The 41,847-nt window shown below is 61.3% G+C and carries 28 protein-coding genes and 1 pseudogene; 18 read left to right on the top strand and 11 right to left on the bottom strand.

Annotated elements, in window-relative coordinates:
- A partial coding sequence (locus ACF8GB_RS10225) for an ATP-binding protein (RefSeq protein WP_392526964.1) occupies positions 1–1,434 on the top strand: 1,434 nt, incomplete at its 5' end.
- 28 nt (positions 1,435–1,462) lie between these two features.
- Here the strand turns inward: ACF8GB_RS10225 and ACF8GB_RS10220 are convergent.
- Positions 1,463–2,482 carry a LacI family DNA-binding transcriptional regulator gene (locus ACF8GB_RS10220; RefSeq protein ID WP_392526962.1) on the bottom strand — a complete coding sequence of 340 codons (1,020 nt, stop codon included), beginning with the start codon at positions 2,480–2,482 and terminating at the stop codon, positions 1,463–1,465.
- 204 nt (positions 2,483–2,686) lie between these two features.
- Between ACF8GB_RS10220 and ACF8GB_RS10215 the strand changes: the two genes are divergently transcribed.
- The 7 genes from ACF8GB_RS10215 to ACF8GB_RS10185 all read left to right on the top strand — a co-directional run bounded on the left by ACF8GB_RS10215 (position 2,687) and on the right by ACF8GB_RS10185 (position 12,309).
- Positions 2,687–3,226 (top strand): gluconokinase, encoded by a 540-nt coding sequence (locus ACF8GB_RS10215; protein ID WP_058637754.1) that lies wholly within the window; start codon positions 2,687–2,689, stop codon positions 3,224–3,226.
- Between the two features lie 99 nt (positions 3,227–3,325).
- Positions 3,326–4,678, top strand: a complete 1,353-nt coding sequence (locus ACF8GB_RS10210; protein ID WP_027914937.1) for a GntP family permease — start codon at positions 3,326–3,328, stop codon at positions 4,676–4,678.
- Positions 4,679–4,764: 86 nt separating this feature from the next.
- Positions 4,765–5,052 carry a hypothetical protein gene (locus ACF8GB_RS10205; protein WP_058605015.1) on the top strand — a complete coding sequence of 96 codons (288 nt, stop codon included), beginning with the start codon at positions 4,765–4,767 and terminating at the stop codon, positions 5,050–5,052.
- 170 nt (positions 5,053–5,222) lie between these two features.
- Complete coding sequence (mexE, locus tag ACF8GB_RS10200; protein WP_392526961.1) at positions 5,223–6,464, top strand: multidrug efflux RND transporter periplasmic adaptor subunit MexE; 1,242 nt, start codon at positions 5,223–5,225, stop codon at positions 6,462–6,464.
- Positions 6,465–6,476: 12 nt separating this feature from the next.
- Positions 6,477–9,656, top strand: a complete 3,180-nt coding sequence (locus ACF8GB_RS10195) for an efflux RND transporter permease subunit (protein ID WP_392475277.1) — start codon at positions 6,477–6,479, stop codon at positions 9,654–9,656.
- Complete coding sequence (locus ACF8GB_RS10190) at positions 9,653–11,068, top strand: efflux transporter outer membrane subunit (protein ID WP_392526960.1); 1,416 nt, start codon at positions 9,653–9,655, stop codon at positions 11,066–11,068. The genes ACF8GB_RS10195 and ACF8GB_RS10190 overlap by 4 nt, the downstream gene beginning before the upstream one ends.
- 185 nt (positions 11,069–11,253) lie before the next feature.
- Positions 11,254–12,309 carry a hypothetical protein gene (locus ACF8GB_RS10185; protein WP_392526959.1) on the top strand — a complete coding sequence of 352 codons (1,056 nt, stop codon included), beginning with the start codon at positions 11,254–11,256 and terminating at the stop codon, positions 12,307–12,309.
- An 18-nt stretch (positions 12,310–12,327) separates the two neighbouring features.
- Here ACF8GB_RS10185 and ACF8GB_RS10180 read toward each other — a convergent pair whose 3' ends face one another.
- Entirely contained in the window at positions 12,328–14,298 is a 1,971-nt protein-coding gene (locus ACF8GB_RS10180; protein WP_392526957.1) for a response regulator, read from the bottom strand.
- Between the two features lie 393 nt (positions 14,299–14,691).
- Here ACF8GB_RS10180 and ACF8GB_RS10175 point away from each other — a divergent pair, with 393 nt between their 5' ends.
- Positions 14,692–15,504, top strand: a complete 813-nt coding sequence (locus ACF8GB_RS10175; protein WP_058637760.1) for a CSS-motif domain-containing protein — start codon at positions 14,692–14,694, stop codon at positions 15,502–15,504.
- A 15-nt stretch (positions 15,505–15,519) separates the two neighbouring features.
- Here the strand turns inward: ACF8GB_RS10175 and hppD are convergent, their stop codons facing one another.
- A complete protein-coding gene (gene hppD / locus ACF8GB_RS10170; protein ID WP_392526956.1) occupies positions 15,520–16,596 on the bottom strand; it encodes a 4-hydroxyphenylpyruvate dioxygenase in 1,077 nt (358 codons plus the stop codon).
- Between the two features lie 295 nt (positions 16,597–16,891).
- On the opposite strand from hppD, the gene ACF8GB_RS10165 reads away from it, so the two are divergent.
- Together ACF8GB_RS10165 and rarD are read left to right on the top strand one after the other, a co-directional pair.
- Positions 16,892–18,478: an EAL domain-containing protein gene (locus ACF8GB_RS10165; RefSeq protein WP_392526955.1), complete on the top strand. Its 1,587-nt coding sequence runs from the start codon at positions 16,892–16,894 to the stop codon at positions 18,476–18,478.
- 33 nt (positions 18,479–18,511) lie between these two features.
- A complete protein-coding gene (gene rarD, locus ACF8GB_RS10160; protein WP_058605022.1) occupies positions 18,512–19,399 on the top strand; it encodes an EamA family transporter RarD in 888 nt (295 codons plus the stop codon).
- On the opposite strand, the gene ACF8GB_RS10155 is transcribed toward rarD, so the two are convergent.
- Positions 19,362–20,933, bottom strand: coding sequence for a TerC family protein (locus ACF8GB_RS10155; RefSeq protein WP_392526953.1), 1,572 nt, complete (start codon positions 20,931–20,933; stop codon positions 19,362–19,364). The genes rarD and ACF8GB_RS10155 overlap by 38 nt on opposite strands.
- 285 nt (positions 20,934–21,218) lie before the next feature.
- Here ACF8GB_RS10155 and ACF8GB_RS10150 point away from each other — a divergent pair, with 285 nt between their 5' ends.
- Positions 21,219–21,800 (top strand): LysE family translocator, encoded by a 582-nt coding sequence (locus tag ACF8GB_RS10150; RefSeq protein WP_392526966.1) that lies wholly within the window; start codon positions 21,219–21,221, stop codon positions 21,798–21,800.
- Positions 21,801–21,810: 10 nt separating this feature from the next.
- Here ACF8GB_RS10150 and ACF8GB_RS10145 read toward each other — a convergent pair.
- From ACF8GB_RS10145 to ACF8GB_RS10135, 3 genes and pseudogenes are all read right to left on the bottom strand, one after another.
- Positions 21,811–22,580, bottom strand: a pseudogene (locus ACF8GB_RS10145) (helix-turn-helix domain-containing protein).
- A 36-nt stretch (positions 22,581–22,616) separates the two neighbouring features.
- Entirely contained in the window at positions 22,617–23,747 is a 1,131-nt protein-coding gene (locus tag ACF8GB_RS10140) for a glycosyltransferase 61 family protein (RefSeq protein WP_392526951.1), read from the bottom strand.
- A 66-nt stretch (positions 23,748–23,813) separates the two neighbouring features.
- Positions 23,814–24,962, bottom strand: a complete 1,149-nt coding sequence (locus ACF8GB_RS10135) for a hypothetical protein (protein WP_392526950.1) — start codon at positions 24,960–24,962, stop codon at positions 23,814–23,816.
- A 314-nt stretch (positions 24,963–25,276) separates the two neighbouring features.
- Between ACF8GB_RS10135 and ACF8GB_RS10130 the strand changes: the two genes are divergently transcribed.
- From ACF8GB_RS10130 to ACF8GB_RS10120, 3 genes are all read left to right on the top strand, one after another.
- Positions 25,277–29,086 carry a dermonecrotic toxin domain-containing protein gene (locus ACF8GB_RS10130; protein WP_392526948.1) on the top strand — a complete coding sequence of 1,270 codons (3,810 nt, stop codon included), beginning with the start codon at positions 25,277–25,279 and terminating at the stop codon, positions 29,084–29,086.
- Positions 29,087–29,227: 141 nt separating this feature from the next.
- Positions 29,228–30,847, top strand: coding sequence for an NADP-dependent glyceraldehyde-3-phosphate dehydrogenase (locus ACF8GB_RS10125; RefSeq protein ID WP_058637767.1), 1,620 nt, complete (start codon positions 29,228–29,230; stop codon positions 30,845–30,847).
- 58 nt (positions 30,848–30,905) lie between these two features.
- The gene (locus tag ACF8GB_RS10120) at positions 30,906–32,087 is read left to right on the top strand and encodes a hypothetical protein (RefSeq protein ID WP_392526947.1); all 1,182 of its coding nucleotides are present in this window, start codon (positions 30,906–30,908) and stop codon (positions 32,085–32,087) included.
- A gap of 9 nt (positions 32,088–32,096) precedes the next feature.
- Here ACF8GB_RS10120 and ilvA read toward each other — a convergent pair whose 3' ends face one another.
- The 4 genes from ilvA to ACF8GB_RS10100 form a co-directional block, all read right to left on the bottom strand.
- Entirely contained in the window at positions 32,097–33,656 is a 1,560-nt protein-coding gene (gene ilvA / locus ACF8GB_RS10115; protein WP_392526946.1) for a threonine ammonia-lyase, biosynthetic, read from the bottom strand.
- A gap of 179 nt (positions 33,657–33,835) precedes the next feature.
- Positions 33,836–34,267 carry a PACE efflux transporter gene (locus ACF8GB_RS10110; RefSeq protein WP_392526944.1) on the bottom strand — a complete coding sequence of 144 codons (432 nt, stop codon included), beginning with the start codon at positions 34,265–34,267 and terminating at the stop codon, positions 33,836–33,838.
- Between the two features lie 81 nt (positions 34,268–34,348).
- The gene (locus ACF8GB_RS10105; RefSeq protein WP_058637771.1) at positions 34,349–35,656 is read right to left on the bottom strand and encodes an ATP-binding protein; all 1,308 of its coding nucleotides are present in this window, start codon (positions 35,654–35,656) and stop codon (positions 34,349–34,351) included.
- 6 nt (positions 35,657–35,662) lie between these two features.
- Positions 35,663–36,358: a response regulator gene (locus ACF8GB_RS10100; protein WP_078478582.1), complete on the bottom strand. Its 696-nt coding sequence runs from the start codon at positions 36,356–36,358 to the stop codon at positions 35,663–35,665.
- Positions 36,359–36,566: 208 nt separating this feature from the next.
- Here ACF8GB_RS10100 and ACF8GB_RS10095 point away from each other — a divergent pair, with 208 nt between their 5' ends.
- The 3 genes from ACF8GB_RS10095 to mobA all read left to right on the top strand — a co-directional run bounded on the left by ACF8GB_RS10095 (position 36,567) and on the right by mobA (position 41,528).
- Positions 36,567–37,751: an efflux RND transporter periplasmic adaptor subunit gene (locus ACF8GB_RS10095; protein ID WP_078478581.1), complete on the top strand. Its 1,185-nt coding sequence runs from the start codon at positions 36,567–36,569 to the stop codon at positions 37,749–37,751.
- Positions 37,752–37,762: 11 nt separating this feature from the next.
- The gene (locus ACF8GB_RS10090; RefSeq protein WP_392526943.1) at positions 37,763–40,891 is read left to right on the top strand and encodes a multidrug efflux RND transporter permease subunit; all 3,129 of its coding nucleotides are present in this window, start codon (positions 37,763–37,765) and stop codon (positions 40,889–40,891) included.
- Positions 40,892–40,952: 61 nt separating this feature from the next.
- Complete coding sequence (gene mobA / locus ACF8GB_RS10085; RefSeq protein ID WP_145257444.1) at positions 40,953–41,528, top strand: molybdenum cofactor guanylyltransferase MobA; 576 nt, start codon at positions 40,953–40,955, stop codon at positions 41,526–41,528.
- Positions 41,529–41,847 lie beyond the last annotated feature (319 nt).

Here is a 41,847-nt window from a genome sequence, read left to right as displayed (position 1 = left end):
GTGATCGGCTTGTTGGAATTGGCGCTCGAGGACAGTCGCGACGGTCGATGCGATACCCACATGCTCGAGACCGCGCATGAGTCAGCACTGGGTCTGCTAGCGCTGATAGGCGATATTCTTGATATTTCCAGGATCGAATCAGGCCACATCAGTTTGCAGCCGACCCCTACCGACCTGGTGGACTTGGTGCGCGCTACCGTTCGCGTCTTCGAGGGCAATGCGAGGGCCAAGGGCCTTGAGCTTGCCTGTGACCTACCCACCGAACCTATGTGGGTTCAGGTAGATGCTGCGCGCCTGAAGCAGGTGCTGTCGAACCTGATCAGCAATGCGATCAAGTTCACCGACCGTGGTGAAGTCCACACCTCGATGCACACGTCGTTGCAAGGAGAACGCCAGTGCGTCGAGCTTTGTGTCCGCGACTCGGGTATTGGCATAAGTCCTGCGGACCAGGCGCGTCTGTTCAATGCATTCGTTCAGGTCGACGGGCCCCGTGCGCGCCAGGGTACCGGGCTGGGTCTTGTCATTAGCCGGGCTCTTGCCGAGCTCATGGGCGGTACGCTGACGCTGCAAAGTGTCGAAGGCGTGGGCACCAAGGTACAGATCGTGGTGGCCCTGCCCCAGTGCGCCCCTGAGCTCAGTGCCGACAAGCAGGACTCAGCCACGGACCTTGACGTTTGCACGATGAACGTTCTGGTCGTGGACGACTATCCGGCTAACCTGCTGTTGCTTGACCGCCAATTGCGCGCACTGGGGCATCAGGTGACCCAGGCGCAGAACGGCGAAATCGCGCTGCAACTGTGGCGTGAAGCGCACTTTGACGTGGTGATCACCGACTGCAGCATGCCTGTGATGGACGGTCACGAACTGGCTCGCCGTATCCGTGCTCAAGAACGCCGGCAAGGATTGTCGCCCGTAACGATTCTAGGGGTGACCGCCAATGCCCAGGCCGAGGAGCGGGAGCGATGCCTGGCCAGCGGAATGAATGACTGCCTGTTCAAGCCTATCGGCCTGCACGGCCTCAAAGCACACCTGCCCCAGTTGGCTGGCAAGCCGCAAGCAGCCCCTGCACCTGCCCGGCCCGTTGGCTTGAACCTGGCCGAATTACGTCACTTGACCCGCGACGACGACGATTTGATCCGGCATCTGATCGAGCAGTTGTCGCAAAGCGTGGCCGAAGACCTTTCAACGCTGCGTACGCTTGACGGGCGAGCCTCGGATGGCGCACTCAAGGCGTTGGCTCACCGTATCAAGGGTGGGGCCAAAATGCTCAAGGTACGTCACCTGGTTGCCGACTGCGAAGCGCTCGAGCAGGCGCTTGCAGCAGGTGGTCCTGTAGACGACTTGCGTCGCGTACTCCAGGACACCCTGCAAGTGCTGCTGCAAGACCTGATTGCCACCTTGGAGACCATGCCCAAACCACCAGAGCGGAACTGAAGCGGTCGCATCACTTGGGTGTTGAATCTCAGGAGCTTTCTCGCACCATCAACTCAAACCCCAGGTCCTGCCGGGCTGGCGTGACGGCTTTGCCATCGAGCAGCGTCAACAATGCCTGGGCGGCGACCCGCCCCACCGCAGCCCTTGGCGTGCGAATGGAAGTAAGCCTGGGCACCATGTGCGCCGAAGCCGGCAGATCGTTGAAGCCAACCATGGCAACCTGCTGCGGGACATTGATGCCCTGGCGCAGCGCTTGAAGCACAGCGCCCTGGGCGAGGTCATCGTTGCAAAAGAAGATACCGTCCACTGCCGGCGCCTGCCTGATCAGGCGGCTGAACAGCTCACCGCCGAGTGCGATGGACGACGGTGCTGGGGTCAGGACCTCTCGCTCGGCCGCGTGCAACCCAGCTTCGGCCAACGCCTGACGAAAGCCCTCGGCCCGCTGCATGACCCGGGGATCGAGCTGTGCCGCAATGAATCCAGGCCGTGTGCAACCACGTTCGATCAGGTGTTGAGCCGCGGCCCGGCCCGCTTGGTGCTGGGAAAAGCCTACCGCCAACGCGTCGGCATCCCCATCCAGTTCCATCATGTGAACGCAGGGGACGCCACTGGCCGTGAGCATCTGACGTGAAGCGTCAGTGCGATCGAAACCCGTCAGCAGCATCCCACAGGGCTGATAGGCCAGATAGTTGCGGATGAGGTTTTCTTCCTCGGCGGTATCGTAGTGGTAGTTGCCGATCAGCACCTCCAGCGCTCGTGGGCGCATCACATCATGGATGGCTTCGAGGGTGTCGATGAACAACTGGTTGGACAGTGACGGTATGAGCACCACGACCGAGTGGCTGCGGGCAGAAGCCAAAGCCCGGGCGGCTGGATTGGCCACGTAGCCAAGGGTCGTGGCCGCAGCCATGACCTTGGCAGCGAGTTCAGGGGCCACGGTCGTGACGCCGCGCAAGGCCCGGGATGCAGTTATGGGGGAAACCCCGGACATTCTGGCGACTTCAGCCAGGGTGGGACGACCAGTAGTGCGCGAACCAATGCGGACCATAATGTTGTAATTTTACTACTTGCAAGGACTGGGAACGGCCTCTAAGGTAGCGCTGTCTCAGGACGTAGGCAACGGCTGTTTGCACGTTGCCCTCAGGTGATTGCCGCACGGCGTCCATACTGCGTAAGCACAAGATCAATAACACTGGGGAGACTGCGCTGCCAGAGCTTAAGACAGCGCTGTCCCACCCTGCAGGAGGTACAGATGAATTCCCCACTGCCCGCCATCGTGGTCATGGGTGTGGCCGGCTGCGGCAAGAGCTGCATCGCATCGGCCATCGCCGCCTACAGCGGCGGGCACCTGATCGAAGGTGACGCTTTTCACCCGCAGGCCAATATCGACAAGATGAGCGCCGGTATCCCCCTGGATGACAATGACCGTGCTGGTTGGCTGGTCCGTCTGGGCGAGGAAATGCAAGCGATAAGTCAGGCCGGCACTCGACCGATTCTCACCTGTTCCGCACTCAAGCGCAGCTACCGCGACACGCTGCGTTGCGCGATGCCTGGGCTGATGTTCGTCTTTCTTGAGCTCACCCCTGACCAGGCTAAGCAAAGGGTTCTGGCGCGACCAGGGCATTTCATGCCGGCTAGCCTCATCCAGAGCCAGTTCGCCGCCCTTGAGCCACCCTACGATGAACCGCTTACCCTGACACTGGATGCCACCCAGCCGATCGTTGCGCTCGCCGAGGCGGTAGACGGCTGGCTCAAGCGCTGCGCCGAGCACAGTGTTGCGCAGACTGCCTGAGCCTACTCGCACTTCGCATCGCCAAGACAGCGCTGTCTTACCAACGACTTACCCACCAAGCTCCGCCAAAAACAACGATAAGACCGAGGCCTACACACCATGTTCGGACTGGCTACTGATACCTTCCTGCTCCTCGACGCGTTGGTTACCATCGTCGGGCTGATTCTGCTTATCACCCATTTCAAGGTGCACCCCTTCGTCGCCCTCACCCTGGCTGCCGGTTTCCTTGGCCTGACCTCTGGCATGCCGGTAGCCAAGGTCATGAAGTCGTTCCAGGACGGCTTCGGAGGCGTGCTGGGGTTCGTCGGCATCGTGCTCGCACTGGGGACGATGCTGGGCAAGCTGATGGCCGATTCCGGCGGGGCTGACCAGATCGCTCAAACCCTGATCAGGGCCTTTGGCAAGAAGAACGTGCATTGGGCGATGATGTTCGCTGCCTTTCTGGTGGGTATTCCGCTGTTCTTCGAGATCGGTTTCGTCCTGCTCATCCCCCTGGTCTTCATCGTCGCGCGGCGCTCCGGGGTCTCGCTGATCAAGATCGGTATCCCTTTGCTGGCAGGCCTATCGGTCGTGCACGGCCTGGTACCGCCGCACCCAGGGCCGTTGCTGGCCATCGGCATCTTCCACGCCGACATCGGCAAGACCATCTTCTATGGCCTGATCGTGGCCCTGCCCACAGCCATTATCGCCGGCCCCCTGTTCGGCAACTTCATCTCGCGCTATATCCCCGGGCACCCTTCCCAGGAGCTGATGGACCAGATCGCCAAGGAATCGGACCAGGCCAACCTGCCGAGCTTCAGCGTCACCTTGATTACCGTGTTGCTGCCGGTGGTACTGATGCTGCTCAAGACCTTCGCCGACGTGGTGCTGCCTGCCGAGCACATCGTGCGCCAATGGATGGACCTGATCGGGCACCCTATCACTGCATTGCTCGCCGCCTTGCTGCTGGCGTTCTACACCTTTGGCTCGGCGCGCGGTTTCAATCGCCAACAGATCATGAAGATGCTCGATCACAGCCTCGCGCCCACGGCTGCGATTGTCCTGATTGTTGGCGCCGGCGGCGGCTTCAAGCAAATGCTGGTCGATACTGGCGTTGGCAACGTGATCGGGCAAATGGCTGTGCAAGCCGAGATCTCGCCGATTCTGCTAGCCTGGTTGGTCGCTGCGGTCATTCGAATCGCCACGGGGTCTGCCACCGTGGCGACCATTACCGGCGCAGGGATCGTGGCACCTGTGATCGACCTGGTGCCTGGGGTGAACCGTGAACTGCTGGTGCTGGCGACCGGTGCCGGGTCGCTGATTCTGTCCCATGTCAACGATGCCGGGTTCTGGCTGGTCAAGCAGTACTTCAACATGACCGTGGCCGAGACCTTCAAAACCTGGAGCATGATGGAGACCCTGCTGTCAGTGGTCGGCATCGTGTTCATCATGGCGCTGTCGCTGGTGGTGTGACCGTTGATCGGGGTGCTGGCACTTTGAACTGCCGGGCAAGGCCAAAAGGTTACGAACCTGCCCTGCCCGTCGCTAAGGAGATTGCCATGAATCGCCCCAGCATCCTGCTGCTTGCCCTGCTCGCCTCACCCCTGGCCCTCGCTGCCGGGACCGGGCCTACTTACCCGGATGACCCACACAACCAGGCACCCAAGCCAGGCGCAGACAGCACGCTCAACCCGATTGAAAAGCCTATGCCCCGTGATACGGATCCAAGGCTACAGGGCAACGATCCAGACAGCCCGCCAGCCCAGCAGAACGACAACCAGGATTTACCAGGCATGGACGGCACTGGCTCGGAAGGCACAACCGGCAAGGGTGCAAGCCAGCCCTGATCTGTTGGGGGCGCCTGTAGCGCCCCATCGCAGCTGCCGTATCGCCAGAAGGCGATAAGCGACGGGTTCATATCATTCGCCATGATATTAACCTTCAGCCCATTCGATTCGTTCCCTGCGCGCAACACACTCACACTCCGCCCATTCCTAATATATTGGCGGAGTTCTCCATGGAGCAGTCACTCAAACCTTTCGGCGTCCCACTTGCAGCCCTTGCAGTGGTAGCGCTCGGCGCTTGCAGCAAAACCCCCGATGCCGCGCAGGCCCCGGCGGCTCCAAAGGTCACCGTGGCCAAGGTGATCGAGCAGCCGATCAACGAATGGGACGAGTTCACCGGGCGCCTGGAAGCGCCGGAAACCGTCGAGGTGCGCCCCCGTGTCTCGGGTCAGATCGACCAGGTGGCGTTCACCGAAGGCGCCCAGGTGCGCAAAGGTGACCTGCTGTTCCAGATCGACCCACGGCCGTTCCAGGCCGAGGTCCGCCGCCTTGAGGCCCAACTGCAGCAAGCCAAGGCCAGTGCCATTCGAAGCGCCAGCGAAGCCCGCCGGGGCGAGCGGCTACGAGACAGCAATGCCATCTCCGCCGAACTGGCAGAATCACGCAACAGCGCTGCGGCCGAAGCACGCGCCGGCGTAGATGCCATCCAGGCGCAACTTGACCTGGCACGTCTGAACCTGAGCTTCACCCGGGTCACCTCCCCTATCAACGGCCGCGTGAGCCGCGCGCAGTTCACCGCCGGCAACATCGTCACTGCCGACGTTACGCCTCTGACCAGCGTGGTCTCCACCGACAAGGTGTACGCCTATTTCGATGCTGACGAACGCGTTTACCTCAAGTACACGCAGCTGGCCCGCCAAGGCCAGCGCGGGCAAAGCACACCGGTCTACCTGGGCCTGACCAACGAGACTGGCAACCCGCATCTAGGGCAGATGAACTTCGTCGACAACCAGGTCAACCCACGCACCGGCACCATTCGTGGCCGGGCCGTGTTCGACAACAAGCGCGGTGAATTCACCCCTGGCCTGTATGCACGCCTGAAACTGGTCGGCAGCGCACAGTACGATGCTGTGCTGATCAACGATGAAGCGGTGGGCACCGATCTGGGCAAGAAGTTCGTGCTGGTCATGGACAAGGACAACAAGGCGGCCTACCGCGCTGTCGAGCTGGGGCCAAAGCTCGAGGGCTTGCGCATCGTGCGCAGCGGGCTAGCCAAGGACGATCGCATCGTCGTCAGGGGCCTGCAGCGCGTGCGCCCGGGCTCTCAGGTCACTCCTGAAGAAGCGCCCATGGCCAGCGAGCAGACACTGGCCGCACTCGCCCAGCAACGTCAGGCGCTGGAAGCGAGCACCGGCACAGCCAAAGTGGCCGGCACCACCAACCAGGGCGCCAGCGCCCCTGCGCCGCGCGGTTGAGGAACCCCACCGATGAACTTCTCCAAATTCTTCATCACACGGCCCATCTTCGCGGCGGTGCTGTCACTGGTGCTGCTGATCGCCGGCTCCATATCGCTGTTCCAGTTGCCCATTAGCGAATACCCCGAAGTCGTACCGCCCACGGTCGTCGTGCGCGCCAACTTCCCGGGTGCCAACCCCAAGGTCATCGGCGAAACCGTCGCCGCACCCCTGGAGCAAGCCATCACCGGGGTCGAGAACATGCTCTACATGTCTTCGCAGTCCACCGCCGATGGCAAGCTGACCCTGACCATCACCTTCGCCTTGGGGACCGATCTGGACAATGCCCAGGTACAGGTGCAGAACCGTGTGACCCGCACGCAGCCCAAGCTGCCCGAGGAAGTGACCCGTATCGGTATCACGGTGGACAAGGCCTCGCCCGACCTGACCATGGTCGTGCACCTGACCTCACCGGACAACCGCTATGACATGCTCTACCTGTCCAACTACGCCATCTTGAACATCAAGGACGAGCTGGCGCGGCTAGGCGGTGTGGGTGATGTGCAACTGTTTGGCATGGGCGATTATTCTTTGCGCGTGTGGCTGGACCCTAACAAGACCGCCTCGCGCAACCTGACGGCCACCGATGTGGTTACCGCGATTCGCGAGCAGAACCGCCAGGTGGCTGCGGGACAGCTGGGCGCTCCGCCCGCACCAGGCTCCACCAGCTTCCAGCTCTCGATCAACACCCAGGGTCGCCTGGTCAATGAGGAAGAATTCGAGAACATCATCATCCGGGCCGGCGCGGACGGTGAAATCACGCGCCTGAAGGATATCGCTCGCGTCGAACTGGGCTCCAGCCAGTACGCCCTGCGCTCGCTGCTAAACAACCAGCCCGCCGTGGCCATCCCGATCTTCCAGCGCCCAGGCTCGAACGCCATCGAGATCTCCGATGAAGTGCGCGCGAAGATGGCGGAATTGAAGAAAGACTTCCCCGAAGGCATGGACTACAGCATCGTCTACGACCCCACCGTGTTCGTGCGCGGCTCGATCGAGGCGGTGGTGCACACGCTGTTCGAAGCACTGGTGTTAGTCGTGCTGGTGGTCATCCTGTTCCTGCAGACCTGGCGCGCATCGATCATTCCGTTGCTGGCCGTGCCGGTATCGCTGATCGGCACCTTTGCCGTGATGCACCTGTTCGGCTTCTCGCTCAACGCCCTTTCCTTGTTCGGATTAGTGTTGGCAATCGGCATCGTGGTCGATGACGCCATCGTGGTGGTGGAAAACGTCGAGCGCAACATCGGGCTGGGCCTCAAACCGCTCGAGGCCACGCAAAAAGCCATGAGCGAGGTGACAGGCCCGATCATCGCCACCGCCTTGGTGTTGTGCGCGGTGTTCGTCCCTGCAGCGTTCATCTCGGGGCTGACCGGGCAGTTCTACAAGCAGTTTGCCCTGACCATTGCGATCTCTACGGTGATCTCGGCGTTCAACTCGCTGACACTGTCCCCTGCCTTGGCGGCGGTGTTGCTCAAAGACCATCATGCACCCCGGGACACCTTCTCGCGGCTGCTGGACAAGTTGCTGGGCAGCTGGCTTTTTGCGCCGTTCAATCGCTTCTTCGACCGCGCCAGCCATCGCTACGTAGGCGGTGTTCGCCGAGTGATTCGCTCCAGTGGCATCGCGCTATTCGTCTATGCCGGTTTGATGGGCCTGACCTACCTGGGTTTCTCCTCCACGCCAACGGGTTTCGTACCTGCCCAGGATAAGCAATACCTGGTGGCTTTCGCCCAGCTGCCAGATGCCGCCAGCCTTGACCGCACCGAAGCGGTGATCAAGCGCATGAGCGAGATTGCCCTCAAGCAACCGGGCGTGGCGGACTCTGTCGCGTTCCCGGGCCTTTCGATCAACGGCTTCACCAACAGCCCCAACAGCGGCATCGTGTTCACTCCCCTCAAGCCCTTCGACGAACGCAAGGACCCCAGCCAGTCGGCAGCTGCCATCGCCGCGGCGTTGAACGCCCAGTTCGCGGACATTCAGGACGCCTACATCGCGATCTTCCCGCCGCCGCCCGTGCAAGGTCTGGGTACCATCGGTGGCTTCCGCCTGCAGATTGAGGACCGTGGCAACCTGGGTTACGAAGCGCTGTACAAGGAAACCCAGAACATCATTGCCAAGAGCCATGAGGTGCCAGAGCTCGCGGGCCTGTTCACCAGCTACCAGGTCAATGTGCCGCAGGTCGACGCGGCCATTGATCGCGAGAAAGCCAAGACCCACGGCGTGGCCATCAACGATATCTTCGACACCCTGCAGGTGTACCTGGGGTCGCTGTACACCAACGACTTCAACCGGTTCGGACGTACCTACCAGGTCAACGTGCAGGCCGAGCAGCAGTTCCGACTCGACGCCGAGCAGATCGGCCAACTGAAGGTGCGCAACAACCGGGGCGAGATGATCCCACTGGCCACGTTCCTCAAGGTTACCGACACCTCCGGGCCCGACCGCGTGATGCACTATAACGGCTTCATCACCGCGGAAATCAATGGCGCAGCGGCGCCCGGATACAGTTCAGGCCAGGCCGAAGCAGCCATCGAGAAACTTCTGAAGCAGGAACTGCCCAACGGCATGACCTTCGAGTGGACGGACCTGACCTACCAGCAGATCCTCTCGGGCAACACTGCGCTGTTCGTGTTCCCGTTGTGCGTGCTGTTGGCGTTCCTGGTACTGGCCGCCCAGTACGAGAGCTGGAGCCTGCCCTTGGCCGTGATCCTGATCGTGCCGATGACGCTGCTCTCGGCCATCACCGGGGTCATTGTCTCGGGAGGCGACAACAACATATTCACCCAGATCGGGCTCATCGTCCTGGTGGGGCTTGCCTGCAAGAACGCCATCCTGATCGTCGAGTTCGCCAAGGACGAGCAAGCCAAAGGCCTCGATCCCCTGGCTGCGGTGCTCGAAGCCTGCCGTCTGCGCTTGCGCCCGATCCTGATGACGTCCATCGCGTTCATCATGGGTGTCGTACCGCTGGTGTTCAGCTCGGGCGCGGGCTCGGAGATGCGTCATGCCATGGGCGTGGCGGTGTTCTCCGGGATGATCGGCGTCACGGTGTTCGGCCTGTTCCTGACGCCGGTGTTCTTCTTCCTGATCCGCCGTTTTGTCGAGCGACGTCAGGCCCGCAAGGCCGAGCGCGTCCATCCGCTGGAGAACCCTGCATGAATCTGTTCAAACACCTGACACCGAGCCTGCTCAGCCTGGCCCTGGCGGCTTGCGCGGTGGGACCTGATTACCAGGCTCCGGCCACTGCTCCAGCCCAGCTGGAGGTCGACGCCCAAGCCAAGGCCTATGACCGCACCCATTTCGAAAGCCTGTGGTGGAAACAGTTCGACGACCCTACCCTGAACCAACTGGTGCAGGCCTCGTTGGAGGGCAACCGAGATCTACGGGTCGCTTTCGCACGGCTTAAGTCCGCCAGGGCAATACGGGACGATGCCGAAAACGATCAGTTCCCGGTCGTGACAAGCCGTGCCAGCAGTGAAGTGGGTAAAGGCCAAGTGCCTGGCCAGACCGACCACCGAGTCAATGCCGAGCGCTATGACTTGGGCTTGGATATGGCATGGGAAGTCGACCTGTTCGGGCGAATTTCCCGCCAGATCGAAGCCAGCCAGGCTCAGGAAGCGGCAGCGGCGGCCGACCTTCAGCAACTTCAGGTCAGTCTCATCGCCGAGCTGGTCGACGCTTATGGCCAGCTGCGCGGCGCACAACTGCGTGAACACATTGCCTTGGCTAACCTCAAGACGCAGCAACAGTCACGTACCATCACTGAAACGTTGCGCGATGCCGGGGTGGGTAATGAACTGGACGTGGTGCGGGCCGACGCGCGCCTGGCAGGGGTTGAAGCCAGTGTGCCGCAGTTGCAGGCTCAACAGGCCAGATCGCGGCATCGCATCGCCACCTTGCTGGGCCGTCGGCCTGACGCAATCGGTGTGGACCTTTCGCCCAAGGCCCTGCCAGCCATTGCCAAATCCCTGCCTGTAGGCGATCCGGGTGAACTGCTGCGCCGCCGTCCGGACATCCGCAGCGCCGAACGCCAGCTTGCTGCGGCCACCGCCAACGTCGGGGTGGCGACGGCAGATCTGTTTCCCCGGGTGAGCCTTAGCGGTTTCCTGGGCTTCACCGCAGCGCGCGGCTCTCAGCTCGGCTCCTCGGCAGCGGGCGCCTGGGGGTTGGGCCCCAGCATTACCTGGGCGGCGTTTGACCTGGGTAGCGTGAGGGCACGGCTGCGCGGCGCCAAGGCCGACGCGCAAGGCGCGCTGGCCAAGTATGAGCAGCAGGTACTGTTGGCGCTGGAAGAGTCGGCCAACGCGTTCAGCGACTACGACAAGATCCAGCAGCGCCTGCTGTCGCTGATGCGTCAGAGCGAAGCCAGCCGCAAGGCGGCCGACCTGGCGTCGATCCGCTACCGCGAGGGGTCAGTCGATTATCTGGTGCTGCTCGATGCCGAGCGCGAGCGCCTGAGTGCGGAAGATGCGCAGGCGCTAGGCGAGGTGGACCTCTATCGAGGAATCGTTTCGATCTACAAGGCACTCGGTGGCGGCTGGCAACCCGACACGGTGGCCAGTTCGCACTGAGCAGCCCCACAGGCTCCTTTGGTGGGTCCATGACCGACCGTTTGCCCCGCCGATTCAGTTCTGCGGGGCTTTTTTTGCTCAGGCTTGGGGTTTCACGCCCAGCCCGCCACACGCGTGCCCAGCCCCGGTTGCATTTGCCCGTAGGCTGGCCCAAGCTTTGCCACTCCTGACACACGGACCGTCCGATGCCAAGACGTACCCGCTACCTGATTGCACTGCTAGCGTTGATGATGCTGTCAGCGCTGTTCGGCTATCTGTGGCGCGACGTGGAGCCTGAACAGCCAGCCCTGCCCCCGCACAGTTACGTGAAGGCACTGCGCCAGGCCCATGACGGTCAGCCCGGCGCTGCACGGGTCTTGTACCAACAGCTGCAGCGCCGTGACCTACCGGCCATCCGCCGAGCGGCCCTGTATGCCGAGCTCCCCAACTACCCGTCTGCGCAAGCCTTCAAGCTGGCCCAGGCAGACCTGAACCATGCCGATGCCATCGTACGCCGCGCCGCCGTGTCCGCGATCAGCCGCCTGCTGCCTGGGCCTCAGCGGAGCCTGGTACTTGGCCCCCTGCTCGAAGACAGCGATCAGAGCGTTCGTTTTGCGGCCGTAGGGGCGCTGCTGGGCGTGGACCCTGACAGCATGGGCCTTTACATCCGCGCCTTGCACCAAGCCATTCAAGCGCAGGAACAGGTTCTGCTCGCCCAGCCCCAGGACGTCGATGCTCAGGTCCAGCTTGCCCGCCTGTACCTGCACGAGGACGAGTATGCCAAGGCGGGCGCTGCCATCGAGCGGGCATTGGCAGGCGATGACAGTAACCTCGATGCCGTGGCGTTGAAGGTGACCTTGCTTGAGCGCCAAGGGGCGCAGGATGCTTCACGTCAGGTGCTGGCCGATGCGCTGGCAGCAAACCCCGATTCGGCGTTCTTGCAGCATGAGCTCGGCCGTTGGCTGATTCGTCACGACCAGCAGGAGTACGCACTGCTGGCGCTGTCACGGGCGGTGGAACTAGAGCCGGAGAATGCCGAGTATCGTCTGAGCCTTGCCAAGACCCTGCATGATCTTGAGCAACTGGATGCGGCCCAAAGGCAGTTGGAAGCCATTCTGAGCAGGACGCCCGCCAATCGGCAAGCCAGAGTCCTGCTGATCGAGTACTGGAAAGAGTCCGGGCAGTTGCAGAATGTGCAGGTGCTGCTCGCCGAACTCGAGCGCCAGAACCCGGATGATCCTTATCTGCAGAAAGACCTTTAGGCATACGGCAGCCCCGTATCAGTTGTCGATCATCTCCAGTACCTGCTCCACCAGCTGCGCCAGCTGGAACGGCTTGCGCAGAAGTGCCGTTCCGGGCTGTTGAATGGAGTCTGACTCGATCTCTTGCAGGGCATAGCCTGTGATGAACAGAATTTTTTGTTCGGGCTTGAGCATGCGCATGGCCCTGGCCACTTGCCTGCCACTGAAGCTGCCGGGTAACCCGATGTCGGTAACCACCAGATCGAACGGCTCATCCTGGCGAAAGCGCTGCAGAGCGCTATTGGCATCTGCGGCATCGGTGACATCGAAGCCAGATTCAAGCAAATATTCGCGCATCACCGTACGCAGGTTCAATTCATCGTCTACCAGCAATACACGCTCGCCGCTCCCCACCCGACCCGGGCTTTTGCGGCCGACGGGCGCTTCGTGAACGGCCTCAAAGCAGCGGGGGAACAGCATGCTCACCTTGGTCCCCTCGCCCACTGCAGACTCGATCCACGCATAGCCACCCGATTGACGTACGAAACCATAGACCATCGACAGCCCCAGCCCAGCACCCCGACCTGGAGGCTTGCTGGTGAAGAAGGGTTCGAAAGCCCTGGCCACGTCGCTGGCCGGCATGCCATGACCTTCATCGGCGACATGCACGGCCACATAGTCGCCCGCAGGCAGTCCTGTTTCATCCGGAAAAGGCACGCTCAGCCGTTCGTTGACGCTCCGAACTGTCACGGTGCCCTTGCCAAGGCATGCCTCGCGCGCATTGGCGCACAGGCACAGCAGTGCGTTTTCCAATGCCGCAACGTCCAAGGACACGACCCAGGATGCGACGTCCAGTTGCCAGTCAATGTGCATCTCGGGGCCCAGAGCGCTCAGCAGCAGTGGCTCGCTTAGGCGTAGTTGGCGATTGAGATGAAGCGGTCTCGGGGCCGACGGCCGATCACGAGAGAAAGCGAGTAGGCGTTGAGTCAGCTCCATGGCGCGTAGCACCGAATCACGAGAAAGCTTCACGTACTCCTCTACACGTTCCAGGCGCCCTTCCTGGAGCCGCAGTTGCAGTAACTCCAGCCCACCCCCAATGCCTGCTAGCAGGTTGTTCATCTCGTTGCCCATGCCGCCGGCCAACTGCCCCACCGCCTCCATGCGCTCGGTGTTACGCATCAACATGCGGGACTGACGCATGGCGTCTTCGCGTGCGCCGGTGATGTCTCGCCCAACGATGGTCACCAATATCGCACCCACTCGCGCACTCCAGCTGAACCAGTGGTAGTGACCCTCACGGTGCCGCAAGCGTGTCTCGATCGGGTGGGTATCGTTGCGATGCAGCAGCGATTCAATCGCTAGCTGGACCTGCGCAAGGTCTGCAGGATGGACCAGGGACAGAATGGGCAAGTGCTGCACCTGCTCCAGCTCCCATCCTAGAAGGCTTAGCCAGGTGGGATTGACATTGTGCAGCTTGAGGTCGGGGGTGACCGTCATCATGGCGTCGCTTGAGAGCTGCCAGAGCCTTTCCAGCTCACTGACATGAGAGGCAATCTGCCTCTCCAAAGACTTGGCCAGGCTTCGCCAATGCTCACGCCCTCCTTTGTTCGCACTGGTTTCGATAACTGTATGGACAAACCCTGCAACCTCCCCCAGCTCATCGTTCAGTGGGGTATAACCCAAGGCGCACCAAGGTCCTTCAGCGTGATCGCAATGACCGACGCGTACTGGCGCTTCTTCGATAAAACTGGAACGGCCCGCTAGCGCGTCGAACACATACGGGCCCAGACTCTCCCATTGGTCGTGCCACAGCGTATCGAAACGCGCGCCCAATGTGCCTGCCGCCCCCTTGAGCGCCACATAGGCGTCGTTGGGGATGACTGTCAGCTGATTGCCCCACACCACTGCACACGGAAAAGGTGAGTGACACATTGTATCGACGGCGATGCGCAGGCAGGCAGGCCAGTGTGGCAAGGCCCCTAGCGCCGTTTGCGACCAATCGAAGCGCATCACCTGTTCCTTCAAATCGCCCGAGAGTGCGCGTTTGGACAGCTCCCTTGCGACCGATGCGGTTGGGGCTCTAGTTCCTTTTTTGCCGACCAATGTGATTCTCCGTCATAAAGCAAAGGCTGTGGTCTGGATGTGGGCCTACGCACAGGGCTCGTGCGACGTGTCACGTTAGCATAGGCCAACGCCACACAATGACCTCCCTGCCCCGGATGCGCCGATGCGAGCGCGTCGATCGGCTGCGATACCGTTTAGATAAACGGATGACAGCTACACCAAGCCTAACCAAATCCCACACTTTCACGGCTCTCCCCCTACAGTGCCGCTTTTGACAACGACCTAGGATCAAACCAGCCGCCCATCCTGGGCAGCGCGAGGCTTGAGGAACGGTTATCAATGGACAAGTTCGTGCATGCGGGACGTAGCCTGCTTGAGTTGGTACTGCTGATGGCAGTAGGTCTGGTACCTGTCTTTTCGGGACTGCTGGTCATTAACTATCAGCAGGAGGCCAAGCTAGAAGAGAACGCTGAAGTGTCGGTGCGCGAGGCGGTTTTCAGCGTCGATCAAGCCCTGGACCGTGTGCATGAGGTCGCCATGAGTACGCTGCCACTAGCAGGTCAGCCTTGCAGTAGGATCAAACGCGCCCTGGTCGACCAAGTGACCAGCCGTTCAATGCTCAGGTCGCTCGCAGTTATCGAGGACGGCAAGGCCTATTGCAACTCCGCATCGGACTCGCTTGAAGTGCTGACTGAAATCGCCTCGACGGGAGAGTTCTTGACATTCGATCACCAAATGCTGGATGCGCAGGGCTATCTGTTGATGAACATGCACTTGCAAGGTGAGAGAACAGGCGTGATTGCAACAAGCTTTCCGATACAATTACGCTCTGAACTTGACGCTTTCAAAGACGGACTCACACTCGTGCTCGAGTTTGACAAGCACGCCGTATGGAAGGATGGCGATAGCCTGCACGGTGAAAGGCCTTCTGTCGCCGAATTTACCCATGAACTGGCATCCACTCATTACCCTTACCGGGTGGTGGGTGGCTATCCCGAGGGTTACATCGCCCAGGAAATCCGCACGGCCGTGTTCAACGTGCTCCCTTCATTGATGCTGGTGGGGCTCATGACGGGGTCGGTAATTTACGTGGTGTTGGGCAAGATGCGCGTCAGGCAGCGAGACAGTGCCGTCGATCGCCCAGGACGATGACGGCACTGCCGGCCATTACTCGACGCTCAGCACGCCACGGCGTACCTGGTCCCGCTCGATGGACTCGAACAGCGCCTTGAAGTTGCCTTCGCCGAAACCATCGTCACCCTTGCGCTGGATGAACTCGAAGAACACCGGCCCCAGCAGCGTTTCAGAGAAAATCTGCAACAACAATCGTTTGTCCCCGGCTTGTGCTGCTCCGTCCAGCAAAATGCCACGTGCCTGAAGCTGATCCACCGGCTCACCATGGTCAGGGAGGCGCTCGGGAAGCATTTCGTAGTAGGTCTGCGGTGGCGGGGTCATGAAACGCATACCCAGACCCTTGAGAGCATCCCAGGTCTTGACCAGGTCGTCGGTCGAAAATGCGACATGCTGGATGCCTTCGCCATTGAACTGCATCAGAAACTCTTCGATCTGCCCCGCTCCCTTGGAGGATTCTTCATTGAGCGGAATCCGAATCATGCCGTCGGGCGCAGTCATGGCCTTTGAGGTCAAACCCGTGTATTCGCCCTTGATGTCGAAGTAGCGTATTTCGCGGAAGTTGAACAACTTCTCGTAGAAGCCGGCCCAATAGGCCATGCGCCCGCGATACACGTTATGGGTCAGGTGGTCGATGACCTTCAGGCCCGCACCGGTCGGGTGGCGATCCACGCCGTCAATGAAATTGAAGTCGATGTCATAGATCGAGCTGCCTTCCTCGAAACGGTCGATCAGGTAAAGCGGGGCACCACCAATGCCCTTGATCGCCGGAAGACGCAGTTCCATGGGACCTGTTTCGATCTCGACCGGCTGAGCGCCCAGGTTGAGAGCGCGGGCGTACGCGTCGTGAGCGTTGCGCACACGAAAGGCCATGCCGCAGATAGACGGGCCATGCTCGGCGGCGAAATACGACGCTACGCTTCTGGGTTCATTGTTCAGGATCAGGTTGATGTCGCCCTGTCGATACAGGTGCACATCCTTGGAGCGGTGGGTGGCCACCTTGGTGAAGCCCAACATCTGGAATACAGGCTCCAGAACACCGGGGGTAGGCGAAGCCAATTCGATGAACTCAAAGCCCATCAAACCCATAGGATTGTCGAAAATATCAGCCATGTGCGTGTCCTCATCTGCAGCGAATTCAATGTTTGCCTGGGATGTCGAACAGCGCTGGCGGGGAGCACGGAATGCCCCGCACACTGCGCGCGAGGAAGTCGCCGATGATCAATCTGAAGCCAGGGTATGTCATAGGACCCGTACTCAGCAGGTGTGACTCCTCTGAAACAAAGGAGCCTTATTGTTTTTTTCGTAAATCGATTCTACACAGCGTAATTTGTTTTGTCCCGCATTTGTTCCTCGCCCCTGGGCATAGGGCTATGCTTTGTAGCGTCTCCCTCGATCAGTTGCCACTATGCCCCTTTCTAGAAAATCGCGCTCAGGCTTCGGCTGGCGAACCCTGCTGCCCTGGATGGTCGGCGCATTCCCTATCGCATGCGGCATCGCCGTGATGAACTGGCAGATCGAGCGTGATCTGCAAGCTGGCAGCCGAGCGTCTGCCCAGCAGGTCATGGAGCACGTCGAACGCATCCTCGACGGGGCCTCGCGTACAGCGATCGCGTTGCTGCCCTCTGCGGGTACGCCGTGCACCGAGGCGCAGCTTCTGTTACGGGGCGAAGTCACCCGCAACGCCTTCATCCGCTCGACCAACCTGGTCAAGCAGGATCGACTGTACTGCAGTTCGTTGTTCGGCGCGTTCGATGAACCAGTGACAGCCAGCGACTATGTCGATGGGCACCTGTGGTTGATGGACGGTAATTCCGTTACACCTGGGCATCCGCTGCTGGTCTATCGCGCCAGTGACAAAGACCGCGCGGCGATCACCACGGTCGATGGCGATCATCTGCTGATGGCGCTGCGACTGCTCGGTGCAGGCCATGCGCTGTACCTGCGCGTGGGAAACGCCTGGATGGGCCGAGACGGCATTGTTCACCAGGGGCCAGCCCCGGTTGCGACAAGCGCCCCTGTGTTCATCGCGTCTGCACACTATCCGTTCAGCGTTGAAGGCGGCTACATGGCGTCCCAGTCGAGCCGGCTTTGGCGCAGTCACTATCTGGCGCTTCTAGGCTTGCTGGCGGTGCTGGGCGTTCTTGCCGGCGTTGCCTGCCACTGGCAGATCCGGCGGGCTACCTCGCCGCGTGCCGAACTGCGCAGGGCGCTGGAAGCCGACGAGTTCCTGCCCTATTTCCAACCGGTGGTTCGTCGAGGGGACTACCGCTGGGCGGGTGTGGAAGTGCTTATGCGCTGGAATCACCCGAGCGAAGGCCTGGTAAGGCCCGACCTGTTCATTCCCTATGCCGAGCACAGCGGCCAGATCGTGGCGATGACCCATTCGCTGATCAAGCACACGGCGAGCAGCCTGGCGCCCTACGCCGCCCTGATGGATGACGGATTCCACATCGGCATCAACATCACGGCCGACCACTGCCGCAGCCTTGAGCTTTTGGATGATTGCCGCGCATTCCTGGCCCACTTCCCACCAGGTCGGGTCATCCTCACGCTGGAGTTGACCGAACGCAAGTTGCTCGAACCCTCGCCCACGACGCTTGAGTTGTTTGAGCAGTTGCATGAGATCGGTGTAATGATCGCCCTCGATGATTTCGGCACGGGCCAGTCGAGCCTGAATTACCTCAGGCAATTCAAGGTGGATTACCTGAAGATAGATCAGAGCTTCGTTGCCCTGATCGGCGGGGACGCGTTGTCCGTTGCCGTTCTCGAAACCATCATCGAACTATCGGTCAAGTTGGGGCTCGGCATCGTGGCCGAAGGCGTCGAAACGCTAGTTCAGCGCGATTACCTCGAGCAGCACGGGGTTCACTTCCAGCAGGGTTATCTTTACGCCAAGCCCATGCCTGCCGCCGAGTTTCTGCAGACGCTGGCGGCGCAGCCTGCCGCTTCGCGGTTGCCGCAACGCACGCCCCCTGAGATCATGCGCGGCTGATCTCAACGCTCATCTCCTGTATACGAGGCACTTGTGTCAAAAGGGATTGTTACATCAGTCACGGCGTCCTGCCTGTTCGCCGTGATGTACTTTTATACATCGCTGCTCAAGCCACTGGACGGCGAGGAAATCTTCGGTTGGCGCACGCTGCTCACACTGCCTTGCCTGACGCTGTTCATGCTGGTGTCCAAGGACTGGGCAAGGGTGGGCGAATTGCTGCGCAGGGTCAGACGTACACCCCAGCTGCTGCTGGGTATGGTGGGTACGTCCTGGCTGATGGGCGTGCAACTGTGGCTGTTCCTGTGGGCGCCGCTGCATGGACGCAGCCTGGAAGTGTCGATGGGTTACTTCATGTTGCCCCTGGCCATGGTGCTCACGGGCCGATTGGTCTACGGCGAACGATTGTCGCACTTGCAGAAGATTGCAGTGGGCTGTGCAGCACTTGGGGTGGGCCATGAACTGTATCAGCACGGCAGTTTCGCCTGGGAAACCCTGGTGGTGGTTATCGGCTACCCGATCTATTTCGTGCTAAGGCGCCGCTGCGGCACGGATCATCTAGGCGGGCTGTGGTGCGACATGTGCCTGCTGTTGCCTTGGGCCATCTATTTCGTGGTGCAAGGGCCGCTCTCCAGCGCCGACATGCAGGCCCATCCAGGCCTTTATGTACTGATCCCCGTGCTGGGAGCGATCAGCGCGTCTGCGTTGATCGCTTATGTCCTGGCCAGCAGGCTATTGCCGTTTAGCCTGTTCGGGCTGCTCAGCTACGTCGAGCCGGTCCTGCTGGTCGGCGTAGCCTTGCTGTTGGGCGAAACCATCGGTCCAGACCAATGGCTCACTTACCTGCCCATCTGGGCTGCCGTGGTGGTGCTGGTCATCGAAGGGTTCAAGCACATGCTGCGTCACCGTCGGCGTTCGGTTTAAGCCGCACCTGACGTACCCGGCGCTCTTCCACAGCCTCGACGATCAGCGTCCAGCCGTTCCAGGCAATACGATCACCTACCACCGGAAGGCGATCGAGCAAGCTCATCACCAGGCCCGCCAGGGTCTGGTAGTCCTCGGTCGCACGAGCAGCGAAGCCCGTTCGAGCCTGCACCTGGGTCAGGTTCACTGCGCCACTGACGACAAAGCCCTCGCTGTCCTGAATGATCCCAGGCCCTTCGACTTCACTGGCGTCAGGTAGCTCACCAGCGATGGATTCGAGAATATCGGTCATGGTCAGCACGCCTGTGAAATCCCCGAACTCGTTGACCACGAAAGCAATGTGGGTGGACTGGCTACGCATCTGTTCGAGGGCATTGAGGATGCTGAAACTGTCCAGCAGGTTCAACGGGGCGCGGGCCATGCCCTCCAGGTCAGGCTGATTGCCCGACAGCAGTTCCTTGAGCATTTCTTTCTTGTGCACGAAGCCTAATGGCTCGTCCACCCGACCATCACGAATCAGCGGCAGCCGCGAGTAAGGCGAACTGATCAAGGCGTGTGTGATGGCGTCGGGCGGTTGAGCCAGATCAATCACGTCGACTTCCGAGCGCACGGTCATGACTGTCCGGATCGGGCGCTCGGCCAAGTTCAGCACGCCGCTGATCATGACCCGCTCGCGGCGATCGAACAGCACCTGTTCGCCATTGCCCTCTACCATGTCGGCGATCTCTTCCCCGACTTCGTCAGCTTCGACGCGACGACCGCCGAGCAGACGCAACACCGCATGCGCCGTACGCTCACGCAGAGGCCGACGCTGCTGCAGGCTGCGCTTGCGCCGAGCCCTGGCCAGCTGATTGAACAGCTCGATCAGAATCGAGAAGCCGATTGCTGCATACAGATAGCCTTTGGGGATGTGGAAGCCCAGGCCTTCTGCGGTCAGGCTGAAACCGATCATCATCAAAAAGCCCAGGCACAACATGATGACCGTCGGGTGGGCATTGACGAAGCGGGTCAGCGGCTTGCTGGCCACGATCATGATACCGATGGAGAAAATCACCGCGATCATCATGATGGACAGGTGTTCGACCATGCCCACGGCGGTGATCACCGCATCCAGGGAGAAGACCGCATCGAGCACCACGATCTGCGCAACGATTGGCCAGAAGGCCGCGTGACGTACGGGGCCGCTGGTCTGGGCGACATGGCCCTCGAGCCGCTCATGCAATTCCATGGTCGCCTTGAACAGCAGGAACACACCACCAAAAAGCATGATCAGGTCGCGCCCCGAGAAACTCTTGTCGAACACCTCGAACAGTGGCGCCGTTAGCGTGACCATCCAGGAAATACTCGCCAGCAGGCCCAGGCGCATGATCAGCGCCAGGCTCAGGCCGATGATGCGCGCGCGGTCGCGCTGATGAGGGGGAAGTTTGTCAGCCAGGATGGCGATGAACACGAGGTTGTCGATACCCAGCACCAATTCCAGGACGATAAGCGTGAGCAGGCCTAGCCAGGCCGTCGGATCAGCCAGCCATTCCATTAGCGGATACTCGTAGAGATTGAGGGGTTTGAACGATGTGGCCAGCAAGGCCGGGGACTGGGAGGCTCCGCGAAGGTGCTCATAGTGACCTGAATAACAATTAGGGAAGATGATCCTACAAGCACAGCAGGTTTTCTGGTAAGCGCAAAACTATTACAAACCGTTAGCAACCTATGCCCGTGTGCAGCCGGTGCGTTCACCGGCGCCGGGTGGGCACTTTTGTTCAATACCGGACTGACGTTGTGGCTGGATGATGCCCGGCACATCACCCGTGAGTACTTTGCCATGAATCTAGCATTGTCCATGGCCGCCTTCGCACTGGCGGCCTCCATTTCGCCAGGCCCGGTTAATGTAGTGGCCCTGGCCAGCGGCGTTCGGCACGGCCTTCCCGCCAGCCTGGGCCACGCAGCAGGCGCGACACTGGGTTTTTGCGCGCTCCTGCTGCTGGTGGGCAACGGCCTGCATCAGCTACTGGCACATTGGGCGCCGCTACAGGGTGTGCTCCAGGCCGGGGGCGTGCTGTTTCTGCTTTACATGGCCTTGCGACTCGCCAGCGACGACGGCGCACTGGGCGCCACTCATACCTGCGCGCCCCCTTCAGCGTGGTGCGGGGCAACCATGCAGTGGTTGAACCCCAAGGCGTGGCTTGCCGCAGTGGCCGGGGTGGGCGCCTATGCAGCAGGCGAGCAACAGGCGTTGTGGGTCTTTACAGGGATATACGCACCGATATGCTTCGTGTCCGTGGCCTGCTGGGCTTGGGCGGGCAGCGTTGCAGGCCGGCACCTGCAGAGCCCGCGCCCGCTGCGCCTATTGAATCGTACGCTTGCTGCGTTGTTGATCGCCAGCGCAGTAGGGCTGGTCATATAGACTCTGCGGCTTACCGATAATGCCCGGGGGTGGCCGCCAGATGCCGCTTGAATGCCCGCTGCAAGTGCGACTGATCGGCAAAGCCCGCGTGCTGGGCTGCCTCGGCGATCGATTGCCCGTGGCGCAAGTGCGACCGGGCCAGTTGCACACGCTGATCGAGCAGGTAACCGTGCGGCGTCAGGCCGAAGCGCTTGCCAAAGGCACGGATCAGGTAGCACGCGACAAGCCGCAGGCCGTGGCAATGTCTTGTAGCGTTAGCGGATCGCTTCGGTGGGCGCGGATGAACGCTGCGGCCGCCTCAAGGCGCGGGTTGAGCGCAGCCTCAGGCGCCGGTTCATGGTCGAGGAAGCTGGGCAGGTCGCACAGCATCGATATAAGGCCTTGCTCACGCTCGGCCGCATCGGGGTCAAACAGCGTGGCGCATACCGATAGCACCTGCTGATACAGGCCTGGGGCTGCGCTGTATCGTTGGCTCGGCCAGGTAAAACCTACCGATGCCAGCCACGGCGTGTCGATGAACAGCATGATGTATGACCACGGCAGACCCGACACAGGATTGCACGCGTGAATCACGCCCGGATTGATTAACACGGTGCTGCCGGCCGCAACCTCGAACTGTTGGTTACCGCTGACGTAAGTACTGCGCCCGCCGGTGATCACCCCGAGCGAAAAGCTCTCGTGGGAGTGGGATGCGTGGCACACCTGGCGCCCGTCTCCCACCACACGCGCCTCGACGAAGGGCAGTGCCGGATCACGCCAGAACCGAGATACCTCAAGCATCGTCGCTTTGCCCCCATCCCCTGGAATCGGCCTATACTACACCGCCGGAGACGGGAACAGGTCCAGCGTTCGCTCCACTTCCTGGATGTCGATACGAAAGCCGTCCCCGTCGGGCAAGCCAACCACGAAGCCGAAGTGCTGATGGTCGCGGTCGGTGAGGTACTTGTAGTAGCTGACGAAGCGGTTCGGCGGCTGCAGGGTCAGCAGGCACCCGCCCGCCTCCAGCACGTTCACGCCGTGAACCAATTGGCTCCCCTCCACCCCGATGACCACATGCGCCCCGGCGCAGGCTGCGACGATCGAAGGCACGTCGCTTTTCAACGGATCGACGACGCGAAACCCCCGGGTGACGCGCAAGTGTTCAGCCAGTGCCAGTTCGTTGCGCAGCAGGCGCAGGTCGCCGTCGCCGCCGCGCAGCAGAAATACGCCTGGGTGCGAGGCGTGGGCCACATGCGCACGAAGCTTGTCGCCCATAGCCCGATACCGGGCATGACGGTCACGGTTATTGCTCTGGTCATCGAACAGCACCAGTTCGCGGAAGAACGCCGTACGCAGGCGATGCGGCTGCATGCCAAGCCATGCTTCATAGGCAGGGGCCTGGGTGAAGATCGGGTATTTCACGGAGGGCGCGGTGGTGACGGGCATGCCCTCGTTGCAGGCCAGCGCGTAGGTCGGGCAATCCTCCATCAACCAGGTGCCGAACCACGCATTGCCGTTATGCGTGCAGTAGATGGCCCCGCGATCGATCTCATGCTCAACGCTCAGGGGCGCAAACGCGCTATGCCGGTGCGACAGCCACTGGGCAGCCTTGCCCTTGTACAACGCGCCGTCGATCAACCACACGTCCCTGCACAAATAGCCGCGGGTCGGCCCATGCGCGGTCCGGATGCCGCCTTCCATGGTCGAGCGCGGATGCACGAAGGGATAGAACCGCTTGCCTTCCCAGCCCGTGACGCGCTCGAGCTGGCCTGGCAAAAATATCGCGGGCGGGGTAATGGACATTTCACCCGGCGCAATGTCCCACGAACGCTCGGCAATGCTCCTGATATCTGGCGAGGCCTGCCTGAGCAGACGCTTTCGCAACATGTACTGATAAGCAGCCAGGGTCCATAAGCGCGACGACGGGGCCGCGGGCAAAGTGCTGGGCTGCAAGCTATCACCTGCCATTGAACGTCTCCACGCGAAATTGTCGATTAAGGTGGCCGCTTGGCCCGTGCGTTGCCTGTACCGCAATCAGGTACAGGTGATGATCTCCATTGCCGGCGCTGATGGCAGGCCTGCATAACGCTGCTTGAGCGCCGTGACCAGCTGATCGCCCGCCTCCGCGGCACCATACAAGTAGATCTTGCTGAGCCCGCCAAAGACCATTTCGTGATAACGGCTGGCCAGCGCCTGCACGCTCGCGCCGTCTGGCACGCCAAGGTGCAGCGTAAGCTTGTCACTTTCGACTGCGAACAATGGCGTCTCCCACAGAAAATGGGCGATGCCGGATTTGGGCAGGCGCACGAAGAGGTGGGCATGGTTGCCAAGTGAGTCGATGTCGCCGCCTCTGCGACGCTTCCACCTCAACAGCCCGTCGTCGGGCCGCGCCAGACACAGGCCAATGTCGTAGTAATCGAAGCCCTGCCCAAGCGCCCACTCCAGCGCCATGTAAGTCGTAATAGAGTTGACTTCACGCAGACGCTTGGCATTGGAGAACACCGCCTCGCAGTAGCCGAAACGCAAAGTGCTCCAGTAGCGCTTGCCGTCGCGAACCACTTCACAACCCAGGTGACAACCGATCACGTGATCACCCTGGACGATGAGGTCGAGCCTGCCGACCTGCCTGGCGATCCTGAAGACTTCATCGGTCGGTATTTGCGACGCAAGAAGGCCCTTGCGGGCTGTGGCATAAGGGCGCAAGAACTCCCGGTCCGCCATCTCGATGTCCTCGTCAGACACCGCCTGGCGCATGTGATAAAGGGGCCGGTGTTTGCGAATGCTGCGGCGCAACTCGCTGTCATAGCGCGCGGTTATGTCTTCTAGGGGGCGCCCCAACGGCACGACAGCACTCACGTAGTGAGGCACCGTCAGAGCACCCGCGGTAGGAACTTCGCTCACCATCACTACTGGACGTCGGGCGTTTGGTACAGGGCTGATCACTGAAGAGAGGGGGCTGGACAGTCCGCTCATCAGCAACTTTGCCATGTCGCGTTGCTGTTTGCGGCCCACATAAAGGATGTCATGGGCACTTTCGTGTTGTAGGCGAAACCGACTGATTTCCCAACGCCAGACACAGGCACGGGCGGCAATCTCACGGGCCTGGGTTGCCAAGTGCCGTAACCGATATCGCTGGGAGGGTGACAGTGAGCGACGAGTCACTGCCCAGAGCGTCTGTTTCATCAGATTCGACGTCCATTGTAGGTTCTGCGTTCTTGCAGACATATAAAAAGCCGAAGCACGACTAACCTATTGATTAATAGGGCATTGCATTACTTGAGGTTTCACATTCAGTAACAATTTAAGGTGCTATTAAAGTGTTTGGCAAGTAGCGAGCCTCTATAAAAGCCATATGTTTTATGGCGCCAATAATCCACGGCGCAGCCCGGTCGCGATTGGGTCAAGCTATGAGTTATAGCGCCTGGTAATAACCCAGTACCACCGCATCAAATACCCATGACGTGTGATAGCGCCTCAACAAAAGGAGCTCGCGCCACATGTCTGAAAGCAACTCACTGTCACCGACAACTTTGCCACATTGGGCTGCACGGGCCACCGCGCGTCAATGGCAGGCCCTCAAGCACACGCAACAACCCCCTTGGGAAACCCAAGACTGGTTCTGCAATGCCCCACCGGATCTGAGGGAAAGTGTTGCCGCCAGTCATCGGCGATTGATCAACGCGCAGGCAGCGCTGGGTCGAGCGATGCGCGGCCTGGAACAAGTTGCAGAATTCGCAGAGCGTGCCGTGCAGCAGGGCTTGCAGGCGCAAGGTTTGAATGTGGACTTGAAAGCCTGCGAGTTGCTGCGCGTCGAGCAAACCTGGCGATGGGTCGGCCTGCGCTATGTTTATAGCCACCAACGGGAAAACATCGTAAGGGCAGCACTGCAGAACTTTGCCGAGGATGAAGTTTTCTCTTCCCAGAGTGCAATCGCCCTGAGCAAGGATATTCACATCACGCCCGTCAGGGTGACAGGCACCGCGCCGATTGGCATGCAAGTGCCGAATGCACAATTTTCCATCGACTCGGAACGCTACCATGTAACTGCGTTGCCCCTCACGCCAGCCGCTTTCGCCGTCATGATGCGAGCGCTGGATTTGGGAAGTGCCTACCAGGCTCATCTGCAAAGGTATTTCGACAGCCCGGCGGTAAAAACGCACATGTTGCAGGTGTTCAAAGCTCGCCTGCAGATGGCGGCGGATCTGGCTGTGCTTAGGCACTTGATCAGCGGCAGCGCCCGCGATGACCTTGACCGCCTGTTACAGGGCGAGCCTTTGCCATGCTGGCGGCTGAGCCTGTTCGGCACCGTCCTGTACGAAGTCATGCTGATCGACCTGGGCCAGGCCGGCCTAGGTGTGTACCTGCCCAGCCACGAACCTGCATTGCGTAGCTGCAAGGACCTGGCAGCCGTGCATGAAGCGCTGGCCATCTTGCTGCTCGAGCCAGCAGCGCGTGAAGCGTTCGCAGGGTATGTAGCCCAAGACCAACGCGGCCACTTCTTCGATATGTTGCAGCAAAACCTGGACGCGAATGGCAATACCCCACTCGATAGCCCCTGGGAACGCGCCGTGGGCGCTGACCTGCGCCCGGCCCGTCAACCCATTGAGGGGGATCCATTTAGCGACTGCTATGTCCGGCACTGGGCACGTCTGCAGCACGAAGCCAGTCTGCTCGCCGTTCCCACCGCACAGTTTGACGCCAATGCCAGGGCCCAACGTCTGGCGACGTGGGAAAGTCGCGGCTGGGACCTGCTCAACATCGCCAGCTTTTTCGTACCAGCGGTGGGCACCTTCATGTTGGCCGTCACTGCTTGCCAGCTCCTGGACGAAGCGTTCGAAGGTTATGAAGCCTGGGAAGCCGGCGATCGTCATCTGGCGCTAGAGCACATCGAATCGGTTGGGATCAACCTTGCGTTGCTAGGCGGTTTCGCCGCAGCAGGACACGCGTTGCCGCGACTGTTCGGCAAACTGCGCGGTACGGCGCTGCAAGAGGTACGTGGCAGCGATGGCACATTCAGGCTCTGGAACCAGGACTTGGCCCCCTACCGTTCCAATGAAGCGCTGCCAACGCAGTTGCGGCCCAACGCGCTGGGCCAGTACCTGCATGACGGCCGGTACTTCATCAAGATGGACGGACACCTCTATGAGCAGCGGCTGGAGCCTTCACTGTCGCGTTGGCAGATCGTCCACCCCGAGCGGGCAGATGCCTGGCAGCCACCCCTTGAGCACAATGGTCAAGGCGCCTGGCGCGCCCACCACGAGCAGCCAGGCGATTGGCCGCTGGCAACGCTGGTGAAGCGCCTGGGTGAGCCGTTCGAGGCATTTACAGCAGAGCACATCCAGCAAGCGTGCGATGTGACTGGCATTGACGCCGACAGCCTGCGAGACCTGCACCTTCGCGGGCAACCGGCGCCGCCGTTACTGCTGGATGTTCTGCAACGGCTGCGCATTAGCGCCGAATGCCCTTCGATGAACGCACAAGACGCGTCGCAGTGGTTCGAGCAGCGCTACAGCCCAAGCATGTCGCACGCCCCTGGCGTGGACCGCTTGCTATCGACCTACCCGCGCCTCACGCCGCCGTTGGCCAGGCAACTGCTGGGCCGGTTGGAGGCAGGCCAAGCGCTGGTCTGGGAGCAAGAAGGGGCACTGCCTGCCAGCATTCGCCAGTCGGTCGAACAGGTGCACAGCGAGCTACCCCTGGTGCGGGCGCTGGAGGGGCTGGTCCAGCCGGCGCTGGCCAATGCCGACACCGAGCGTCTGCTATTCAGCGCGCTTGATGCCATGCCGGACTGGCCCGCCGATATACGTCTGGAATTGCGCGCCGGTAACCCTGACGGCCCGATCCTGGCTCATACCGGCGTAGGTCACCTCGTTCGTGTGATCAAATCAAGCCAAGGCTATGAAGGATTCCTTGGAGAGCGTCCTGCGCCCGGCATGGTAAGTATCGATATTTGCCAGGCCATCGAACAGGCACTGCCTCGCGGCCGTCGCGAACTGCTGGGTATCGAACATACGGATGGCGCCCATCTTCGCCACCGGGTGATGACATGGGCCAAGGCAAACCGTGCCAACCTCGCACCCAGGCTTTATGGGCAGCGCAGCCAGCGCCTGGCCACACGAGGCTGGTTGCGTGGCGGGCAGCCGCTTGAGCCACTGCCGGCAGCGCCACGCCAGACCAGCTCGTTGAGCGCAGCCTATCGACGTCTTTTTCCCACTGCGACCGACGCAGAGTTTGCCGACTGGCTCAATGAAGAGGAGGACGAAGACAACCTACATGACATGCGCTCGCCGACCCAGCGCTTGCGTGACCTGCAAGCCCGTCTTGAGAATTTGCGTCGTGATCTGGCCCAGTGGGCCGCCCCTAATCCCCAGCACCCACATCAGCGCCACCTTGCCGTGCGCCCTGTCATCAACGCCTGGCAACGGGTGTCGCGCACGGTGCTCGATGGCGGCGGTCGTCTATACAGCCTCGAACTCTCCGAGCTGGATCTGACGCATGAAGACTTGGCTAGCTTGCCGCTAACCGATGATTTCAATCACATCGAGCACCTGTCTCTGCGCGGGAACTCTGCACTCAGCCAGCTACCTGCGGCCTTCCACCAGCGGTTTCCGAATCTCAGGCGGCTACTACTTGGCGATTGCCGCTTCGACCACCTGCCTCGCCTGGCCTTCGGCCAGCAACTGCGCTGGTTGGATGTGGAACGCAACCGCATCACCTGGGACGCCACGGACCAGACTACCCTGCAAAGTTACTCCGGCCTGGCCGTACTTGATCTTAGTGAGAATCCGCTGGTGGCCGCGCCTGACCTGCGCCTGAATCCAGGTATCAGGTCGCTGTTCCTGTCAGGATGCTCGCTGACCGAGTTGCCACAGGGGTTAGCGCAATTAACGGAGCCGCTCACCGTCGACCTGACCGATAACCAGTTCGTGCAGCTACCCGACGGCTTCGCCCTGCCCGTTCATGTAGCCGACCCGCTGTCTTTGGAAAGCAGATGGCTGGCTGGGCCGATACTGAGCCAGATCGAAGCGTACAACGAAATCCACGACGTGGACCTGTTGGTGAATGAGGCTGACTACACCGACTTCTTTGAACAGGCCGGCCCACCTGAATTTGCGCTGTGGCGCCGCTTGCCACTGCAATACCGGCGCGACCTCAGGGCGCTGCTGGAGGCTGAGCCGTTCCTCACCCACCCCGAGCGAGCGCGCCGGGAGTTCTGGCGCCGGTTGGCCGTGATCGATAATGCAGGGCCGGACCGGCAATCCCTATTGGAACAACCTGCAGAGGGTCTATTCGAGCTCGACCTGTGACACCGTGATCACGCGCCGGGCGACCGGCGCACTGCTAAAGCGCTTGCTGTGCGCTGGTATTCTGACCGGGTCAGGCGCATGCTCGTCGCTGAACCGTTTCACTGTGCTAGACCCTTCTCGGCCATTGTGAGGTGCAGTTTCATGGAATCCTTGCTCGACAATCTTTATCCCAACGCCGCCGACGTTCCTCAAGCGTGGCAACTGGGTGCTCCGCTTGAACAACGTGACTACCTTGTGGGCGGTGAACTGCGCCATTGGGACGGACCGTTGGCCACAGTCCGTAGCCCCGTTTGGCTCAAGGACAACGGCCAGGAGCAACAAGTGGTGCTGGGCCACGCTCCGCTGCTCGACGCCGACACGGCCATGACCGCACTGGACGCTGCAGTTCAAGCCTATGACAAGGGGCGCGGAGCATGGCCGAACATGCGGGTAGCAGAGCGCATTGGCCATGTGGAAGCGTTCCTGGCGCGCATGCGCGAGCAGCGTCAGGCCGTGGTCAAGCTACTGATGTGGGAAATCGGCAAGAACCTTGCGGATTCGGAAAAGGAATTCGACCGCACCTGCGACTACATCAATGAAACCATCAATGCCCTCAAGGACTTGGACAGACGCTCCAGCCGCTTCGAGCTCGTGCAGGGCACCCTGGGTCAGATACGCCGCGCGCCTTTGGGCGTGGCGCTGTGCATGGGTCCGTACAACTACCCACTCAACGAAACCTTCACCACCCTGATTCCGGCCTTGATCATGGGCAACACCGTGGTGTTCAAGCCCGCCAAGTTTGGTGTGCTGCTGATCCGCCCGCTGCTCGAAGCCTTCCGCGACAGCTTCCCGCCTGGTGTCATCAATGTCATCTACGGCAAGGGCCGCGAGACCGTCAGCGCAGTGATGGCCAGCGGCAAGGTAGACGTCTTCGCCTTCATCGGCACCCACAAGGCTGCCAGCGATCTCAAGAAGCTGCACCCACGGCCCCATCGGCTGCGCGCGGCACTAGGCCTGGACGCTAAGAACCCCGGCATCGTGCTGCCCCGGGTCGATCTGGACAACGCCGTCGAGCAGGCCCTGACCGGCGCGTTGTCGTTCAACGGCCAGCGTTGCACGGCGCTCAAGATTCTGTTCGTCCATGAAGATGTGGTCGAGGCATTTCTCGACAAGTTCACGCGCAAGCTCGCCACACTCAAGCCGGGCATGCCTTGGGAGCCTGGCGTCGCCCTGACACCGCTGCCTGAACCCGGCAAGATCGATTACCTGGACGGCCTGGTGCACGATGCGACTGACAAGGGAGCACGGGTGGTCAACGAACACGGGGGGCGCAGCCGGGGTTCGTTCTTCTATCCAGCCCTGCTGTATCCGGTGTCGGCGCAGATGCGCGTGTACCAGGAAGAACAGTTCGGGCCGGTTGTGCCGATCGTCCCTTACCGCGATCTGCAGACGGTCATCGACTACGTTCTGGACTCGGACTATGGCCAGCAGCTGAGCCTGTTCGGCAACGATCCTGCCACCGTCGGCAGCCTGATCGACATCTTCGCCAATCAGGTCGGTCGCATCAACATCAATACCCAATGCCAGCGAGGCCCGGACACCTATCCGTTCAATGGCCGCAAGAACAGCGCCGAGGGTACTCTTTCGGTGCACGATGCCTTGAGGGTCTTTTCCATACGCACCCTGGTGGCAACGCGCTTTGAGGACGACAACAAGGCCTTGTTCAGTGACATCATCCGCAATCGGCGGTCGAGTTTCCTGACCACCGACTACATCTTCTGACGGTTGAAAGCGGCACCGCTTTGCTGGAAGCTTGAAGCTCATAGCACGGAGCCGCTCAATGCGTATCATCGACAAGACCGCCGCCCAGGTGCGCAGCCTGACGCCCGCCGAAGACGCGCTGCTGGTGGACTTTGCCACCGGCGGCTTGACCGGGCCCCGCCTGCTGCAGGCCAACCAGATGCTGATGAAGGTGCGCAACGCTAACCAGTGGCTGGCCTGCGATTGCCGCACCGATGCCCTGCCTGTGCTCAATGTCACCCTCAATGGCAACACCGGTACGTTGTTTCTCAAGAACAACCCTGGCACGGCCGAACATGCCCCAGGCTGCCCCTTTACCAAGGATGAACAGGAAGCGGCCGAGCGTGCACAGGCACCTGTCCAGCCGGTGGCCTGGCTGCCCCCCGATACGCCGCTGCGGCTGATCGGCGATTTTCGCACGGGCGCAAGCACAAGCACTAACGGGCCAGGTGAGCGCCGCGAACAACAGCGGTTGCTGGCCTTGTTGCTGACGTGGATCGAGACCAGCGGCCTGAACCTTTACGCCACGCATTTGAAGCAGGACCTGACCGGGCAATTCGCTCAACTGCGTGCTGTGGCCAGTCGCTATCCGCTGGTGGAACGGGTACCGGCCAGCAACTACCTGGAAACGCGCCTGGACATGAAGCACATGATGATGCTCAAGGCGCGTCTGCGTGAGGCCACGATCTTTGGCAATCACCGGCGTCATGGGCTACTGCTCGACTGCATCGACCAGATCAAGGGCCGCAAGGTCTTTCACTACCGAAGCGAAGACGGTTTCGATTTCCAGGGCCACCATCTGTACTGGGGTGGTCAGCGCACCTGCGGCCCGCTGCTGACGCTGGCACTCTATTCACCTATGACTCCCGGCAGTCACTTCTTTGAGCTGATCCACGTGGCCAGCGTACCGGTGCTATCGCGGGGCCATCTGTTTCCGGTCTATCGCGATGAAGAACGCGAACCGCTCAAGGCATTGGTATCGCTGGTGGACTGGATGGCCAGCAAGGGCGTCAAGGTGCAGATGCGCCGTCCGGTGGTTGGCGGGCAGCTCATGGATGAACTGGTGATGACGTCCGACCAAGACCGTGTTCTGTCCATATCGCTGCTTGAACAACCCATCGGGCCCGAGCCGGATACCGAGAACTTCAAACGGTATGCCGACTTCAAGAGCCCTGAAACCTTCCGCAAGTTCGTGGCCGGTTTCTTCATGCGCGAGCGATGAACCCCCGCCTCAGCCGAGGAACAGCCGATAAGCCGGGTTATCCGTTTCGTCCCAGTAGCGATAATCCATCTGGTCGAGCGCCACGAATAACCCGGCACGCTCATCGGCAGGCACTTGCAGCGCAGCGAACACCCGCGCATGGGCTGCACCGTGGTTGCGGTAATGGAACAGGCTGATGTTCCAGCGCTGGCCCAGGCGCTCCAGAAACGCCAGCAGTGCCCCGGGGCGCTCTGGAAACTCGAAACGCAGCACCTGCTCGTGACTGCCAGGCGCCAAAGGCCCACCCACGGTGTGGCGCACGTGCAGCTTGGCCAGTTCATTGTCAGTCAGGTCCACAACGTCATAGCCTTGTGCTTTTAAACCGCTCAACAGCTGATCGCGCGGGTCCTGCACGGGGTGCGTTTGCACTCCAACAAACAGACGCGCAGGTTTGCCCGGCTGGCAGCGGTAGTTGAATTCCGTGACTTGGCGCTTGCCCAATGCTTGGCAGAACGCCCGGAAGCTACCGGGCTGATCAGGGATGGTCACCGCAATCACCGCTTCGCGCTGTTCACCCAGTTCGGCGCGCTCTGCCACATGCCTCAACCGATCGAAGTTGATGTTGGCCCCGGAATCGATAGCCACCAGTGTCTGCCCGCCAATACCCTCACGGTCCACGTACTGCTTCATGCCGGCAACTGCCAGAGCGCCCGACGGCTCGGTGATCGAGCGGGTGTCATCGTAGATGTCCTTGATCGCGGCACACAGCGCGTCGCTGCTGACCGTCAGTACCTCGTCCACAGAATGCTGGCATAGCTCGAAGCAGTGGGCGCCCACCTGGGCCACGGCCACCCCATCGGCGAAGGTGCCCACATGCGGGAGCACCACCCGCTCGCCAGCTTGCAGGGCGGCCTGCAGGCAGTTGGCATCTTCCGGTTCTACCCCGATCACCTTGACTTCGGGGCGCAGGTATTTGATATAGGCTGCGATTCCGGCAATCAAGCCACCCCCGCCAACCGGCACGAAAACGGCATGCAGCGGCCCAAGGCACTGCCGAAGAATCTCCATGCCGACCGTGCCTTGACCCGCGATCACATCCGGGTCATCGAAAGGTGGCACGAATGTGGCTCCTTCCAGGTCGGCCAGCTTCAAGGCATGGGCCAGGGCATGGGGGAAGCTGTCACCGTGCAGCACCACCCGTCCCCCGCGGGCGCGCACGCCCTGTACTTTGAGCGAAGGCGTCGTGGACGGCATGACGATCGTGGCCGTCATGCCCAGGTGCGCGGCGGCCATGGCCACGCCCTGAGCGTGATTGCCCGCCGAAGCGGTCACTACGCCGGCCTGACGCTGGCGGGTCGTCAACCTCGATAGTCGCGTATAAGCCCCACGGATCTTGAACGAGAATGTGGGTTGCAGGTCTTCGCGTTTGAGCAGTACCCGATTACCCAGCCTGTCGGACAACCCTGCGGCCTCTTGCAGCGGCGTTTCGATGGCCAGGTCATAGACGGGCGCGGCCAAGATACGCCGAACCTGCTCGGACAGCAGTTGCTGAGGGGTGATTGCTCGCGGGGCGGAACACAGGTTGGACATCGTCGACTCCTTGGCCGGTTAACGGTGCCCAGGAGTCAGATGAAAAAAACCCGCCTCCAGGGCGGGTTCGGTGCATGCTCGCGCTAGCCCGCCAATCCAATGATGGCGGTAATAATGCTGGCGAAGGCAGGCTGATAGCGGTTCATGCGCCGAACGTTAGCCCGAGGGCTGGCCGCACGTCAACACTTGGCCTGCTGCGCCGACAACGGCACGTCAAAAACCTTGTCGAAGCCCCACTGGAACACGAAGGCGTAGACGAAGAAGAAGACGAACAGGGCCAGATTGGTCAAAAGCGCTGCCAGCAGGCTGACTTGCAACCAATAAGCCACCAGCGGCAGCAGGATGACCACCAGGCCACCCTCGAAGCCAAGCGCATGCAGCAAGCGGCGCAATAGTGTGCGCTTGCGCTGAGGCTGGCGCGCCTCCCAGCGCTCGAACACCCAGTTGTAGAGCATGTTCCAGCTCATGGCGACGCCTGACATCAGTACCGACAGCAGGGTGGACTGCGCCATCCCCGCCCCGAACGCCAGTTCCAGGGCGGGAGCGACGCACGCCACGGCGATGGCCTCGTAGAGAATAGCCTGGACGATCTTGCGGGCCTTGCCTTGCATGTTCAGCTCCCTGAATGACGACCCGACACGCTACAAGATCCCGCCGGTTAAAAGAAGAGGCTTACTACCAGGCATCAGGCATCAGGTCACCTTCCCGGCGGGCAAGCGAATACGGAACTGCGCTCCGCCCAATGGGGACTGGGCAACCGTCAAGGTCCCGCCCTGCCCCTCAATGGCCCGCCTGCTGATCGCCAACCCCAAGCCGAATCCACCCGTGCTGCGGTCACGGCTGCGGTCCAGGCGATAGAACGGCTGGAAGATTCGCTCACGCTCCTCGACGGGAATGCCAATGCCGTCATCTTCTACTGTCAGCAGGCATGCTCCGTCGGGCTCCAGGCGCAAGCGCAGCACCAGGCGCTGCTCGCAATAGCGCATGGCATTGCGCACCAGGTTCTGCACCGCTCGGGCCGTCAGACGCGGATCGAGCACGAAGCGTGGCAACTCGGCGTCGGCATGCACCTCCCACTGGATGCCACGCCCGTCCAACTCCTCGGCAAAGCTGCCTAGCACGCTGTCCACCAGCTCGAGCAACGACACCTCCACCCGCTCGCGCGCCTGGTCGGCATTGTACAAACGGCTGTAAGACAGCAACTCCAACACCAGTTCGTCCAGCTCTCGCACATGCCCGACCAGCTCCAGCAAACGCTTGCGGCTGGCCGGCGGCACTTCGTCAAATAGCAGCACCAAACCGAAATCCAAGCGTGTCAGAGGCGTGCGCAGCTCGTGGGACACGGCATTGAGCAACTCGCGCTGCTGATTGACATGGCGTTCAAGGTCGCTTGCCATGGTGTCGAACACCCTGGCCAGTTCGCCAATGTTCGAATGCGCCGAGATATGCGTGCGTTCGGACATCTGCCCTTGGCCCAGGCGCCGGGCAGTTTCCTTCAAGCGCTCCAAGTCACGCCAGTGCGGCCATACCCAGAGCAACAGGCAACCGAGCATCGCGGCCCCGATCAACACCGTCACGCCCCAGGACAGGACGTTGATGTCCAAAGGATCGGGCGGCGAATCCAGGCGTACCAGCCAATGGCTGTCCAATGGCGCCAGCAGGGTTTCGTAGTAGCCCCATTGGGCCAGGCGCACTGCCGACTCCCCCTGTGCCAATCGTGCGCGCTCCGTTTCATCCAAGCGGGCATGGTCAATACGCAGCAGCTGTACCTGCAAGGGCGCAAAATCGTCGGCAAGCGCCTGCGCCACGACAGGCCACTGGGACTGGGGAGCCTGGTGAAACTGACGCACGATCAGCGTCTGCACACCTTTGGTCTGGCTGAGGTTGTAGGCCATGAAGCGTTCCTGAAACAGCCCCACGATGGTGTCGGGTATGAACAGCAAGGCTCCGGCATAGGCCACGATGATCAGCAGATACAGCCGCACCAGGATCTTGAACATCGCGGCTTACTCCCACTCGACACGGCTGAACAGATAGCCTTTACCCCAGACCGTCTTGATCTTGCGTGCTTCGCCTGCGTTGTCGTCGAACTTGCGACGCAGTTTGGAAATGGCCACGTCCACCGAACGGTCAGTGCCGTTGAACTCGATACCGCGCAGCTGTTGAAGAATGCGGTCGCGATTGAGCACCACCCCGGCATTGCGCGCCAGCACGACCAGCAGGTTGAATTCCCCGGCCGACAGGTCGACAGGCTCGCCGCGCCAGGTGACGGTGCGCTCGGCCAGGTCGATACACAACCCACCTACCACGATCAGGTCATGGTCCAGCCTGGGTTCGTTACCGCTACGGCGCAGCAAGGTGCGCACCCTTGCCAGCAACACCCGTGGCTCGCACGGCTTGGTGACGTAGTCGTCAGCACCCATTTCCAGCCCCAGCACCTGGTCATGGCTGTCATCGCGGGCGGTGAGCATCAGGATTGGCAGGCATTGGGACTGATGGCGCAATTGACGACACACCTGCAGGCCGTCCATGCCTGGGAGCATCAGGTCGAGAATCACCAGGTCGGGTTTGTCCCGGCGATATTCGTCCAGCACGTGGTCACCCCGGGCGATGACCCGGACCACGAATTCGTTGCGTTGCAGGTAACTGGCGATGAGCTCGGCCAGGGCGCTGTCGTCTTCGACCAGAAGTATAGTGGGCATGGGTCGCTTGGCAGGCAGATATAGGGACTTGCAGCACTGCGGCTCGGCATGGCCAGGTGAGCGCTGCGTTATAGTGGCCCAAGCTTATAGAAACATCACGGTGCACAACCCATCGTTTCACACTTTTTCACACTCCCCGTACAGCTGTTAACAGCCAATCATGACCCGGGTGCCGTAGCATAGCGCAGATCATCAGCGGAAGATCCCAATGTCCGACACATTCACTGTTACCCTGCGCCGCATGGCGCTTCTGGCGCTTCTGGCGCTTGTAGGCTCGAGCCTGGGCGGCTGTAGCGCTAGCGACGAACCCGAACAGCAAGCCCCGGTCCCGCATGTGCGCGTCGAGACGCTGCAACTGCAACCGTTGGCCATTACCAGCGAGCTCAACGGCCGCATTCTGGCGCCGCGTACCGCTCAGGTGCGGGCTCGGGTGGCCGGCGTGGTGCTCAAACGGGTCTACCGCGAAGGTAGCGACGTCAAGCAGGGCGATGTGTTGTTCCAGATCGATCCGGCACCCTTCAAGGCCGACCTGGACAGCGCTCAGGCGGCACTGGCCAGAGCCGACGCCACCCGTTATCAGGCTCGCCTGCAAGAGCAGCGTTACCGCGAGCTGGTCAACGACAAGGCCGTCAGCGGCCAGGAATACGACAACGCCAAGGCCAGCCTGCTGCAAGCCAACGCAGCGGTGGCCGAGGCCAAGGCAGCCGTGCAACGAGCCCGTCTGAACCTGGGATACGCCACCGTCACCGCCCCCATCGCTGGCCGCATTGGCCGCGCCCAGGTGACCGAAGGCGCATTGGTCGGGCAGAACGAAGCCACGCCGCTGGCGACCATCGAGCAACTGGACCCCATTCATGTCGACGTCACCCAGTCAACCCGTGAGATCACGGCGCTGCGCAAGGCCTTGCGTGCCGGCCAGCTTCAACGGGTCGACGCAGACCAGGCCAGTGTCACCTTGATCGAGGACGACGGCAGTGCCTACCCGCTGCCTGGCAAGCTGTTGTTTTCCGACATCCAGGTCGACCCTTCGACCAATCAGATCACCCTGCGCAGCGAGTTCCCCAACCCCAACCTCGACTTGCTGCCAGGCAGCTATGTGCGCGTGCGCCTGGCCCAGGCCGTGCAAGCGCAAGGCCTGAGTGTCCCGCAACGGGCGATCCTGCGTGACAGTGCAGGCGTGCCGAAGGTGCTGGTCGTGGATGCTCAGTCTCAGGTCAGCGAACGGCAGGTGGTCCTGGGCAGCGTACAGGGCGACCGCTGGGTAGTGCGCGACGGCCTGGCTGCCGGTGACCAGGTGGTGGTCGAAGGCCTGCAACATGCCAAGGCAGGCGAACGTGTGCAGATCGACACCGCGCCCCAGGCCACCTCCGTCACCCAGCACACCGGCCAGTGAGGGCTTGATCGATGCCGCAATTCTTCATTGACCGCCCTATTTTCGCTTGGGTGGTGGCGCTGTTCATCCTGCTGGCTGGCGCCCTGGCCATTCCTCAGTTGCCTGTGGCGCAGTACCCCAATGTTGCGCCACCGCAGGTAGAGATCTACGCCGTATACCCTGGCGCCTCGGCGGCAACCATGGATGAAAGCGTGGTCAGCCTGATCGAGCAGGAGCTCAACGGCGCCGACAACCTGCTGTACTTCGAGTCGCAGAGCAGCCTGGGCAGCGCCACCATCACCGCCACCTTCGAGCCGGGCACCGTGCCCGACCTGGCCCAGGTCGACGTGCAGAACCGCTTGAAAGTGGTCGAGTCGCGCCTGCCACGCCCGGTTACCCAACAAGGGTTGCAGGTGGAAAAGGTGTCCACTGGCTTCCTGCTGCTGGGCACGCTCACCTCCGAGGACGGGAAGTTCGACGAGACCGCGTTGTCCGACATCCTGGCGCGCAACGTGATGAACGAGATCCGGCGCATCAAGGGGGTCGGCAAAGCGCAGCTGTATGGCTCCGAGCGCGCCATGCGCATCTGGATCGACCCGGCAAAGCTGGTCGGCCTGAACCTCACTCCCAACGACGTGGCCGAAGCCATCAGCGCCCAGAATGCGCAGGTAGCGCCCGGCAGCATCGGCGACCTGCCCAGCCCCGCTACCCAGGAGATCACCGCCAACGTGGTGGTCAAGGGCCAACTGACCACGCCAGAAGCGTTTGCCGCCATTGTACTGCGGGCCAATACCGACGGTTCGGTGGTGACCATCGGTGATGTAGCACGGGTAGAAATCGGTGCCCAGGAGTATCAGTACGGCACGCGCCTGAATGGCAAACCGGCCACCGCATTCAGCGTGCAGCTGGCCCCGGGTGCCAACGCCATGGAGACGGCCACACTGGTGCGCGCCAAGATGAAGGACCTGGCGCGCTACTTCCCGGAGGGTGTGAAGTACGATATACCCTACGACACCTCGCCTTTCGTCAAGGTCTCCATACAGCAGGTCATCAGCACGCTGTTCGAAGCGATGGTGCTGGTGTTCGCGGTGATGTTCCTGTTCCTGCAGAACCTGCGTTATACCTTGATTCCCACACTCGTGGTGCCCGTGGCGCTGATGGGTACCTTCGGCGTGATGCTGTTACTGGGCTTCTCGGTCAACGTGCTGACCCTGTTCGGCATGGTCCTGGCCATTGGCATTCTGGTGGATGACGCCATTGTGGTGGTCGAGAACGTTGAGCGAATCATGGCTGAAGAAGGCCTGGCGCCACGGGAAGCCACACGCAAGGCCATGGGCCAGATCAGCGGGGCGATCATCGGCATCACGCTGGTGCTGGTAGCCGTGTTCCTGCCCATGGCCTTCATGAAGGGCTCGGTCGGCGTGATCTACCAGCAGTTTTCGGTGTCCATGGCAGTTTCCATTCTGTTCTCGGCCTTCCTTGCCCTGAGCCTGACGCCGGCGCTGTGCGCGACGTTGCTCAAGCCTGTGAACCAAGGCGAGCATCATCAGCGCGGCGGTTTCTTCGGCTGGTTCAATCGGCGCTTCGAGGGTATGAGCAAGGGCTATGAGGGCTGGGTGTCCCAAGCACTTCGCCGCAGCGGGATCTACCTGCTGGTGTACGCCGTGCTGCTGGGCGTGTTGGGCTACGGCTTCAGTCAGTTGCCCACTGCCTTCCTGCCCACCGAAGATCAGGGTTACACCATCACCGATATCCAACTGCCGCCAGGCGCTAGCCGCATGCGGACCGAGCAAGTAGCGGCTCAGATCGAAGCGCACAACGGCGGTGAAGCTGGCGTGGGCAATACCACGGTAATTCTGGGTTTCAGTTTCTCCGGCAGTGGCCAAAATGCCGCGTTGGCCTTCACGACCCTGAAGGACTGGTCCGAACGTGGCGCCGATGACAGTGCCCAGTCCATTGCCGATCGCGCGAACATGGCACTCACCCAACTCAAGGACGCCATCGCCTTCGCCGTACTGCCGCCGCCGATTGACGGCCTGGGCGAGTCCACCGGCTTCGAATTCCGCCTGCAGGACCGGGGTGGGCTGGGTCATGCCCAACTCATGGCTGCACGTGACGAGCTGCTGGCCAAGGCGAGCAAGAGCCCGCTACTGACCAACGTGCGCGAGGCGTCCCTGGCCGAAAGCCCGCAAGTGGAGCTGGAGATCGACCGCCGTCAGGCCAATGCACTGGGGGTCTCGTTCGCCGATATCGGCTCGGTGCTGGACGTAGCCGTGGGTTCGAGCTACGTCAATGACTTTCCAAACCAAGGCCGCATGCAGCGGGTGGTTGTGCAAGCTGAGGGCGATCAGCGCAGCCAGGTGGAAGACTTGCTGAAGATTCACGTGCGCAACAGCGCCGGCAAGATGGTGCCGCTTGGCGCCTTTGTCCAGCCCCGATGGGTCAGCGGTCCAGTCCAGTTGACGCGTTACAACGGTTACCCAGCGGTGTCCATTTCGGGTGAGCCGGCAGCCGGACAAAGCTCCGGTCAGGCCATGGCCGAGATCGAGCGAATCGTGGCGCAGCTGCCGCCCGGCGTAGGGCTGGAATGGACCGGCTTGTCGCTGCAGGAAAGGCTTTCGGGCAGCCAGGCGCCGGTACTCATGGCCCTGTCGCTGCTGGTGGTGTTCTTGTGCCTGGCGGCATTGTATGAAAGCTGGTCGATCCCCACTGCGGTGCTGCTGGTGGTGCCCCTGGGCATTCTGGGTGCGGTGCTGGCGGTCACACTGCGCGGCATGCCCAACGACGTGTTCTTCAAGGTGGGCTTGATCACCTTGATCGGGCTTTCGGCAAAGAACGCCATCCTGATCATCGAGTTCGCCAAAAGCCTGGTGGACCAGGGCATGGAAGCCACCCAGGCTGCACTCGAGGCTGCCCGCCTGCGCCTGCGGCCCATCGTGATGACGTCTCTGGCGTTCATCCTTGGGGTGGTGCCACTGGCCATCGCCACCGGTGCCAGCTCGGCAAGCCAGCAAGCCATCGGTACGGGGGTCATTGGCGGTATGTTAAGTGCCACACTGGCGGTGGTCTTCGTACCGGTGTTCTTTGTCGTGGTGATGCGTTTGTCCGGGCGCCGACGACCACTGGAGCCTGGCCACGAGCCAGCCACGCGCGGTCACTGACTGGACAAGCGAAGCGTGAAGTGGGAGGGTTTCGGGCATTGACTGCCAGGAACCCTTTTTCATGCCTGCCACCCTGCCCCCTTGCTCTGTCCTCATGCTCGCCGGCGGCCGTGGCCAACGCATGGGTGGGCGTGACAAAGGGCTGATCGACTGGCAAGGCCGTCCTCTGATTGCCCACGTTCATGCGGTGGTTCGTGGGCTCAGTGATGACCTGATCGTTTCGTGCAATCGCAATCAGCAGGTATACCAGCGGTACGCAGAACAATGCGTGAGTGATGTCGAGGCCGGCTTCCCCGGCCCACTGGCTGGCGTGCTTGCCGGGTTGGCGGTAGCGCGGCACGGGTGGGTGGTGGTGCTCGCCTGCGATGCGCCACGGGTCGATCAGGTATTGATCAACGACCTGCGTCGCGCCGCCTTGGCGGCCAACAATGCCGCCATGGTCCGCCAGGGTGGGTATTGGCAACCGATGTTCAGCGTGCTGCCCCACGCCATCCTGCCACTGCTTGCGCAAGCCTGGAACGCTGGAGAGCGCAGTTTGCAGAGAGCCTTGCTCGGCTCGCCTGTAGCGGCGGTTGATTGCGCTGAAGAGGATTGTCGGTTGAATAATTTCAATAGCCCGCAGTGGCTTGAGGACTGACAAGGTGGCTGTCGGGGTTTTCCCGGTACGAAGAGCAACGGTGGGCTGTGGCGCGGCCCCAGGAATTTAGCTTCGCAGCATAGATTGCCGGGGCTGTCTCGCAACCTATTGCGGCCTGTCAGGCGCCCCGGCAATGTCGCACTTAAGTGCTATATACGTCAGCAGATATCGTGAATACTGTTCCGAATATAACTATTAAGCGCAACCAGACACCTCTACTCAAAGTTAAAACAGGTTACTGTTTCTTTTTGTGCTTCTGTTGATCTTGATCTTGATCTTGATCTTGATCTTGATCTTCGCGACTTCAGAAGGCCGAACG

The organism is Pseudomonas sp. xss_4 (assembly GCF_043104125.1).
GTDB lineage: Bacteria > Pseudomonadota > Gammaproteobacteria > Pseudomonadales > Pseudomonadaceae > Aquipseudomonas > Aquipseudomonas parafulva_B.
The sequence above is the reverse complement of the archived record's forward strand: the minus strand, read 5'-3'. Positions and strand labels throughout refer to the sequence as shown.

Bases quoted from the DNA above. Each gene is read 5' to 3' on its own strand.
- ACF8GB_RS10220 (WP_392526962.1), bottom strand. From the start codon at position 2,482: ATGGTCCGCATTGGTTCGCGCACTACTGGTCGTCCCACCCTGGCTGAA.
- ACF8GB_RS10215 (WP_058637754.1), top strand. From the start codon at position 2,687: ATGAATTCCCCACTGCCCGCCATCGTGGTCATGGGTGTGGCCGGCTGC.
- ACF8GB_RS10210 (WP_027914937.1), top strand. From the start codon at position 3,326: ATGTTCGGACTGGCTACTGATACCTTCCTGCTCCTCGACGCGTTGGTT.
- ACF8GB_RS10205 (WP_058605015.1), top strand. From the start codon at position 4,765: ATGAATCGCCCCAGCATCCTGCTGCTTGCCCTGCTCGCCTCACCCCTG.
- mexE (WP_392526961.1), top strand. From the start codon at position 5,223: ATGGAGCAGTCACTCAAACCTTTCGGCGTCCCACTTGCAGCCCTTGCA.
- ACF8GB_RS10195 (WP_392475277.1), top strand. From the start codon at position 6,477: ATGAACTTCTCCAAATTCTTCATCACACGGCCCATCTTCGCGGCGGTG.
- ACF8GB_RS10190 (WP_392526960.1), top strand. From the start codon at position 9,653: ATGAATCTGTTCAAACACCTGACACCGAGCCTGCTCAGCCTGGCCCTG.
- ACF8GB_RS10185 (WP_392526959.1), top strand. From the start codon at position 11,254: ATGCCAAGACGTACCCGCTACCTGATTGCACTGCTAGCGTTGATGATG.
- ACF8GB_RS10180 (WP_392526957.1), bottom strand. From the start codon at position 14,298: ATGCGCTTCGATTGGTCGCAAACGGCGCTAGGGGCCTTGCCACACTGG.
- ACF8GB_RS10175 (WP_058637760.1), top strand. From the start codon at position 14,692: ATGGACAAGTTCGTGCATGCGGGACGTAGCCTGCTTGAGTTGGTACTG.
- hppD (WP_392526956.1), bottom strand. From the start codon at position 16,596: ATGGCTGATATTTTCGACAATCCTATGGGTTTGATGGGCTTTGAGTTC.
- ACF8GB_RS10165 (WP_392526955.1), top strand. From the start codon at position 16,892: ATGCCCCTTTCTAGAAAATCGCGCTCAGGCTTCGGCTGGCGAACCCTG.
- ACF8GB_RS10155 (WP_392526953.1), bottom strand. From the start codon at position 20,933: ATGGAATGGCTGGCTGATCCGACGGCCTGGCTAGGCCTGCTCACGCTT.
- ACF8GB_RS10150 (WP_392526966.1), top strand. From the start codon at position 21,219: ATGAATCTAGCATTGTCCATGGCCGCCTTCGCACTGGCGGCCTCCATT.
- ACF8GB_RS10140 (WP_392526951.1), bottom strand. From the start codon at position 23,747: ATGGCAGGTGATAGCTTGCAGCCCAGCACTTTGCCCGCGGCCCCGTCG.
- ACF8GB_RS10135 (WP_392526950.1), bottom strand. From the start codon at position 24,962: ATGAAACAGACGCTCTGGGCAGTGACTCGTCGCTCACTGTCACCCTCC.
- ACF8GB_RS10130 (WP_392526948.1), top strand. From the start codon at position 25,277: ATGTCTGAAAGCAACTCACTGTCACCGACAACTTTGCCACATTGGGCT.
- ACF8GB_RS10125 (WP_058637767.1), top strand. From the start codon at position 29,228: ATGGAATCCTTGCTCGACAATCTTTATCCCAACGCCGCCGACGTTCCT.
- ACF8GB_RS10120 (WP_392526947.1), top strand. From the start codon at position 30,906: ATGCGTATCATCGACAAGACCGCCGCCCAGGTGCGCAGCCTGACGCCC.
- ilvA (WP_392526946.1), bottom strand. From the start codon at position 33,656: ATGTCCAACCTGTGTTCCGCCCCGCGAGCAATCACCCCTCAGCAACTG.
- ACF8GB_RS10110 (WP_392526944.1), bottom strand. From the start codon at position 34,267: ATGCAAGGCAAGGCCCGCAAGATCGTCCAGGCTATTCTCTACGAGGCC.
- ACF8GB_RS10105 (WP_058637771.1), bottom strand. From the start codon at position 35,656: ATGTTCAAGATCCTGGTGCGGCTGTATCTGCTGATCATCGTGGCCTAT.
- ACF8GB_RS10100 (WP_078478582.1), bottom strand. From the start codon at position 36,358: ATGCCCACTATACTTCTGGTCGAAGACGACAGCGCCCTGGCCGAGCTC.
- ACF8GB_RS10095 (WP_078478581.1), top strand. From the start codon at position 36,567: ATGTCCGACACATTCACTGTTACCCTGCGCCGCATGGCGCTTCTGGCG.
- ACF8GB_RS10090 (WP_392526943.1), top strand. From the start codon at position 37,763: ATGCCGCAATTCTTCATTGACCGCCCTATTTTCGCTTGGGTGGTGGCG.
- mobA (WP_145257444.1), top strand. From the start codon at position 40,953: ATGCCTGCCACCCTGCCCCCTTGCTCTGTCCTCATGCTCGCCGGCGGC.